The sequence below is a fragment of the Fluoribacter gormanii genome (genome assembly GCF_900156395.1).
In the GTDB taxonomy this organism is placed as follows: Bacteria; Pseudomonadota; Gammaproteobacteria; order Legionellales; family Legionellaceae; genus Legionella; species Legionella gormanii.
Genome location: NZ_FTNL01000023.1, coordinates 1 through 57671, shown reverse-complemented (window position 1 = coordinate 57671; position 57671 = coordinate 1). Strand labels below are relative to the sequence as shown.

The following is a 57671-nucleotide window of genomic DNA, read 5'->3' as shown; positions in this document are numbered from 1 at the left end:
GGTAAGTCCAGCTACGATTCATGTACGTGTAGAAAAGATGCGTCAGGCAGGGATTATTGAAGGGGTGCATGTGCATGTTAACCCTAAACGCTTGGGATATGATGTCTGTTGTTTCATTGGAATTACTCTTAATCATGCCAAAGATTATCAGGCTGTCTTAAAAAAACTGGAAAACTTAGAAGAAGTGATTGAAGCTTATTATACTATTGGCCATCATTTTAATATCTTTATTAAAGTAATGTGTCAATCAATAGATACATTACAGCAACTATTGGTCAATAAAATTCAGCTTATTGAGGAAATACAATCAACGGAGACACTGATCTCATTACAAAATCCCATCATGCGATCAGTAAGTCCTTAAGTGGGATATGATGTTCTACTGATGAGGGGTGGTCAGGCTTAGAGAATCGTCTATCTCTTCGTTGGAGGAAGATGTTGAGTCTTTGGGGAAATCGGGTATCTCGTTACTCTTGCCTGTATTACTCGTAGACAGAATAGTCATCTCTATCGCATCATCATCCTCCAATGAGGGCGATTCCGTATTACTTTTTTCAAGTGATTCTTTTTTTGCATTACTATTATCAAGAGCTTCAGAAAATTTACTCATAAAACCGGAAAAGCCACTGACCAAGGCATTGACCGTTTTTTCTTTTAAATCCCCCCCTTTGAAGCCTTGAAAGAATGATTTTATACCTTCTTGTGCCGCATCAGCATAAGCTTTGGTCATGGTCCATAATTTTGATGGTAAATTTTGTTTGTCATCATTAAGTAGTTGATTCAAATTTCTAGTAACATTTAAAGTATCTTTACCTAATTTCTCTAAAACGTCAGAGGCAACATTTTTTTGTTCTCCAAGAACAGCCCGATGCATGAATGATAAACCCGAGCTTTGTAAGGAAGTAGCAGCATTACTCAATTGGAGTAATTCTAAGGAACGGAGTGTTTTTGAGAGCTCGTCTTTAGAGATGTTGGGGGTTAATTTTCCCTCCAGTTCATTTATATAGTTTTCTTCTTCCTCGATGATCCTTTTTCGCGCTTCTTTTATAGAACTCTGATCGGGATCATTCCGAACTTTATCATGCTCTGCTCTAATATCCGAAATAATTTGCTTTGCTCTATAATTGTCACTCAAACTACTGGTGGCAAGTGATCGGTTGTATCCCTTCATGCCTTGGTCAAAACTTCCGGCTACCATTTTGGTGACCGTGTCAAAGAAACCTTTGCCTTCTTCATATCCCTTTAATGCTCCTTGACACATACCTATAGTGCCTTGAATGCAAGCCTTTGCAAAGCCTATCGCTTTCTCCTTCAACGATTTTGAGTCATCAAAAGCGAAGCCAGTAGCCAAATTCCATGCTATTCTAATCGAGTCTGTAGCGTTATTTAGTACTGCTTTAGGATCAATCTTTTCATCTTTAGTTCGATCATAAGTCATAATTACAGCCTGACTCAGCAATTGAGCTTTGTTAGTATTCTTATGCAAATCTAAAAGCGACTGATGAATATGGTCTATACTTTTATCTGATATCTGCTCTTCTAATTCATCAACGCGTTTTCCTATCTCACGTATAAAAGTCTGCTTCGCATCGCGGTATTGAGTTGGCATTTCTGAATGCTGCCAATTTGAAAGATTATGTCGTATTCCTGCAATTAAATCTCGAGCTTCATCAAATTTACTATTCATAATCATTTTTTATCTATATTCGATACTAAAAAGTATAGATTAAGAACTCAATCTATGCTGGTTCAGGCGGTATCTCGGGCAGACTCATTCTCTTTTTATAAGAGGCATTAATTTACTTGGTCTTCTTTAATGGCATTTCGCGTAATTACAATTTGTTTGCCTTCATTTATAAAGAGTATTTTTGTGATTTCTACCCCAATGAAGAAAATCTGGGATGAATAAAACATCCATATCAAGATAATAATTATAGAACCTGCGGCTCCAAATACAGAAAATTTATGAAATTGAATCAGATATAATTCAATGAAAATTTTACCGCAACTAAATAACACTGAAGTGATTAATGCGCCCAACCACACATCGCGCCATTTTAATTTAACATCAGGTAGAACTTTAAATGTCATTGCAAATAACACTGTGATCAGAAAGAAAGAGAGTAAGTGACTGATTACTAAATCCATTAAAATACTTGTACCTACGATATAATTTAAATAATTACCTAAAAGTGCTATAAAAGCACTAAAAATTAATGATATTAACAATAAAAAAGCAACCCCTAAAACAATTACAAAAGAAAAGAAACGGCTTTTTAATGTCGTAAACCATCCCCTGTTCGGATTGATTTTGACTCCCCATATCTCATTTAATCCCACTTGAATTTCAGTGAAAACTCCTGAGGCACTAAACAAAAGAATAATAAAGCTCGTTATTTTTGTTACAAAAGAATTGCTTGGCTGACTGGCATTTTGAATTATTTCTTGAATTTGTAACGTAGGTTCTCTGCCTATTAAATCACTTGTCTGGGACAAAATTTGACCGCGAGAGGCTTCTTCACCAAATACTATTCCCAGAATGGAAATACAAATTAATAAAATTGGAGCCAGTGAAAATAACATATAATATGCAAGTGCTGCAGCTTTACTTGAAATTCGGTCTTGATTCCAATTATCAAATAGTTCTTTTAAGAAACCCCAAGAACTCATTAAAATCATCTTTGTCCTTATTTAACTGAATTATTCAATATTATTTTGTTACAATCAGCAGCTGTGTTTCCAATTTAGAAATAAATACACTTTTATAATCTTGGAAAATGATTAATGAATCAATTTAAATTTCTAAAAATAATTAATTTTGAATATCAACTAAAGACATATGAGTTGATAAAGTCATCAATTCAAAAAGACATATCGCATCTGGAATTGAAGAAAAATAGTTATGAACTAACACCAGATGAAATCACTACTCTAGAGTGTTACAAACAAAGTTTAAAGATCTTGATTGAGTCGACTTTTCTGCAAATTTACTCTCAACTCGAAGAAGTCTTGTATTCTGAGTGCGGCGATCAATTAGTCAAGAAAAACGCGAGCATATCACGATTTGAAACGCCACTTGGAGCGCTTGGCTATCCCATTGATAGTAACTGCTGGAACGCGTTACTCAATATTTCTAAAATTCGTAATTGCCTGTTACATGGAAATGGAAGATTGGATTCAGACCGATATGGAATAGATACCCAAGAAACTATAAGTTCTCTTAATTCAGATGCAAACACTGCTCTAATTGAACTAATTCATTTGAAAGATCATGAAAAGGGAGTATCCAGAGTTAAACTCAATGAACAATTTCTCCATTATTGCTTTATTAAAATAAAAAATTTTATTGGTTCTCAAGAATAGAGATTTTTATAGTCAGCAAAAATCCATCAATAACATGGACGTTATTTAATCTTTGTAAGGGAAAAATAATGGGGATTAATTACTTGAAATCATGCTCAAATATAATGTCATTTACTGCATAAAAAATAATTTTGACATTTCTTCACTTGCAGAAGCACACCACAAAATATTTAGCGCATCCGTATATTGCAGGGGTTTGATAATACAACCAGATACATGTAAATCCCTAGTGATGAGCTTTTCTTCAGAAGTATATGCGCTAGTAAGCACGAAAACCTTAATATCTCCAAAATCAAAACCTTTCCTTAACTTTTTCAAAAAATCAATGCCGTTCATTTGAGGCATGTTGAGATCAAGCAATATCACATTGGGCTTGATTTTATTTTTACCATGACGTCCGTATAACATATCCAGCGCCTGTTTCCCATTCTTTGCAATAGCAATGTCAACCGCCTTATTCATTTTGGTAAACTCACGCTGCATAGTCTCAATATCAACGTCATCATCTTCTACATACAAAATATCAACCTGAGTCGTCATGTTGAATCTCCCTATCTTTTACATATGAAACGTGTTGCATAAATTCCATATGTACCACTTTAATTATAATATATATCAACATCGTTAGCTTTTACTGCGGGTTTATCCTAGACAAAGACGGGGGCTTACCCGCAAGTTTTTTTAAAATCCCCTATTTTAAAAAATAATTCATATGGTAATCATGTATGAGAATGAACGTTTGATTCGTATCAATGTGATCCTCGCCAAAGATATCTATAATTAAAACAAATAGAACTTAAAAGAGTATGAAATTTTAAATTGAAATGCACACAATGAAGTACATACTCTTTTTTACTCTGAATAAGGAAAAATAAAATGTTAACAGCTGCTTTTATTTTTTTAGTTATAGCGATTGTTTCAGGATATATGGGATATAAAGGAACAGATCCTACATCAATATTTAATGCAAAAATTGTATTTTATATTTCTACAATTATTTTTATTATATTGCTCATTATATATTTCTTTCATTCACCACAACCGGTTGTCACTGTAATTGAAAATCCCCTTTTAGATTAAGAAACTCAGGGTTTATCAACAGCATTAACATCTTGCCGCTTTAAAAATTAAAGTAAATTTTAAGGCGGCAGAAGACCCAGTGCCAATACGTGTCAATTTTTACTGGGTGAGATTAATTGAACTTGAGTGCTCAGAGACAGGAAAAAATTGCAGCGCCACTGACGTTTTAGGAGCATAGATACTTTCTGATACTAATGATTTTATTGGTTTAACCGATGACGGCAACTTCGATGCCGCTTCTTTATCGAGCATTATCCTAACGTCTTTATGAGCATATAAAGCGGTTGCCGGAATATCTTCATTCGGTGAAGAGGCAGCATAAAGAGCAGCGATAATGTCTGCTTTTGCTGGACCTGTCGCTATTAAATAACATGCTTTACTGTTTTGCAGAATTGTTCCAATTCCCATTGTTATTGCATGGGTTGGGACTTCATCCTTTGACTTGAAAAATCGTTGATTGGCGTCACGAGTCTTGTCATCCAACTTGATTAATCGTGTTTTAGAATCCAATGATGAGCCGGGTTCATTAAAACCTATATGGCCGTTCACACCCAAACCTAAAATTTGAATGTCTATGCCACCAACCTCTTTAATCTGTTCTTCATATTTTTTCGCATGCTCTTCAATTAACTCCAGTGGCACAGTTCCATCAAGCATATGAATATTTTCTTTTTTGATATTCACATGATCAAAAAGATGGTGATGCATGTAATAATTATAAGATTGGCTATGGTTTGCTTCCAAGCCCCAGTACTCATCTAAATTAAATGTAATCACTAATGAAAAATCCAAATTTTCTTCTTTATGTAGACGAATTAATTCCTTATATAAAGGCTCTGGAGTGCTTCCTGTTGCAAGTCCTAAAACTGTAGGTATTTTTTTCTCATTATTTTCCATAATTTTCTTTTGAATTGCTCGAGCAGCCCTACTTGCCATACCTTCAGGTGTTTCCCTAACAAAAATGCGACTAAACATAAATATTTTCTCCGAGAGTTCGAGGCGTTATATCCGCTATAAACAAGAATTCAGGATAAAAAAGAGAGGTTCACTAAGAATAATCATACAAAACCATTCATTCATCTCATTCTTATATTTTGTTACAATGACGATTGCGCAGGATGCCAATGAATAGTAAACACTCGATTTATCGAATTACGATTCTAGCCAATTTAGCAGCTGAACTCTAGGGCATTTCCTGAGGGTGGTTAAGTTCTAAAAGATATTAGATCCTTAACCGGAATTCATCCCTATGAGGGTATTTATATGCTAATTAAAAATATTTATGTTTATAACGATGCAGGGATTAGGGAGTTAAAACATGTGCAAGTTACCGATGATGGTATAAAAGTACTATTCAATGTTGATGATGATTTATCGCCTCTTCAAGAAGAAAAAATTATTGATTCTAAAGGCTCCTATTTCTTAATGCCTGGAATGTTAGATGCCCATGTCCACGGCCAAGGTGGTATTGATTTCGCTGACTTAGGCGATGAAAAGAGTGACGAACAATTGGAGTGCATTGTTAAAGCACTGGGAAAAACCGGACTCTCTTATGCATTGGCAACTTTAGTCTCTATGCCAATACCCGCCTTAAAAAAATCATTGGTAAAAATTAATGATTTTATTCAAAAACAAGACCAAAAACCTACCGCAGGCCACACCGAAATTGTTGGCGTGCATCTAGAGGGGCCTTTCATCGCAAAAAATTGTAAGGGAGCCCATGCTGAAGAGGCGCTACAAGATCGTATTTCTATGGAACAATTTAGAGATATTATTAGCGTAGCACCCAATATAAAACAATGGAAAATAACTATTGCCCCCGATTTACCAGGTGCTGAAGAATTTATTAAACAGACAAAAGCTCTTGAGCAAGAAGGTATTTTTGTAAAAGTATTTATTGGGCATTGTAATCCAGCTAATAAAGAAGTCATCGGGCGTGCTGTTGCTGCAGGAGCCTGTGGATTTACACATCTCGGAAATGGCTGCCAGGAATCATGTAGCCGAGAAACAAGAGAACTTACTTTAAATGATGCACAAAGCCACGTTGTCCAATGGATACTTGAAAATCCTGATCGTTGCCCTGCTGGCGTGGAGCTCATTGCTGATGGAGTACACCTATCCGCTTCATTCATTACTCTGATACAAAATACAATTAAAAACAAAATTATTCTTGTAACGGATGCTTTAGGACCCACTGGTTGTAAAGATGGAGCATATAAACTGGGAACGCTGAATATCTGCAAGGAACAAAATAGTTTCTACTTGGCAGATAATAAAGGTGATTTTTTGATGAAAAAAGGAACTTTACCCTCTGGAGAACAAGGATTAGTAAAAACACTTGCCGGCAGCGCAGCCCCATTATCACTTTGCGCGCAAAAATATTTTGATTCAATGCATAATGAATCGCCAGAAAACCGCATGGATTCTATGTATTCCGCACTTATCACTAACTCCAGAATGGCCTCTTTATCTATGGAAAGGATACACCATTTATCCGATGACAAAAATTTTTCAATTTTTAATCATAATGGGCAGCTTATTTTGAGTTCATGTAATGGTAAAGTACTGGAGCATCAGCAACTGCAATGGCCCATATCAGGCATGCTTCATTATGGCTTTTTATCAAAGCCCCCTGCTATCGAAGAAAACCATTCTGAACTAAAAATCCATTGCACGTGCAATTAGAGCGAGTGGCGCGTTTCTCTCTGCTGCCGCTGCAAACTTTATCAGCGGCAACAGGGCCTATCCGAGTTCCAGCACATTAAGCTCCATTATAAAAAACGTATGCTATATTTATATTAATTGAGTTAGGACAAATATTTTAACAATAAGAACAGCTTTAGAGCCCGTTTTACAAGCTTGCATCTCTAAAATATGGAGTATGTTAGATGAGCACTCAGCAATCCATTCGTATTGGACAGTCAACTTCGCAAGAACCACATACTGCAGTCAGAGAGTTTCATGCTGCAGTAAGTCAACCTAATATGGAACTTGTTCTTTTTTTTTGTTCGAGTCATTATGACCTTGATGCCATAGCCAATGAAATAAATTCCCTGTTTCCAAATGTTAAAGTAATTGGATGTACCACAGCGGGTGAAATTGGCCCCAGCGGTTATACCGATCACAGCCTTTCAGGAGTTAGCTTTGCATCAGATGGTTTTACAATTGCGGCTGGATACATACACAATCTAAAAAATATTAATCATGAAAAAGGACAAGTATTTGTTAATAATCTGCTTCTACAACTTGAAGCACGAGCCCCCTCTACTAGTTGTAAAAACAGCTTCGCTTTTTTGTTAATAGATGGATTATCTCAGCGCGAAGAGCAAGTTACTAATATTTTACAGAATACCTTGGGAGAGATTGCACTTTTTGGTGGTTCTGCGGGCGATGACCTCCGTTTTAAGAAAACGTGGATCTTTGCTGAAGGTGCTTTTCATACTGATTCTGTAGCCCTTATTTTGGTTAATACAATTTATCCGTTTAATCTATTCAAAGCACAGCATTTTGTGTGTGGCAATGAACGGCTGGTTGTAACTCAAGCAGATCCCGAGCAGCGTATTGTCAATGAAATTAATGGATATCCGGCCGTAGAAGAATATGCCCGTATAGTAAAAGCACAAGTGGATAGACTTGATCCCATACAGTTTTCTACTACGCCACTGGTGATACGCATCAATGGGGTTGATTATGTGCGCTCTATTCAAAAGGCTAATCCAGATGGAAGTTTAAAGTTTTACTGTGCGATCGATAATGGTCTGATTTTTATAGCTGCGCATGGAATTGATCTAATAAAAAATATTGAGCAAACGTTCCAGGAAATTCAATCATCTATTGGCAAGCCGCAATTGGTCCTGGCTTGTGATTGCATCCTTCGCAATCTGGAAATGCAGCGTCAGGGATTGAAAAAAGACGTAGAAAAGATTTTTCAGAATAATCACGTCGTTGGCTTCAGCACTTATGGAGAACAATTCAAAGGCATTCATATAAATCAAACAATTACAGGCCTAGCAATAGGTGAATTAAAGGAACGCCGCAATGCCTGAAAAAAACACGCTTAACACTAAGAAGGAATTGCATGCAGAAATCGAACGCCTCAATAAAATTATTAAGGCATTGATTGATAGAGCAGAACAAGATATGAATGCGCCACGAACAGATTTTGGAGTATTTCAAAACACAGTTATTCTTGAAGATAAAGTAAAAAAACGCACCCAGGAGTTAGAAGAAGCACTCCAAATAAATGCAAAGATAGCCCGTGATTTACAACAAGCAAAAAAGCAGGTGGAACAAAGCGAACAGTATTTACGAGATATCACGTCTGCGCTTGGCGAAGGATTAGTAGTCATCAATAAAGAGGGTAAGCTTGAGTTTGTTAATGCCGCAGCGTGCAGTATGTTAGGTTATGATGAAACCGAAATGCTTGGTCAAAACGCCCATGAACTCTTTCATCATTGCTATTATACTCATGACCCCTATCCTATGGGGTATTGTAAAAACTTGGAAGTAATACAAACAGAAAAACCTTATGCAAGTGATGATGATTATTTTTGGCGTAAAGATGGTACTTGCTTCCCTGTATCTCTAATTACGACCCCAATTATGTTAAAAAATAACAAAGGAATTGTGATTGCATTTCATGACATCACTAAATCTGTAGAAGAGCGAAATCGTTTACGTGAAATGCAAGCGGCTATCGAACAAAGCCCGGTATCTGTACTGATCGTTGATAAACAGAGAACTATTATTTATGCCAATCCGCAAATCATCAAATTGACAGGCTATTCTAAAGAAGAGTTATATGGTAAAAAAACAGATATTTTTCATAATAACATGACACCGAGAAGTGTATTAACTGATTTATGGAAAAAAATACAATCTGGCATCTCCTGGACTGGCGAACTTCTCTACCACCGAAAAAATGGAAGTACATTCTGGCAATCTTGGAGTATTGCCCCCGTATTTAATACCCTTGGAGAAATCCAACATTTTGTGGGTGTAGGAGAGGATATTAGTGAAAAAAAGAAACTGCAAGTTTTGCTTCAGGAAATGTCTTATCTGGATGGATTAACAGCCATAGCAAATCGTCGTCGATTCGATGACTTCCTTAAACAGGAATGGAAACGCGCACTGCGTTATTCCAAACCAATAGCAATTATTATGATGGATATCGATTTTTTTAAGCGTTATAACGACAGTCTTGGTCATCTGGCTGGCGATGATGCTCTAAAGTTTGTTGCTCAAGCATTAAAAAAGAGAGTAACCCGCAGCACCGACTTGCTTGCACGATATGGAGGTGAAGAATTTACCTGTATTTTGCCTGACACTCAGATGGAAGGTGCAATTAAATTTGCAGAGTCACTTCGCCAAGCTGTTCGTAATTTGGAACTACCACATCCCGATTCAGATGCGTCCCGTTTTGTAACGATTAGTGTGGGCGTAGCAGCTTGTATTCCCAAAGAAGATAACCCAACCAGATTATTAGACCTTGCTGACGATGCAATGTATCGTGCGAAAACACTAGGACGAAATCGTGTCGAGTTCATTGATTTAATCAAATAATTGTAAGCAAAACCCTGAATTTCTAATTACTTATAAACTGTGGGCTTTAAATAGACCAAACACAAAATGCTGGCAATCAATGCGGTGATACAGCATAAAATAATGGGCAAAATAATTGATACAATAATCAGCAAACCGCCGATAAAGCAAATAATGGCATCACCCAAGGTGCGTAAACTTAATTGTGCACCCATGACTTCCCCTTGAATTGTAGTATGAGACCTATTGGAGATATGTATCGTCATCGTTGTTGTGACGCTGGTAATGCTAAATCCAATGAGTCCAAAGAGCAAAATCATGATTGAGGGATATTGAAAAGCAACCATGGCGGCAAAAATCAAAGTAGTAGCGATCATGGCCAGAATAATAATTTTATGGATAGGTATGCGCTTTGAAAGACGCTGCGGAAGCCATGAGGCTCCTAAAGCAAGTGCGGCTGATAATACAGCATTATAACCCGCGATCATTCCTGGAGACATATTCCATTTTCCGGCCAGATAAACTGGGCCAAATTCGTAAAATATATCCACAGCAAAGGTAAAGAGTGTGCTGATAATCAGCAAATGGATTAAATGTGGATGATTTTGAAATAATAGTTTGAATTGCCGAATAATATTGAGTTTACTCAATATGCTTTCATTTTCAGGTTGGCGCTGAATTTTATGTTCCGGCAATTTCCACCAGGAAAGCCCCAGTGTCGTCATTGAAGCTACTGCGGCAACAGTAAAAGGGAAGGAACACGAAAACGAGGGGACAATCTGTGAATTTGATAACAACCCACCAATGATTGGTCCAATGATATAACCAATACCCGCCATACTGTTGATCCGGCCAAAACTCACAAATTTGTTAATGGTAGTTAGTTCTGACGCAAATGCTCTTGCCACAGCAAAAGTCCCTTCCATAAATCCTGTTAAAAAGCGGCTGAATAATAGCAACCAAAAGCAGTTTGTCCAAAATGATATGACCGTTAAGAGATAACCCAGCGTGCTTCCTGCCAAGCTGATCATCAGTATTTTTTTACGACCGTATAAATCAGAACTTCGACCCAAAATGGGGGAGCCAATGAATTGTCCTAGAGGGAAAATTGCAAGGGTTAGTCCCAGCAAAATACGCCTGCTGTTTTCACTCCATTCAGGAGCGGTAATTAACTGGTCGGAAGATTGTAAAAAAAGAGGCGGCAGAATGGGATAAGCAATAGATGAACCAATAAAACTGATTAAGACGATCAGTAAAATAATCCAGAGTTGCTTTCTTTCTTGAGTTATTTGCATCTACATGTTCATTCTTGGCCCGTCAACTAACCGGGCGTTTGACTTAAAAACTCAGATTATTCTATCTTTTTTTTCTCAATAGGTCGATATTTTTTCATAAAGCACAATTATTGAATCATCTCCATGAAAGAAATTACTGCCTCACGGCCAGTATTAGCTTGGAATTACTCTACTAACGTCACTTTAAATTGCTCAACCCATGCATTTATCAACATAATCTGGGAGCACTAAACTCTCGGGGGTACGGTCGTTTCAAAATGAAGCATCTCTTCATCAGACATGTCATGAAGGGTTAGGCGTTGATTATTATTTTCGTCCATGACGATCGCTTTATAAGATAACGGATAGTGTAGCTTTTATTATGAAAACAATCATTTGATTTTTAAAGCAATCTCGTCACAAAAACAAACACGACAATTGACTCAAATACAATCAATCTGTCTAATATTGACAAAACATAATTTACTTCCTAAATTTTAAGAAAAGTACGACAAAATGACATGCACTTAACTCGAATCCCTAAGATACCGATTATGGTATTTATCATGATGCTGTTTATCAGTACGCTTTCATTGAGCAGTCCATTAAAAGTGGGGGTAAGCATCGCAGGTCCTCCTCTTGTCGAGAGAGTTAATACCGCTCAAGGTCCTTATTACTTTGGCTTTTTTATCGATCTCATGAATAACATCTGCAAACGCATTGGAACCACATGCATCTACCAAGAGATCACATTGAACAATGAATTTGAGTTCCTGGATAGTGGTAAGATTGATGTACTCATTCCTATTAAACCCTATACTTCTTCCGAGCTCAAACAATATGCCGCCAGCATTCCCTATGCGGTCAGCAAAATACATTTTATTACCTCAAAGGATAGCCCGATCAGTGATTTAGCAGATATAGAAAACAAAAAAATTGGGGTGATTAAACAAACTTTTTATGATCTGTTAGTTCAAACCTCGTTCCAAAATCACAATCAGATAGTTGCCTATAATAAAGAATCAGATCTTTTAACTGATTTAGCTCAGCATAAAATCGATGTGATTGTCCTCAATAACATCATTGCGCAAAGATTATTAAACAATAATTTGTATAACATTAAATTGATAGGGCAAGACATACCATTAGGACAAGGTTATGGCATTCTTGCTCTTACGGACAAAGCAGCATTAATCGCGGAGATAAATAAAGCGATTCTCAGCTTGGAAAAGGATGGTACCTATACCTCGATTTATGACAAATATTACAATCCTTAATTCATTCCAACCAAGGTACAAACGGCTGGGTATGCTACTTGTTTTCTAATTTTGATGCTTTAAAAGCCCATCCTTGCTCCTTCTTTCTCCGGCATTCTAAAGTCGCTTAAACGTTGATTCGATGATTGAAATTCTCCACCTTCATAAACACTTCCATTTCCATTGTATAAGTTACCATCTCCATTGGAGTAGGCGATCACTTCATTTGTTTTATTATCAACAATAATAAAAGAGCGATTTTCTCTGGCCTGACCTTCAAAGAAAATACCTACTTCTTCCTCAGAAGGAAAAGTTAAAGTGACTTTCCCATCTTGTTCTTCAGGTTCTTTGTACCAGCTTTGTTCGCCATATTTTCTTTTATAGTCTTCAATAATTAGCTTTAAATCTTCGCCCTCAACACCAACTTTTTTCATGGAACCTTTTTTCTTTAATTCTTGCTCCATTTGCTGACTGTTCATTTGCAAAAACTCTTTATGCTTATTCTCAAGTTCCATTTTCTCTTGCATGTCTTTTTGATTTAGAACACCAAGCTCTTCCTGTTTTTTCTTTAAATTCAGTAATCGTTCAACGTCTTTTTTAAGCGCTTCTTGATTTGCACTCATAAACAATACTCCAGCTATTTTTGAGTGATTTTAGTCTAAAAATTAATCACGATTTATTTTGGGTTCAGCTTTTTTACAGATTCATTACAAATGATTCATCCAATTCGTTCGCTAGAGCTAATCGAGTTTTTTCAAGGTATGGCTAAAATTAACTATACTTTAGTTACAACGTAAATCGAATGGCTTGATAATACATGGACTTAAAAAAGGTAAATTTAAATTTATTGGTATATTTTGATACGTTATTAAGCGAGTGCTCTGTTTCGAAAGCTGCTGATAAATCCCACCTTAGTCAGGCCGCCATGAGTAAAATTTTGAAGCAGTTAAGGTATATTTTCGACGATCCATTATTTATCCGTGAAGCACATGGCCTTAGACCCACTCCCAAGGCCTTAGTCGTGAGTCATAAAATTAAAAATTTTTTAAATACCGCTAATCAAGTCTTTGAAAAAGATGAGTTTGACCCTCGCAACGAAACAGTCAGATTTAATTTAGTTCTAGGAAGTCATGGAGAGCTGCTAATTTTATCTAAATTATCTGCTTATCTGGCACAACATGCGCCTAATTTTATTTTAAAAACCATTTGGGTATCGGAGAACTTAAATCTTGATGAACTGTTAGCAACCACCGTTGATTTGGCAATTAGTGCCGATTTTCTACCTTATGGAACTGCTATAAACAAAGAGTTTTTACTTGAAGAGGAAATGGCTTGTGCAATGCGTAAATCACATCCGCTTGCCAATAAAAAGTTGACTCAAAAATTACTTATGACAGCAGATCATGTGGAAATACAATTTATTGAAAAAGCATTACATGAACAATGGGCGAATCCTGACCTTAAAAGGAATATTAAAGTAACCGTATCCAATTTAATTAGTGCACTTGAGGTAATTCGCGACACAGATTATCTAGCAATTGTACCGCGACATTTAGCGATTTTTCTAAATGAAAAACAATATTTTGAGATAAAACCTCTGCCTTTTCAAAAGAAGAGCTTTACGGTTAACATGTTCTATCACAAACGTTTTGACAATTACAAACCCCTGCTATGGCTCATGAAGATTATTAAAGAGCACTGCCTCTAAACAACAAAAAACGCATCCAATTAAAAACCTCAATCAACATAATTAATATGACATATAAAAAAATATATTTTGATCTAAACAGCTGCATTTGGTTAAATATTATTACAAACTGCTTCTATCCGGAGCTAAGTCACGACTTACTAAGAAATCGGCAATTTAAATAGACTGCAAAAATAAACTCAACAATTTAATCATCTAAACATAAAGGCTTTTAATTATGCAAATGAAACACGATACAAGTATAGACTTACGACTCGATCAGGCTTTAGAAATTAAATGTGTTTTTGAACGAAGAAAAAAAGTAGCTGCGCTCATCAACACGGGAGCAAACATAACTTCTCCTCAATTAGAAAAAATATTGGCAACATATGACTTTGCGTTGATTGATAATGTTCTGGCACAAGCAAGTAAACTAGGTTTAAAACCCACGACAGAGTGCTTGAACATAATGATCGAAAATCGTGCTGCAGTGTCAGAGAAAGCATATGCTGAAGCCATGGTGATAGGCAGTTTGCATGATCCCTATTATAGCCTCTATGCTTTACAAGCCAGAACGGTTAAAACCCTTATTGAATTAGGGGCTTTAGTAACTCCCGAGCTTGTTCAAAAATCGGTAATGGATGACCATAGTTTTGGGGAACATAATATAGCAGTTGCGTTAGATGGCAAAAACTTAGAATCTACATCGATGACGTTACAGAGTGCGTTTAATAGAATCTCAGAAATAAGAAAAAATTCGCGGGTTCTTGCTCAAGCATTTCGCACGAGAACTTCATTGTTCAGTACATTACCTGAAGAGCTTTTGCATAGAATAGCCTCTTTAAAAGGAAAAACTGAGGATGCTATTGAAGAAAATGAGTCAGATATTGAAATAGCAGCAAACGCTTTTTCAAAACCTAATTAACTAACTTCATAAAGCAGCTTATGCTTTAAATAAGTAGCCTAATGTTACTCAATTTGATAAAAAGCATATTCGTCATAAATCCAAGCGAAATACAGATTAAATTGAGTTAGACTTACCGACTATTTCCTCTTCAAAAAATTGAAGAGGAATAGCGCTCACATCAGATGAATTTAACGAATACTCCAAGTGCTCAAAAAGGAGATCGTTAATTACCAGAGCTAGTATAGATAAAACTAAAGTGGTTACAAAATAAGCTCCATAGCCCATGTCAAACGTGAACGCTAAAATAGATGCTAGAAGTAAACCTAAACAGGTAGCCATTCTATTTCTATTAGTCTTATTCAAATAAAACGCCCCGTTTTTTTCATGCCACACTCTTTGTGCATACTTCAATTGAGCAAGTCGTCTTTCTTTATATTCGTGATAATCCGAGGCTTTTTGTCGCACATCGTTATACTTATGAGGCGAAAAAAAACAATTGGCATCCAGGCTTATCCCATTAAAACGTTGACAGCTTAAAGCAAAGGACAGAATATCTTTGGGGTTAAGAATATAATTTCTATCTTTATTCCGAGTATTAAGAATCGCTAAGAGCATTTCATTAGCGAGCTTATCAAAAGGGTTTTGATTTTGTTGATCGGTATTGCGCATCGACTATTCCTTGTTTTTAGCAGACACCTTTCACTCTTGTGGTTCCTTGGATTTCAGAACATTGTGAACCTTTTTTACAAATCAAAAATCATCTTGTCACAAATTTAAAATAGAGGGTAGATAAAACATTTAGGCATGGCAACGAGTACAGACAAAATTGTTCTATAATTAAACATATCCATACTTTGTGGGAGCATCTCATGTTAAACCCATCAATTAGAAAATATATGAAAACTCATGATATTCCATACAAGACGATCAGTCATCCCAGAGCCTATACTGCGTCTCAATGTGCACAAGCAGCGCATATTAAAGGAAACCACTTTGCCAAATCGGTAGTTGTCAAACTAGATGGCAAATTTACACTCGTCGCAATCCCCGCCAATACACGGCTGAATTTGGAACTATTAAAAAAAGAGACTCGAGCAAAACGCGCTGAGATTGCTAAAGAGTTTGAATTTCAAGACAAATTTAAAGACTGTGAAGTTGGCGCAATACCTCTTTTTGGTGAACTTTATAATATGGACGTCTATCTTGCAGATAGTCTTGCGCATAAAGAATGGTTCGTCTTTAATGCTGGAAACCATGATCAACTGCTAAAAATCAAAAGAGATGATTTTCTAAACCTGGTTCATCCGAAAGCGTTATTGCAATGCTAGAAATACGGTTTTGGGTGAGGGAGAGATTTCTTAACATACAAATTTTTGAATTGATGCTTTTAAGCAAATAGTAAATGAATTACCCCATCGTAAGCCATAAATAGGTGTAGATGCTTAATAAAACGTATAGCCCTTAATAAATACTTAATGTTCACATAATATGATTATAAATAACTCGTTGATAGGGAGTTAGTAAAGCATGTCACAATCCAAAAATGAGCCACTCGATATAGTTGATGAGGTCAGACTTCTCATTGATAAATTACGTAGTTTAAAAAATACTCAATTTAAAAAAATCAAACAACCTGAGTTTAGAGAAATGGAATTAAATGGACTAGTCAAAAAATTTTCTCTCCGCACAATTGCCAATAATCTTCTCAATCCGTTCACATCAACTGAACAGCCTATTCGAAATTCAGAATTAGAAGTAGATGAGACGCGTGATTTGTGGAGAGAAATCAGGATCATTTTTTCCCATTTAGAACAGAACATAAATGCCATTGCTTCAGATCCAGAAGAAGTTCGCTTACCCAAACAAAAAGTTATTTTTGAAAATGCCTTAAAAGAAATAGGCCCTAAGTTCGCAAAAGCAATTGAGATTGATGCAGATATAAGATCCTTCGAATACACTAAGAGCGATACATATGCAGCGATGCAGTCTCTTGCAAAGAACAAGATGGATTTAATTGAAGAGCAAATAAAGAGCAAACCAAGTTCAGGCTCATTAAACCAAAAATGGCAAGAAGCGGCAGCAATTATCAGCAAAGAATTTCAACAAGAACCGACGACCCAAGATTATGTGAATCTTTTAAATGCAATGTATCAGTTAGAAGAACTGGAAAAAATAGCTCCGAAAGCGATGCCCCAAGCACAGAATATTGGGGTATCTCCTAAAAAGAAAAAAACTAAAGCGGCAAGCACTGAGGAAGTCAGCAAAACTGCGGATACTGGTGCAGACATTGAAGCTGAGATCAATTTTCTCTCTGAAATAAACGCCTCATTAATTTCTATAATCACCAGCCAATTAGTAGTTCTCCGCATGTTAGAAACCACAAAGTGGAAGGAGCTTAAACTTGAATCTTTCGAACAAAATAAAGATCTTGAAAAACTAGAAGATTTTTATCGCTCCGCCTTAGGCAATTCTTCCGCCAGTAAAATCGCTATGGAAGCTATGAAACGTTTTGCTTCTCAAATTTCCACAACTGCTAGTAAAATAATAAGCGCAATTTCGGGCCAAGAAATTAATGAGGCAATTCAGTTAAAACAAGAGGTAGATTCTCGTTTACTTAAACTCCAAGCAGACATGAATGATTTTGCTCAAGAGGCGGAAAAGCTGAAATCGCACCCTGCAAATAGGGGCATTTATCTGCAAAAAGCAAATGAATTATTAGAAAAACAAAATAATTTATTGAAAAAAGGCCTGGAAGAAGTAAACCCGATAATTAATAAAATAATGGCAATCGATGAGGTATTAGTAGATTTTAATAAATCCGATAAACAAGATGAATTATTTAGAGCAAAAAAAGGAGAATTTGATGCACGCTACGAGCCACTTGTAAAAGAAGCGGCCGACCTTGAAGAAAAACTTGTTTTGGAATTAAAGAACAAAAATGGTCCTGAAATTGACGCAATGAAACAAGAGATGGATCGGTTAATCGGACAATTAGTCAGTGCACATAAAAAAATCAAGGCGGTCACCAAACCAGATCTTGGAGATTACAGCCATCTGTTAAACAGTGTTTTTGAATTAAACACAGCAGAAGAAAAGATAAAGAATATTTTCAAAAAAATTGAAGAAAGAATTCCTGAACAAAAAAGAGAAAATCGATTAAGAGAGGAATTCGCGACTAAAAGGAACATGCTTCTTGAAGCTCACGAAGCCCTGAAGTTACCCCATACTCAATTTAAAAACCAAGACGTACAACATGACGCAATTCAGCTTCTGGACGCTGTAATCCCTCGATTCGAGGAGGATTTGACTCATGCCCCTGTTAAACAAGTTGAAGAAGCGCTGGATGCTATTAACTCAACGATTAAACGTTTGAATGAGGCTCTGCTCAAAGCCAAAGTAACTCCAAAAGTGGCCCAGCAGCACTTTAGGATTTTATGCAACAAGATTCAATCTAGTGCAGATCCTCTATTAAACAGCATGGAACAGTTAAGGGATGCTCCAAATTATCGAGATGTCCACCTAACAATTGATCTTGACCAATACAACCGACTTAAAGAAATTCTTAATCAAGAGGATTTGCTTGTTGTCGAAGAAGATATTGACTTTGATAAAGGGACTAGTGATCTAACCCTTTGGTCACGCGAAGAGCTAATCGCCTATTGCAAACAGCTTGCCGAATTCGCCGATATTACACTAACAAGAGGTATCGCCACGTATTCACCAAAATACAATGCAACAGACATTGCGAATTTTGAAGACGCCATGGCTTTTGGCACTCAAGCCGCTTCTTCGCAAGTGAATCCCTTTACCTTATTTAATCAAATGCATGCATTTATTTCTGTTGCCTCTGGTGATACCGATGAACTCGATAGTGCGATTAAAAGAATCTATGAGAATCGCTCCCGAATACAAAATGATTTTAAACAGCAATATCCAGACGTTGATATTAAGACAATGCCAACATTTCTTACTGAACTGCAATTTTCCGAGGAGATTGCCAGACAAGTAAGCAATGACGACCGACAGATACAGATCTTGATGGATATACACAATCAGGGTGACCTTGAAGCATTTTTGCGTCAGGAGCTGGATACTTATCATTACCGACAACGAGACATGGATATTCCAAGCAGCGAGCCAGCTCAACATAATAATCTCTCAGAGTTATCTGCATTAAGGTCCAGCCGAGATCTCATTACCACGGCGTTCAAAGTGCATTGGTTAGCCGTAATTCAAAAGCAAATTGAAATAGAACAAGCTGTCAATCCACAATCTCAAATAATGAACGATTTACTGGGCTTAAAGCAATTTGTGGCATCACTCCCCATTTACGATTTTCTTTCTGAACGTAATTTGAGCTTTATTGAAAAGAAGGTAAACGAACTAAAACAACAGCAGGTTTATTATAGTTTTAATCACTTTTATGAAATACAGCAAATTGCATTGGGACAATCCTTAGCAAACAATCTTGGTAAGCAGGATGCAACAACTGATGCGGAAGAAAAGCTACAACGAGTACAAGGAAAAATTAGTGAAAATGCCGAGAATCACCGATTAAAAGAGGAGTCGGTTTCTTTGCAAAGACTAAGCTTTCCCCAAGATTTTTATTCTTTCATAGAAAAAAGTGAGGATTTTTTAAAGTGGTCGAACTTTTTGCAAGAATCGTTAGGAGAAACAAGTGCTCAACTCATTTCTGAAGAGGATAAACAATTCCTTCAAGAGGTAAGGTCGACGAACTTAGACGAAGAAATCAAACGCATTATTTTAACTGCGCCTCAGGATGCTGAGCAGTGCTTTGATCTCGTAAGCAGGTTAAACCAATGTGCTGCACAAGGTGAAAGGCTATCTGAAATTCATAAGAAATGGATTGGGATGATAGATAAGGTACTAGAAGCCTACCCCAGTGAATCAAAACCCTATAATCCGGGCTTTTATGGAGCAAAGCAAGTTGATGAATGGGTGCAAATTAACAATCTTATAAAGAATCGCCAAGTGGAAGAAAACTTAAGTCAATATCGAGCTAATCGCGCTCAATTGGAAAAAGTAAAGGAGCATGGTTTTGATCCCGATATTGATTATAAAAATCTATTAACGGGGTTGCAGGATAATAGACAAATTTTAGATGAAGGACGCGAACTATATCAAAGATTAGAAAATATGCGTAAACAGGAAGTCAGTGAAAAATATAAAAAATTGACCGAGGCAATGAAAGTACTTGGTGAATTAAATGAAGGCATTATTAAGACTTTTAAGTACAGCGAAGATCTGACTGAAGAGCACAAAAAGCTATTGAGGGCTGTAAATAAAAATATGATTAACCTATTTGAGGATGGGGAAAAAATATTACGCAATCTTGATCTTGATACATTTTATCGAGACCCTGAAAAATTTAAAGCCACAATAGATGAAGCATCAAATTTCCTTACGGAATTACCTACTACAGTTTCTCAATGCTTCGATAAGACGCACTATGATGCGCTTGATGATGCAGGCCTTGATGCAATGGATAAAGCGTATAATATGGTCATGGAGGCAATTGCAGAGCTCTACAAAAATTGGGGTTGGGAGTTTAAGTATGAGCGTGCTGTAGGTAAAGTGACGCAAGATTACAAGACCAGAATCAACGCCATCACAGATCGATTTAAAGAGTCTGACGAAGCAATAAGTCTGGATACACCTAAGAGCAACTAAATTTATTGCAAGTACCAATTTTTTTAGAAGTATCTGTCAGGTCAAATTGACCAAAACTTGATCCGGTACTTGGTCAAAAATATCTTCTTCTGTAGATCGATGGAGTTCATGCTTGAAGTTTAAATGAATGGAACATTACTGGCTGCTTTGGATAGCACCTCATCCTGAACAGTTATTCGCTCCATTATAATGTACATGCACATTCCTAAAAGGATAACTCCATCAATAACGAGGACAACAGGACGCATCGAACCATCAAATAAAAATCCTGTTAAAGCGACCGCTCCAGAAGAAAATAACAACCGGGTCGACATAATGAAAGAAGAACATACGCCTTTAAGATCTGGTAAAATTTCTAATGATTTTGCAAAAGTTACGCTCATTGGAAAAGCACAACCAAACGCCATCCAGCACATTGCCAATGTAATCAACCGTGGATAATCCGGATATTGGAACGCAAAATAAGTGAGAAGCACTATGGATATTATGCAACACACCATCCCCAAATAGACTGCTTTTCGGCTGCCAATTCGTGTAATTATTTTATCCGCATAAAAACTGGTAAGCGAAAAAATGAATACAATTAACCCTTGTTGCATCGCGAATTGGAAATAAGATAATTTACACGTATTAATGTAATAAAACGAAGCACTACCTACAAAAGTTAGATAAGCGGTAACTAACATATTAGGCATGCTGGCATAAACTAAAAACTTGCCATGGGTGCACACCGTCCGATAGTCATTAAAAATGGTCGAAATCATTAAAGGTTGCTTTTCTGTTTTGGTTTCCGGTAATTGCCATACCAAAAAAAGCCATGAAATCAAGGCAATAATTGCAATGAATGTAAAATTAGCTCGCCAAGTAAAATAATTGATGAGCGCACTGCCTAAAACAGGAGCTGCTGCCATAAAAATAGTGACATAGGCATTAATTTTACCAATATAATGTGCAGCCACAGCACCACTATAGCGATCAGATATCATGGTAAAGCCCAGTACTACCGTACTACTGGCGCCTAAACCTTGAATAAAACGCCAAAACATTAATTGGTATATGGAAAATGAAAACACACAACCAACGGCTCCGATTAAGAAACAGGTTGCTCCAAAAATCATCAAGCCACGCCGCCCTATAGCTTCGGATAATGGTCCATACAACAAACCAGAGAGACAGAATGCTAAAAAATTTAGGCTTAATGTACTTTGTACTTGTGCTTCTGTACTACCGAAAAAGGTCATAATGCTCGGAAAACTGGGTAAGGAAATATCGATTTCCATGCAGCAACCTAATAATGAAATAATAATGAGAGTTACAAGTGATAGCTGAAATGATCTTGATGCCATAATACGTATCTTCTTGATAAATAGGACAATAGGCGCTGTTTAGAAGGATAATTCTTAAATCGTCATACAAACTGCAGCAGTTCAAACAATTGTAGCAGTATTTGTACACATTGAGAAGCAATGTGCGATGTAGCCACGTTACAACTCGTTTAACTAGAGCAAGCATTGCGCTATTTGGGTGCGTTTTAAGAAAAGTACTGGGTGCACGCGGTGAATTTTAACCACAACTCTTTTAACTTTTTGATTTTTAGTATGTTCCTGAGTATATTACCTATGAACTAAACCCGGGTTAGGCTTCATTTCGCCCAGGTTTGCTACACTCTGGAATCTATAAAATTCATAATTATCTCTACTGACTCATCGATCCCACACTTTGAGGTATCAATCACAATTTGCGTGCTTTCCCATGGTTCATAATTACGCTCCAAAACGGCTTGCCATGTAGGCAGTTTATGGCCTTCGATATCTGCAATGCGCCCTTCTACCCGACTTTGATGCACTATTTTATCGGAACAAATGAGTTCAATCTCAATAAGATCTGATTCAGTCTGTTTTGCTACCTGCTGCCAATCTTGGCGTGTTATCGCTATTGGATTAACCGAGTCAGCCACAACATTTAAGCCTAAAGACAAATTCTCTCGAGCGACTGCATAGCTGATTAAATACCCTTCCGAACCTACTATCAATTCTCCTGGATAGCCATCTATGTTAATTAAAGCTTGCTCAATAGTATCTACGCGCAAGTAAACCGCTTTTAAGCGCTCAGCAATAATTTTGGAAATTGTCGTTTTTCCTGTCCCAGGTAATCCACCAAAAATAATTAACATCACAAGATTGCCTCATAGAGTTTTTTAATCATTGTCCTTTTTTCTTGAAAAGACGCAACCTTATCCTCACAAAATTTGGCTTTCTGTTGTTAGGGCAAAATGCCTCAAACTTGTTATATCCCAAGACGTGTTCATCGCTAAGCTGATTACAATATGATTCAATCATTTCAAATTGGTTAACAAAGAAGTATAATTGCCGCTTTTTTATTCACCATGGTGATTGTGATGACAATATTGGCTGTTTGTGGACCTATAGGAAGTGATTTTAAGGCGTTTAGTGAACAATGTTATTCTTTGTTAAAGAAAGAGAATACTGTATTGATTGATAGTTCTGCTTATGAGTCGAGCGATTTGTTATTATCTGCGATCAAAAATACGCAGGGCGATATCATTATTTTTGGAGCTGATATTTTTTTAGATGAACAATTACGTTCAACATTTGATATCAAGGTGTTTCTTGAGCTGGATTCAGATCTATGTCTAAGTCGCTATTTAAAATCATTCGCTACAAACGAACTGATTCTTGAAGAGGAACTGAATTACTATTTTACTCAGATTCAGCCTTTAAATGAAAAAGTTAGATTATCTGCCAAATATGCTGCGCTGCGCCGCCCGCAAGCAAGTTCAAATGATAAGTTAATTGATTTGCTTATTAATGAAGATGATAAAACGTTAAAGAAACACCAAGTTCTATCTGATTCATTGAGAGATATGTTCTGGAAACCTGAATCACAAGATAAGCAAACAGATAGTACTGCTAATACTGTTCTATTTGGAGTTTCGCCGTTATCTAACTAATCCATCCGCTGCAGCAACGCCTACCCTCATTGCTGGCAGCGGTCTCTTGGGTATATCTTAGCTCAAAAGACAGCTGCCAATTATCATTCAACAGACTAACTCAACCTAAAAAGCCACTCCATAAAATTGCCTAAGCGCCCTTCTTGTTCTTATGCGAGCAAACCATCTTATTGGTTTTGCAATAATCTTATAGACCGATGCGGCGCTATGACTAGACTTTAGAAGATGGAGTTTCATTCAATACATTGAATAATTCAATAACAAAAAGTACAATAAAGCCTCATTTATAGTTGGAGAATATTGTCATGCCCCATTCACTTCCACCACCCATTCTTGAAGAAATAGTTTCTCAATGTGAATCAATTGAAGAAATTAATAAAATGATAAATGCAGTTGTAGGCCCCGATGGACCTATTCCTGATGAAATAAAATGGGAACTAAAAAATAGATTAATCGGGATCGAATCGGCCATTGAGTTTAATGATTGGTGTTTGGAGTTCATGCGTAGGCAAAAAGGAGCCGACACGTTTATATTAAATATTATTCAAGATAGGATTCAGAATCCTCTGAAAAGACTTTCCACATTGTTTTTATTACTTAATCAATACAACCAGACTGCTCCACAGCAACAGGTCGGGATCAATATAGCCCTCAATAAATTGATTGAACTTATAGGATATAATATACCTGCAATTTCGAGTGAAATCATTAAAGTACCGATGAATACACTTAAAGCATGTTTTAATTCCTCTAAAAATTTTGTAGCAATTTCGGCTTTGTTTTATAAAGTGGGATTGATCGATAAACTAACCATAAAAGCCCAAGAAAGCCCACTTAGTTTGGATGAGTTTTTGTTTTATACAGCATTTGCTACGGCAAAAGATATCATGACACTTCCAGAAAGGACTTTAAACGCAATCACCCAAGCCATCACACTGCACCCTGGCCTGCGAGAGGATAGCCAACCAAAAGATAGATATCAATACTTATTGCTTAAACACTCAATGGCAAAAGTCAATCTACTAAAATCTAACGCAGACTCTGACCTTTCAGATGAATTGAGTTTCTTTTTGAGCGAAGAGATGTCTTTTCAACTTGCGCGACATAATGCAGAACCCTATGCGCTACTTCCAATTGATTATTTGGACGGACCAATTCTCAACATCACTAATCTAAGTTTGCCAAGAGCGCAATGGAATGGATTGTATTTAGCAAGAACAAAAATAATAAATGCCAACTTAATTGCATCACAATTATCGAATAGCCAACTAGCACACTCTATGTTGAATAATGTAACTCTTTCTGATTCGCTTATTAATGGGAGTAATCTATCGAGTTCAGATATAAAGAATGTTGATTTTACTCGGAGCTCGCTAATCGGCACGAGTATGCAAAAAGCCACCTTGTCTGGTTGCATACGCTTTAATCATGCTGTTTTGGATGAAGCAATTCTTAGTAATGCATATTGCATTCCTAATAGCGAAATTGATTTTAGTAATGCTCAACTTAATCGAGCCAATCTGAATCAGACTTGTCTTTCAAAGGTTAATGAAAGCTCTCCGGAAGGAAATCATATTAATTTTTCAAGAGCCAACCTCCAGCAGGCAATACTTACCCATGTTTGGTTGGAAGGCAAGAATGTGAATATGGAATACTCACGATTAGTTGATGCTAATGCAAGTGGCGCCCATTTAAAACATGCCAACTTAACATATGCTGATATGAGGGGAATTAATTTATCTCATGCTGATTTAAGTGGAGCGGATCTAAGCGGTGCAATACTTATTGGCGCGAATTTAACAAATGTTCGTTTGAACAATACCAAACTAACCGGCGCCAAGTTCCTGGATTTGTCGCCAATGTCCTCAGATCAACCTACTCCAGCTTATATCGATTTAGTGAGTAATTTAACGAATGAGCTTGATCGTTTAATGAATACCTATAATAGTGAACAACTAGAGTTCATAAGTTTAATCGCTGCTCAGCAAATCATAGAAGCAGTTATGAAGAGAGATGATTGGGATAATGAATCGAAGTGCGATTATTTGCAACGAGCTTTATTGCACCCAGTCTTCAAACATCAGAGTATTATGAATTTATTCTATTCACAATCTATGAGGATGCTTGGTTTTCTATGCGATCAAAATGGGATGTCTCCAAGTCAAAAATGTATAAAGAGCGCACTGGATGAATTGGATAGTAATTATCAATTGACACTTGTGGAGCCTGTTTACTAATTGCCTCATTTTGATTGATTGGACTGTTTCTCTTTATCAGTAACTTAAGGTTCATATGATACAACAATCAGTAGTGAATTTGAGTGTTGTGTCAAACGACCTGAGGTATTGTCACCTTTTTTGAACAGTCTTTGAGTCATTAATGAGTGAATCGTTTATATTGTGTCATTCCCGCGCAGGCGGGAATCTATCCATCAAGTTAGTTCAGTACTTTGTTTGTGAGATGGATTCTTGCCTGCGCGGAAATGACATCAGATTATTAAAAACTCTTGTATTTTAAAAAAAGGGGAGGATACATTAGATCAAATCCCCCCCTGCCTATTTACTCTGGACTGTTGCGAAATCGCATCTATTATAAAATTAACAGTACGCCTTGCTCAGGTTTAATAAACTCTACACCAATATCATTTTCCTGGGACAACTCGTTTATAACCTGCCTGCCTACATCATCCTTAGGATTTGAAAAGTCCGCTAATTTGGGTTTGATGTGAGTAACAACAACTGGTAATCCTCGTAGTGAGTTTCTTACATCTAAAGGATCAACAATCGATGCCAATTGTCGCAATTCAGCCATAAATAAGTTTGGTTTTAAATGGCCAAATAATTTGTTATCTGGTTGTGAGTTTAGAAATGAGCACTCTAACATGATGGCATGAAGCTGCTTATTTCTTATCAGTGGCGCGATCTCGTTCCAAATACTCGCCATGTTTGTCGATTGTTCTATGCGATCAGCGCCAGTATCACCAAAATATAAAATATATTCAGTCTTATAACGGATTAAAAAAGCACTCGATGCCATTCCGCCATGACTCAAAGGGAATACTTTTACCTGCAGACCCGTATTAGGAATTGCAACCCACTGCAGTAATGGCATGGTTTGATAATGCTGATAATTCAAATGCGGAATTTCTCCTTGATCGCCAAAATTCCCCCAAACAGACCAGTTAAAAACATTGTTTTGCAATGCCTGCATTGTTTCTTCGCGTGCCATAATTGTTTGCTGCTCGCGCAATTCAGGTTGCGCCATCACAAGCCCCATAAGATGATCAAGATGTGCGTGAGAAATGAGGTATGCTGGAATATGTTTTTGCAGCAAATCTTCAATATTTTTATTACGCACTGACTGTTTATCAACTGCAACTTTAAGCCCACGCACCAAACTTCCCCCATCAAGAGCCGCATAATTTTCGCTCTCAATCGTCTTTAATAAATAGGCTGATAAATTTCCATCGTTTAAACCACCATAGACTCCAAGAGGTATAATTTCAAAGACTGGTGCACAATTTGCGGTATGAGACAACAGAAAAATAAACATTGTAATCAGTAACTGTCGCATATGGATTTCCTTTAAATGATTCAGATAGTTTTGTAAATAATATAGTTTTTAGGCTTGATTCAACCACCGTATATATACGGTGATCTGCAGCACTAAGTATTAAAGAGTTTTTATAATAGCAGCCAGCCTGAATCGTGCGGGGATGTAATTGTGATAGCCATTTAACACTGCTTTTACAAGTATTTCAGCTTTATTCTTACAATCCATTTTATTTTTAATATTTTCTATGTAGGACTCTATTGTTCGTTTTGATAGAGAAAGCAAAACCCCTATCTCTTTTGCGGATTTACCCCTTATTAATAAAAAAACACATTCACACTCACGACTTGATAATCCATATTTATTTTCGTTGCCATTCAGTGTGTAATGGTTGGTGTTTAAATGCAATTTATCATCGAACTGTCTTAACAGACTAAAAAACTCATTCTTCTGGCAAGGACGGCAATAATAAATCAACCCAGTTACGTTATTGTTTGGGTCTGTTAGAGGACATTTTTCTAAAAAGAAAATGTCACTTGTCTTTGAATCAAAATGTACTGTTGATACTTTTTCACCGTTTAATACACACAAATCTTGCTGTTGAAACATTTTATTCTCATCAACAGACCAAGGAGACAACTCCTCATCTGTTTGACCAACAACTTCGGCTAGATCACTAAAACCTTTAAACTCTAGCAAGGCTTTGTTTGCACCTAAGTAATAACGGTTTAAATCCTTCCAACCAATGTAACCTGGTAGATGATCAATTAATGATATTTCAGGAACCAACATGACTCATATCCTCCAATGAATGCTCATTAAGAGATCGATTCTTAAATGTTATTTTAATCAAAGAAATTAACTCATTATCAAGCGTCATACAAATAACTTTGATTTCGGCCTGTTTTTGACGACTAAAGCATTCCTATTGCTAAGAGCAATTTGTGTATTTGATTCTTGGGTATAGAAATTTTAAATGATATCCTTTCTTTCCTATATTCCTCTATTTTTAGAATTAATTTTTTGGATGAGTTCATTGATAAGTTGCAACGTTATTTAGGAATAAGCGGTAACGAGATGGGGGTTTTTATCTTATATACAGGACGAAGAATCAAAAAGGAACGAACAACATGCTGAAAACGAGTCAAGTGAGTGAAACTTTGCGTCAATCTGGTATTCGTGCGGCGAGCACGGAGTGTGAAAAAATTGGCGGCATTAATTTAGGCCAGGGTATTTGTGATTTGCCTACACCCGAGGTAATCAAACAGGCGGCTATACGTGCGATTGAACAAGAAAAAAATGTGTACTCTGCTTGTGAAGGGGTATTCAATTTACGCCATGCTATTGCCAATAAAATTCAAACGTTTAATCAAATCCCGGTTCACGCCGAAACAGAAGTTCTGGTGACCCACGGTTCTACTGGCGCATTTATTTGTGCGACGATGTCTTTGTTTAATCCAGGTGATGAAGTTATTTTGTTTGAACCGTTCTATGGCTACCACAAAAATATTTTGGAGCTGTATCAGGTTAATGTTAAAGCAGTACCCATTAATTTACATGATTTCAGCATTCAGATCGATGATCTCGAACAAGTGATTACTCCTAAAACCCGTGCGATTATCATTTGCACTCCATGCAATCCTTGTGGAAAAGTTTTTTCTGAGCAGGAATTATTAGCGATTGGCGAAATTGCAGAACAGTATAATTTAGCAGTTATCACCGATGAAATTTATGAATATATTACTTATCCTGGTCATAAACATGTGTCGTTTGCTCGTTTAAAAAATTTTAAAGAACGCACGATTACGATTTCAGGATGTTCAAAAACAGATAATATGACGGGATGGCGTTTAGGTTATGCCAGTGGTCCGGCACATGTCATTGCAAAAATGGCCTTGGTCCAAGATTTATTGTATGTGTGTCCTGCGACACCATTACAACATGCAGCAATCGATGCGTTCAAATTACAAGAAAATTATTATCAAAAAATGTGTCAAACCTATTTGGAAAAACGTGATCATACTGTTCGTGAGTTACGTGACATTGGTTTTGAAGTCACCGTTCCTCAGGGGGCTTACTACATTATGGCTGATTTTTCACGCATGGGCATTAAAGATGACGCCACTATGACACGCATGTTACTTGAGCAGGCGAAAGTTGCCGTGGTTCCTGGACGTTCTTTTTATTTAAATCCTGAGAAAGGAAAACAGGTATTACGTTTGTGTTATGCGTTGAGTAAAGAAAAAGTAGATCAAGGTTTAAAACAGATAAAGCATGGCCTGGTTCCATGTCCTTCCTAAGACATAGGTTAGATTAATTAGCATTTTCAACAGGCACAGCTCGAGCCTTGACCCGACAATCGCTTGATTAGACGAATGGGTCAGGCCTTATGAGCCCAACAATTATCTATGGGCATAGATATGAATTATAGAGATTGAATAGACGCCGCATTGATTGCTTAGACAATGCTCTTCGACTATAGTTTAAATTTTAATTAACAAAGTATTGAGGAAGATGGCTATGGATGGGAACAATATGAATACAATGGGTAAATGTCCGGTTATGCATGGTGGTATTACTTCCTCAAACAGATCGAATACGGACTGGTGGCCCAATGCTTTAAACCTCGATATATTGCATCAGCATGATACCAAAACGAATCCAATGGGATTGGACTTCAATTACCGTGAAGAAGTCAAGAAGCTGGATTTTGCGGCACTAAAAAAAGATTTGCATCGTTTAATGACTGACAGTCAAGAATGGTGGCCTGCTGATTGGGGACATTATGGTGGTTTGATGATTCGGATGTCCTGGCATGCAGCCGGTTCATATCGTGTCGCCGATGGTCGTGGCGGTGCTGGTACGGGTAATCAGCGATTTGCACCTTTAAATTCTTGGCCTGACAATGTGAACTTGGACAAGGCACGTCGTTTGTTATGGCCTATCAAGAAAAAGTATGGCAATAAGCTTAGTTGGGCTGATTTGATCACTTTAGCAGGTACCATCGCTTATGAATCTATGGGACTTAAAACTTTTGGTTTTGGCTTTGGCCGCGAAGATATTTGGCATCCCGAAAAAGACGTTTACTGGGGCTCTGAAAAAGAGTGGTTAGGTGCTTCGCGTTATACTGACAAAAACCGCGAATCTCTGGAAAACCCGCTAGCAGCAGTACAAATGGGATTAATTTATGTGAATCCCGAGGGGGTAGATGGACACCCAGACCCTCTGCGAACAGCTCAGGATGTGCGCGTGACCTTCGGACGGATGGCAATGAACGACGAAGAAACCGTAGCCCTTACTGCTGGAGGTCATACCGTTGGTAAATGTCATGGTAATGGTGATGCAAAGCTTTTGGGACCGGCTCCTGAGGCAGCCAATCTTGAGGATCAAGGTCTTGGTTGGATTAACAAAACCACTAGAGGCATTGGTCGTGATACAGTTTCAAGCGGTATTGAGGGTGCATGGACAACACACCCAACGAAGTGGGACAACGGATATTTTCATTTGCTTCTTAATTATGAGTGGGAACAGAAGAAAAGTCCGGCAGGTGCCAACCAATGGGAGCCGATTAATATCAAGGAAGAAGATAAACCTGTCGATGTTGAAGACCCATCCATTCGCTACAATCCAATCATGACCGATGCGGACATGGCCATGAAAATGGACCCCATATACCGTAAAATTTCCGAACGCTTTTACAAAGATCCTGATTATTTTTCCGAAGTCTTTGCTCGAGCCTGGTTCAAACTCACTCATCGCGATATGGGACCCAAATCACGCTACATTGGCCCTGATGTTCCAACAGAAGATTTGATTTGGCAAGATCCCGTTCCTGCAGGCAATAAAGATTATGATGTAGATGCGGTCAAAAAGAAAATAGCTGCTAGTACCCTCAGTATCAGTGAAATGGTTGCAACCGCATGGGATAGTGCGCGAACCTTCCGTGGTTCAGATATGCGCGGAGGGGCAAATGGAGCGCGTATCCGGCTGATGCCACAAAGAGACTGGGAAGGCAATGAGCCGCAACGACTTGGAAAAGTACTCAACATTCTTGAAAAGATTGCTGCGGAATCAGGTGTTAGTGTGGCTGATGTGATTGTACTTGCCGGTAATGTTGGTATCGAAAAAGCGGCTAAAGCAGCTGGTTTTGATATTACGGTTCCCTTTGCTCCCGGACGAGGTGATGCAACGGATGAGATGACTGATGCTGCCTCTTTTGCTCCACTAGAACCTCTTCATGATGGTTATCGTAACTGGCTGAAGAAAGACTACGCTGTCAGTGTAGAAGAACTCATGCTCGATCGCACGCAACTGATGGGGCTCACAGCTCCAGAGATGACCGTTCTTGTTGGAGGCATGCGAATGTTAGGCACCAATTACGGCGGTACCAAACATGGTGTTTTTACCAATCACGAAGGCGTTCTGACCAATGACTTTTTTGTCAATCTTACTGACATGGCAAATATATGGAATCCAATAGGTAGTAATTTGTATGAAATTCGTGACCGTAAAACGGGTAATCTTAAGTGGACAGCTACCCGAGTAGATCTTGTTTTCGGCTCCAATTCGATTCTTCGCGCCTATGCCGAAGTATATGCTCAAGATGATAACAAAGAAAAATTCCTGCAGGATTTTGTTGCTGCCTGGGTGAAGGTGATGAACGCCGATCGTTTTGATTTGGCATAATACTCGCAGGTTTTTAGCAAGACGTGAACTATACTAATACTCTTTCTTACAATAAGAGTATTAGTATCAAATAAGTAACTATGTGAGAACTAAGATTATGAGTGACCCAATGCATATCGTTTGCCCCCACTGCCATATCATCAATAGACTGCCCGAAACACGCTTGAATGAACATCCTAATTGTGGAAAATGCAAAAAGGAGCTTTTTGATGGAAAACCAATCCAATTGACCCAAACGCTTTTTGAACGGCACATCAATCGTAATGACATCCCTGTATTGGTCGATTTCTGGGCGCAATGGTGTGGGCCTTGCAAAATGATGGCCCCCTACTTCGAGTCTGCGGCAGGTCTCCTTGAGCCTAATCTACGATTAGTCAAAGTAAATACTGAAACCGAACAGGCTTTAGCCTCCCATTATGCCATTCAAAGCATCCCAACTCTGATGCTATTTCTTCATGGAAAAGAAGTCGCCAGACACTCAGGGGTCATGGGAGTACAAGATATAGTTCGATGGGTAAATCAGCAACTAGGCTGAGTTAATCTGTCCTTCCTAAGACATAAGGTTATACGCATAGTATTTTCAAAATATCTAATGCTCCTTGTTCTTTTTAAATTCAAAAATTGTGTCGTCATGTATATAATGCCTGCAAACTAATAAAAACAAGAACAGGGACTTATCATGAAGCGTTATTATTTCAATAATTCAAAAAATTACATCGACAGCCATGAGCAGCTTTCAAAGGAACAACTCGAACAATTAAGTGAAATTATGTCATTTTTTCCTCACAAGAATAAGGAAAACTGGCCAGAACTGTTTATGTCATTTCAGCCAGAAAAATATTCTGCTAAATTAGTGAATTTGGCTGCTAACGCTTTTGATCACAATGGCTATACCATGCTTGGTGTGGCTTGCGAGTACGGTAAAGATGTTGGAATAGTCCAAAGACTAATTGATATGGGTGCCAATCCGGATAAACCGGATCACAATATGAAAAAACTACCATTGCATCGCGCAATAAATAATCAAGTGTCGAATTCTAACCGTGATTCATTGGAGGCGGTAGCTGTTGTTGAATGTCTTCTTAAGAATGGGGCTAATACTCTACATGCTTGCTTCCAAAATAGAACACCTCTATTTTTTGCTCAATCTCAACATTTTCATGCAGCAGCAAAACTCATAAAAGACCATATACGTTGTTCCAGAGATTATGGAAGGCTTCAAAAATCATTGCGTTTAGGAAATATGCATAGTTTAAAACAAACGTTGAATGGCTCTAAGGACTTAGGATTATTCATTACCACATTGAAAGGTTGGTCCCCTATATTTGCAGCCCTTCACCAAAGTTATGCACACCCAAATACATTGGGTAGCCTAACACTATTAAAAAAGCATAATGTTGATTTCAATAGTACCTTTTACGTTAAAACCTATTCAGGTATACCGGTTTATTGCTCGCTTAATCCTATTGCCTATTTATTATTACGTGGCGGTGACTCAAGGCTAATTGGTTCCTTAATTAAGCACGGAGCGGATCCTGAGCATTATTCCATAGCAATAGTCAAAAACATTATTGAACTCAATCCCCATAATAAAGCATTTGATTATGAGGTTAAAAACGAAAAAAACCCATATGATGTCAACTCAAGAAACTTACTCGCTTTATTTGAATCACAAACTGCTAGAGTTAATCAAGGAATTAGCAATACCAAATCCACTCACTCACCGGGGTTATTTGAAGCAAAAGTCGATAAACCAAGCGAAGATATAAGTATGACCGATGAAGAAATGGCTAATAGTGTATTCGGTAAGGGATCGTTCACCGCAATTCGATATAATTAAAACCGATGTAGGTAATCGACTCGATTAAATGGCAACGAACTTACTTAGGCTGGGCTATAAAGTCCAGCCTAAACTTACTACAAATGCTATAGAGGGCAGTTATTAGATTATTTTCTTCTAATAACAAACGGCTGCAATCAATTTTACACCATACATGCTCTTAATATGAATTGTCCAAACTATAACAATTAAAGGCTAATTTGGGTTGTGCCATAGAGTAGATATTATCCCAATTTTAAGCTTACAAATAATATGTACTGTCTTTGGATATAAAAAGATCGCGATTAGCTGTCATGTTATCGCGCGTTTCTTCAGCAAATGCCAATAATTGATTAATTTCATTTAAATCAATCACTTCTCGAATAGACTCTTTTACGTTCCCGGTTTTAAAAAGAGATGGGGCGCGATTATCAGCTGCTTTGATCAAGGCTTTTAGATCCCGTTTAACTTGTTTAAGTTCCTGTATTTTTTGAGGTAGTGCAAAAAAATAATCTCTTAAGCGATGGTTGTATTCTGTAAACGCAGAATCTGTTAAGTTATCAGTACCAAGACTAAATTTGGCATAGTTATTCATTTTTTCATTTTTAAAATAGTCTTGGTTATTTGGAGTCTTTAGATCGTGTATGGTTTTTTCATAGATGTTTTTTTTAATCAAATAATTATACAAAGAGCTCGGTATAAATGCACCGGGATCGGTTATAGCCTCAATAGACTCTTTTAATTCGACAAAACGAACCTTTAGGTCGCTTGCCTCAACAATGTAAGACAGTTTTTTTTTCTTTCCCATGGCTGTAGTTTGATTGATACCATATAAGAATTGTATTTTATAAATACATTTTTAACAAGTTTAAATCATTTTGAGTGCCGCTTGTAACTCCCCACGTCATCCCGAACCCGAGCGCAGCGAGGGTGAGGGATCTCCTGCGGTGTAACTCGGATACAGTCATGTAAAAAACATTTGAAAAATTATGTGGTTGTGATCAAATAGCTGCATGAAATACTACGAACAAATCATCAGCACACTATTGGCTAGGATTGCGGAACTAGAAAAGAGAGTGACGCAACAGGCGGCAAGGATAGCAGAGCTGGAAAAACGTTTAAACAAGAACAGCAGCAACAGCTCAAAACCACCATCCAGTGATGGCTTAAGAAAACCTCCACGCACCACTTCATTGCGTGAAAATGGCATCATAAAAGCGGCGGTCATAAGGGTCATAAAGGCACAACGCTCAAGCAAGTTGTTCATGCGGATCATGGTGTCACCCATAAGCTAGAAGAATGCCCCGATTGTGGTCGGTCTCTGGCAAAGCAAGCAGCCAAAGGTATAATCAAACGACAAGTGTTTGATTTACCAATCGTGCAGGTTGAGGTGACAGAGCATCGTGCGGAAATGAAGTTCTGCTCCTGTTGTCAAAAGCAGGTCACCGCCTCTTTTCCCTCGGAAGTAAAGGCACATGCCCAATATGGAAACAGAGTCTGTTCTATGATTTGATTAATGCATTGAACCCAGAGCGGAATGATTTGTATCAATCGATTCTTTAAAAATTGTTCCACCTGACAGGAGAGCCCTCACCCTCGCTGCGCTCGGGTTCGGGATGACGTGGGGAGTTACTGCCGCTTTTTATAAGCCTGTTAAAAAAACAAAAAATATAGCTATACTTTAATATAGATCTAATGAGGTGATAAGGAGATTTTAGCATGACCAGGAACCGTGATGAAGACATCTCTTTAGGATTTGGTTATAAGCATTTTAAACATGGTGCCCATGCGTGTCTGATTTATCGAGATGAATCTGAGAAGCGTCGAGTCATATCTAAATATATCGAATCTGGAATTGCCAACAATGAGCAAATTGGATATTTCGTAGACACGATGACCCCCGAAGAAGTTAAAGCATGGCTCGCGGAACTGGATGTAGAATTACCACAAACCAAGCAGGTTGAGATTTCTCCAGCTGTCTCAATTTATTGTCCAGATGGAAAATTTATACCAGAACAAATGCTATCTCGTCTAAAAACACTCTATGATAAAGCCATTGCCGAAGGATTTTCCGGGGCTCGTCTTTCAGGGGAAATGACATGGTCTTGCAGAAATATTCCTGGTTCTGAACAGTTAATTGTTTATGAAGCGCTCATCAATACCATCCTTGATACACACCCGATCACTGCAGTTTGTCAGTATGATGTGAATAAATTCGATGGGGGATTGATTTATGATGTCCTGCAAGTTCACCCGCTCATGTTTGTGCATGGACAAATTGTCAAAAACCCTGCATACATTAAACCAGATGAGTTTTTGCATAATCATATGAATAATTTAAAAAATGAATAGTGCGAATCATTTAACACATAACGAGCAAATTCTCTTTAGGCTTTATGCTGCACATAGTGCGCTCTTCATTTTTACACATACGGATCAAATTCAACCTTATCTTGAAAAAATAATTCGCAGTATACCTGGCGTAAAAGAATGTGATGTTTGCCTTATCAAAAATATAGACCGAAGCGATAAAGAGCTGCACTCAAGACTTCTGGGAACCATAGATTTAAAAAATGGAACATTCAGTATGGCTGATTTTTTCCAACTTTGCGAATCAGTTGAAGACAAAGAAATGCAAGTATATTCCCTATTTGCAAAAGATATTTTTTATGGATTGATTGTTGTAAAAATTAGCGATTTTAACCAATTCAATTTATTTGACCCCATTGTTAATAGCTTTACAATTTCCACTGCCATTATTTTGGAAAATTTATGCCAAAAATATATTCTGGAAAAAACCAATAAAGAATTGATAATGCACCGAGAGCATTTGTCGGAATTAGTGAAAAACAAGACTCAATCGCTACAGCAAGCAAAGTACAAATTGCAAGATATCTTAGACAAAACCATTGAGTCCTTAGCCTCGATAACAGAACAACGCGATCCATTTACGGCAGGACATCAGTTTCGTGTAGCGAAACTGGCCGAAGAAATAGCTAAAAGTTTTGGCCTAAGCCCTCAAAAAACACATGAAATTTATTTAGGCGCTTTAATCCATGATATAGGTAAAACGCGCGTTCCAATGGAGATTCTGGTTTCCCCCGCAAAACTTACCCCATTGGAATATGGTTTTATAAAAATCCATCCTGAAGTAGGTTATCAAATTGCCAAGCGAGTCGCCTTTAACCGAACAATTACCGACATTATTTTACATCATCATGAACGTTTGGATGGTTCCGGCTATCCACATGGATTAAAGGCTAATGAAATTCGTTTTGAAACAAAAATTGTGACTGTCGCAGATGTATTCGAAGCCATGAGCTCTCATCGTCCGTACCGCCCTAAAAATTCAATTGAAGCGACGCTCAATGAGTTACAAGAAGGCGCAGGAAAACGCTATGACGCAGCGGTTGTTGGATGTTGTGTTGAACTTATTACCAAGAAAAATTTTGAGTTTCCCGCCCTTCCTTACGAACGACTTAACGTCAACATGTATACCTGGAAAATACATGATTCATTGCATACACAAAAGGATTGAAGCGGTTTATCATTCATAGGCACGGGTTTATTGTTTCGCACACCATAACGTCTTTATGTGTAGTAATCCTATAATAGGTATATCCCATATTAGCCTTAATGAATATGGGATACAATTGCTTAATTTATTAAAGATGGAACATTGGTCTGTTGCTCAAGACTTCCATTATTGACAGGTTTAAACATACTTAAAGCTGAAACTTTTTGCTCAGATTGAGTTTCGTTAAGCACTTCTTCCGGTGTTTTGCCCCGCCAATTAAGCGTTGATTTAGCACCGTACTGCTTCAATTGCTCCATCATTTTTTCATTGCCTTTTCTTGCCGCAGCATGTAAAGGAGAGAGACCGCTGCGATCTGTTTTGTTAGGATCAGCATTATTTTTAAGAATAAGCACTACATAGTCATCCCATCCATTGGCAATAGCAACATTCAATTCCAGATTGCCATCAAAACTCAACTCATTTGGATTAGCTCCTTGTTCGATACAGAACCTGCGAAGGTTTAAAGCAATATTAACTCTGTGCATGTGATTATCTCGCATGAGAGACCATAGGCTCACAATTTTTATCTCTGGATTAAAATCTAAAAATCCCTTCTGAATCGCTATAGATCTCTTCTGGTTGAACTCCAATCCATTCTTTAACATTTGTCGAAACGCATTGTTAAAATCTTTGCTGCCATCAGGATGGTTGGCCAGATATTTTAATAACGAATTGAGATAATTAAGGTCATCTGCTTCAAAATGAAACTCTGCACCCTCTTTGATTAAAGGCTCTACCAGATAAAATTTATTACTGATAAGCGCTTGGCCAAGAGGTGATTCTCCATTGGGCCCCACATAATTTACATTTGCTCCCAACTCTATAAGTAATCGATACATTTTTATTTCCAGTTCAGGATCTTTCTTATGCGCTTTATCGATTAAATTAATGAGTAGAGAACGCCCATTTTCATCAATTTGATTAACATTAAGCTTGGTATGTTGGTTCATCAAGTGAATTTGCTCAATTTCGAGACAATCTAAAATATTGACATACATATGTGCATTGGGCGAACTGTAATATTTAGGATTACTTGAAAAGTGTATATCTGGCAATCGGTCAAATTCTATTTGAGTGAGGTATGAGAAGCCATCGGTATTTGATTTTACGAGCTCATAAAGAAGCTGCGCTCTCTTATTATTTTCAAAACAAAAATAGATATCATATAGAGATTTCTTAAATTGATCATAACGCTCTAGTAGTGAGTTACAATCAGGATGTATTTGAATTCCTTTGTATTTCAAATATTCTAAATGGTGTCTTCCTAAACTCGTATAGGCTAAAACTGATTTTAAACCCTCGATATACCCTGACTCAAGACAATAATCTATAGCTGAAAGTCCTCGTTCATCAATCTCAGTAGGATTGATTCCAGCCTCTAGAAGATAGTTCATCATTTTAATATCTTTATTTTTTGCAGCATTAATAAGCATCAAAGCATTTAATGAAGCACCAGCAGAGTGAAGTAGTCGAACCGTCTCAACATGACCTAGTTGTGCGGCTTGCTCTATTAGCGATGGCTCTATCCCATGAATTCTATCGAGGCTCACATAATATTGAAGGTATTCTTTGTTTAAAAATATCCTCTTAATTTCCTCAATATCGTTGCTATGGACGGCTTTTTGAAGCTTCCCAGCCATATCAAAATAATGGTTCAACCAAGCGCCTTCCTTTTGATTTTTAGGATCACGCACACAATGGACCATTTGTTGTTGAATTAGGCTAACGGTATGTTTATATGCCGAAACAAAGCCAGTAAAATCAAATGATAGCACTCTATCTAATCCAAGAGTGTTTACGATTCGCTCTTCATTGAATAAAATATCTACTAGTCGATTTAACTTGATCTCTTGTTGGTTTAAGATTCCATTCGCTTGAAAAAGCTGAGCCAATAACTCCCGGCAAAATTCTGATTTTTCTGCAACAGTATTCTTTGGGTTAATTTTTTCAAGGGTTTGAATATAGTCTTCAGTTTCCTTGGAATAATCGGCATCAGTTGTTGGATGTGAGTGTTCTAAAATTTGCTCATAGAATACCGATTTCACTAAAACCCCCATCATTGCAGCAATTACAGCATTCTCGTTACTGTCAAGAAGAGTTTTTTGTTGTTTACTTATCGCCTGGCTTAGCGTACTACCTGCAACATACTGTCGAAATTCATTATCTATCAAAGATCCAACTGCTTCGCTATAGCTTCTTTTCTTTTGCTCCTCGGCAGTAGAATGAAGTTTTTTTCCCAGATCAATCATTGCATTAAAGACATCTTTATGTGCTTCGGAAGTAAAAGACAAGAGGACAACATGATAGAGATCATGTAATGCGAATCCGAAGCAACCTGACTTAAGATTATCCGCTTCTGATTTCTCATGCGTTTCAGGAAAACTTAAACCAAATGGATGTGCGTCCAGTCGATGCATCTCATAAACATCATCAAAATCATTTTCACCAATTTGTGGATACAGTTTTTTAGGTTTTTGTACGAGCACATTAAGAACAGATTGAATAATCGTCATCGAAGGAATAATAAATTCGTATTCTCCCGATTTGATTTTTTTTGGCATCAGTAAATCAAAACCAGTTCGCTTTATCGCTTCAAAAATCCCGAAATATTCGCCCGGGTCCTTAACGACAAAGGTATAAAAGCAACGCTCTGATTCTGGAATATCTTGATCAAGTATCGATTTGAATAATTTTTCCTCTGAATTATCATCCATATCATCTTTTATTCCGTTGCCACCATCGCCAATAAAATGGTTACTTATGTGCTGAATTGTTAGATATCCCCTTAATTTCTGCTGCGCAACTTCATCCTTATCCGTTAATTTATATACATTTAATGAGATTTGTTCCTTTTGAGAGTAGTCCTTTAAAGCAGCCCAAATAAGTAACATGGAAATAAATTGAGTTTCATTAATTTCCTCCTTTTCAAATGCACTTAATGCGTACTTAGGCAGAGACGGGTGATAAAAAACGGGAGAAGACATCTCGGATGCATTTAATGCCTGCACTAGTTGCTTGGCACCCTCCTGTATTTCAGGAGTATCTCTATATTGCTCAAGATCCTCTAAAATCGAAGCCGCGTTTTTAAATAGAGGCAATTGAGTTAAATTACGCATTAAATACTCCAGTAATTCATAAATTGGTGCAGGTGCGCCAATTATAATTCAAACTGAATTAAAAACAAGCACAAAGATTTTATTTTGAATAATTGTGCCGCCTATGTTTAAATAATGGTCGTAATAAATTTCAATCACAGGAATATAGTTCTCTACAGCTTTCGATGATCCCATTTTCTTGCACGAGATATTCAATTTCATTTCGGCTGGAATTACGGGGTAAGTTTATCTATTTGTTGCACTGAACCTAATTAGTCTTAAACTGAAATTAAAACACTATGTGCAAAAAAACATTTAATTAATATTATCTATTGTATATAGTCAGTCCCCTGCATCACGCTTACTGTAATTCATCGGAGGTTACCTCTTTGTCACATGCTGCTAAATTTTTTAAAAAAGCGCCCCTGGAAGTATCCGCATATCTGTATTCCCATATAGACACGCCACAGGATTTCTTAGCCGCATGGTTAGCGAATAACGGCAGAAAGCAAAGAACCAGGAGACAGCAAAGAGCAATAGAACTTGCTTTGTTTAACAAAGAAGGCATTGAATATTATCCCGCTCAAGTCAAGATATTAACAACACTCCTCAACTCTGAAGATGTGTTAACGGAACTTGATCCCGAGCATTTAGGCTATTTAGATAGAAAACTGGCAGTTCAAATGAAAAACCCAAATTTGAGCATCAAGCAACTCATGCAGGGTATCAAGCTAACCGCCGCCCTAAATAAAGTACCACTAAACTCATTAGACATAGTCAGCATATTACCTAAAAATTTAATGGATGTGATTTTTTTTAGGGAAATTCTAATTGAAGCAGTGACTAAAGAAGAACTCAAAACCTTAGTCAATGCATTGCATATCAAACTGACTGATCCGAACAGGGAGGTTCGTTGGCAAGCATTAACACTTTTTGTTGTGTTAGCCCAGAAAGTGGATAAAAAAACGCTTCAACTTTTTGTTTGCATAATAAGCAATTCGCTAGATTATAACTATGGTTTTGTTCATGGAGCAATCAATGAAATCCTGTCTACCTTAGCATCCAATTTGGATAAAAAAACCTTGGCTCCCCTTTTCAACTCATTGATGAAATACATGGATGACAACAGAAGCGGACCATTTCTTGCAGTATTACAATATTTAACAGCCTTGGCTTCTAAAATAGAAGAAGACATGTTGGGCGTCCTTGTTGCTCCAGTACTAAACATGCTGAATTGCACTGATAAGGATTTACAGCGCGAACATGCGGGAGACGTTATCCATGAGGCCTTACATTTTTTCGCTGTATTCGCTCCCGCAATAGATAAAAAAACTCTGGAACCCCTTATCGAGCCAGTGAAAAATAAACTCGATGATCCCTCATGGAAGATCAACACCGCGGCAGCAAAATGTTTAGCCGCATTTGCTCCTGAAATAGACAAGGAAAGACTACGTTCTCTTTTCGACTCAATCACGAGCAAGCTTCATGATAGTGATTGGAAGGTTAGACTTAGAACATTAGACTATTTACCAGAATTTGTTCCTGCAATGGATAAAGACATACTGAAACAGTTTATAGGCTCAGTGATAGATACATTGGATGACAACAATCCTAAAGTTAGAAAAAGTGCTTTAGACTTTTTACACGATCTTATTCCTGCAATGGATAACGAGATGCAGGAACAGCTTGCTAACTCAGTAAAAAATAAACTCAACGATAAGGAATATTTTGTTCGTAGCGCTGCTCTACGCTGTTTGAAAGCACTTGTTCCTTGTATGGAAAAAGAGAGATTGAAATCCATTACCGAGACAGTAAAAAAAATGCTGAATGACCCCAGCGCGAATGTTCGTATTGAATCTTTATATTGTTTCGCAGAATTAGCCTATGCAATCGATAAAGAAGTACCAGAAGCCTTTATTGACGCAATAAAAGACAAATTAGATGACCCGAAGGAATTTGTTCGCGAAGAAACATTCTACTGTCTCACAAAGCTTGTTACCAGAATGAAAAAAGAATCGCTGGAACAGCTTGTTCACCTTACCAGAAACATACTGGATGACAGTAATTTTATTGAGCATGGAAAAGCATTAAATTTTTTAGAAGCGGCAATTCCAAAAATGGATGCAAAAATATTAGAACAACTTGTGGACCCACTGCAAAACGAGCTAAATGCTTCCAAAGCGGATGTCCGTCTTGCAGCCTGTCACTGTTTCGCTGCACTAGCGCCTAGAATAGACAAAAGAACACTGGCAAATCTTATTGAGGTTCTGAAAACCAAACTGGATGACCGAGATAAAATTATTTGTAGTGGGGCATTGGACTGTTTAGCAGCACTAGCCCCCTCAATGGATAAAGAAATCCAGGTTGCCGTAATCACCACTGTAAAAAATAAGCTGGTTGAGTCATGTTCGGCAACTTGTCTCGCTGCATTATGCTGTCTCATGAAACTTATCCCCGCAATGGGTGAGGAGATACCAGGTGACATTTTTGACTCAGTTAGGAATAAAAACCTTCTGAAACATAACGATGACACTATTCGCCGCACGGCCTGCCATCTCCTATGTTATATCCTGATTAATAACAAGCTCGCTGTTGAGCTAGATTCTTCAGAAACAAGCACCATAGAGGGGTTGCTCATTCATACCGTGGCTGGATGGGTGGCACAAATTCATGCGGCGACAAATCAACCCAGACTTATGGAAGATAATCTCAATAGGAACACCCCTGCATATCCCTTATAATGAGGAGATCTTTGCACTTAGTCTCATTAGGCATCTGAACCTTTCGAAAACATAGTGTTCAGATCCATTTAGTCGCACGTTCTTAACCTCTATGATGAAACGAACTCATGTATGGTCCGACTATGCTAACGAATCAGGGCATACTAGAATCTAATTCAGTTTCGTCTTTTTTGGCTGCAGGTTGAGCCTTGCTGCTGTTTTTTTCCTTATATCGTCCCTCTTCCATCTGAAGTCTGTTTTTGAAGTCAGTTTGATGTTTAACTCGCTCAATCTCTGTTTTCTCTGCATCGGTATGCCACCGAAACTTGTATAATGCACGTACCAGTCTGACTAACAAAGGCTTTACATTTTTGGGAGGATGGACTGTTAATAATTCGGACTTGGCTTCGGAAGCAAACTCACTAAATGCAGCTTCATATGCTTTAACCATCAAATCCCTCTTTTGTACATCTGTTGCACTCTTCATCTGACCCGGAATTTTTGTTATCTGATCTAACTTATCTGAAAAGCTAGACACTACTTCAATTGATTTATTTATGGCCTTCCAAGCATCAGTGTTAGATTCTTTTTTTGCCATAGCCTCCTGCACGGATAGTTCTATCTGAGCGTTATGAAAGAGTGCAGATAAATTATGCATTCTCCTTATTACTTCGTCCAAGGATTCTTCCCCGGGGAAATATTCCTCTAAAGATGAAATATCAGGAATTTTCCTTTCTTCCCTAAGGATAATTTCCTCTCTAAGTTGGAGCAGTGTGCTTCGCAGTTCTGCTGCCCCCTCCCTGTTATTGATTGCACTGGTTTTGATAGAGCCTATGAGGTCATATTCTTCTTTAAGTTTATTAAGTTCCCAATCTTTCACTACTATTTCATAATCACGCAATTTCAAGTATTTATCTTCTTTAGTAAGGGCGATAACAATTTTTTTGTCCGGATCGAGTTCGCGAATCTCTTTGACAGCCATTTTAGCCACCTCAAGTGAATGCGTATTTTCTCTATCGATGCAAACCACACAAATTTGCGATTGTTCGATATAGTGTTGTCGTAGGTATGGAACTACATGCTCGTATGAACCTGCGAAATCAAGCAATCTAAGTTTAGATCCATCTTCAATTGGGATGTCGTAGGTATCGATAGAAGACGTATGTAGATTCCCTGGTGAATCAGCACCCCGCAATGCATTACAAAGTGTTGTTTTACCAGAATGATTGGTTCCACAGATCATTAATTGGAAGGGAGGATTGTTATTTAATTGAACTTTTGTTTTTGCCATGATCGGTAAAACTCCCAATCCCTATCATCATTTATTCAGTATAGTCGATTGATAGGATCAGAATTGGTGTTATAACCGAAAATTTCATGTGAGCAAGCTATCGAGTTCCGCCAGCAAGCCCAAGCTTAATTGGATTCTTGAGAGAACGCGCAGGCGGGAATCTATCCATCAAATCAGTTTATTACTTTGTTTGTGAGATCGATTCCCGCCTGCGCGGGAATGCCATCAAAATAACAGACAAGGCTTCTATTTTGTCTGGAATCAACACGGCTTCGGGTAATTCAGGCCCATTTACTCGCAACGAGATAGGCCAGAAAACTGGTATCTGAAAGTATTTATTTAAATTTATAGATTAGATGTTTTTCAGGTATCCAAACCAATTTAAAAAGTGCAATAGATTATTTTTTCTGAACTGCAATTAACGTCCGATTTTAATGGGTGATTCGATAATATCCTAGTAATGGATGAATTAAATCCAAGCTTCGGAAATCGCCCCCTCCCTTTTGCGCCTCAAAGAAGATTATATTAGATTCAAAAAATATCTTTTATTTTTAAGATATTAATATAAAATATCGCGCAAATTGACAACGTTGCTACCAAACGTAGCAGATACAAGGCATTATTTTATGCATACAGATGACAGCACAAGCAAAAAATTTCCAGCGGAAGATTTTAAAAAATATTTACACCTATTTTTAATAGATATTATAAAATTATCCTCAGCTGATAATATCCAGACTTTTGAAGAACGTGAGGCTGGGTATACACATGCCATGTTGAATGCTTATAACTATGCTTTTAATGATCCTTTAACTGATGGACTTAGCCCTGAGATAATTTGTGGTATACATGCTCAAGCATTAGCTCATCAACCAAATGGTCATCCAGGACATCTTAAAAATTCACCCAATTTTTTTACTGTAGGCCTAGCTGAGTTAAGAACCCCTGATGGCCGGATAGCGCAAGCAATAAATCCAAATGGTTCACAACAAGGATTTGAAGAATTTTTAAAATTTTGGTTTGTTGATAAGCAAAATCCCTTTCATTACATTCACTTCAAGCCAACAAAGCCCTCAGGACAAGAACTATTTTTATATCCTTTTGACTCAAAACGAAAAAAAGGTCTTAGTGTAATTTTCCAGCAAAGGCAACTTTTGGGCGTGACCAGCAAAACAGAGGACTATTCCTCAAATGCTACAGGGTTCAACAAATTATTTGCATCACTCCTAACCAATACTGAATATAAGTGTTTCATTAACATTTTAGATAACAAGCTTTTACCTACATCTGGAAATCACCTATCGATTCAAAAATTAATGAAAAAAGAATTGAAGGACCTTTGTAATTCATATAACGAAGCAGTTAGTAAGGCAGGTACAAATGATGAACAAATACTACGAATCATTGTTCAGCATATAAAATCGTTCAATCAATTGCATCCATTTTCGGATGGCAATTGTCGAACTTTTTATATTTTACTTAACCGACTATTAGCCAAACATAATCTACCACTTTGTTTAATAATAGATCCAAATCGATTGGAGATGCTATCCACTGATGAAGCATTAGAAGTGGTCAAAAAAGGGCAACAAGATTATTTAGCTCTAATGAACAATGAAATACCTTCAATTGTAGATACTCTTAACTCTACTCAACTAGAAATAGCTGTTGACCCCATGGAATTACCAGCGCCCCCCCAGGCCATTGATTCATTTGTTGCAATTATTGAAGAAAATATTCTTTCTTTAAAATCCAATAATGACGATCAAAATTCTAAAATTGGAACACATATCGAGCCTCAGTTCTCTTTTTTACACCAATTGAATTCTGAGCAGCATCATCATGAGCGGTTAATGACTAAAGCAAAAAAATTATGTGGGGATAATGAACATTTTATGCCTTTATTAAATGCAATTGATAAAAAAGATTATTCATTGGCATTACGCAAAGCAAGTTCCATAGTAAATTTGCCTTTATTAAAATTAATATTAAGTTATCAAGAGAAATTAAAAATAGATGTTAATATACCATCCAGTAATGGTTATACAGCTTTGGATTGGGTTATGAAATCGAACTCACCTAAAAAGGATATCGAAGAAGCTACTGTTATGCTTCGTAAATTTGAGGCACTTAGCAGTGATGAAATAACCAGCAACCTATCAATAACTAAAGCCAATTTCTAGATTTCTATTTAAGTTGGTACTTCCATTTAAATGAAGCCGTGTGGACTAACATATTAGGCTGGGCACCTAATTTACTGCCCGGCCTTGTTTGCGTGTTTTTCTGCCTTCATTGAATGAGGTAATTGTTAGATATGTATTGGCTTTTGTAGAGCACGAATCAATTGATTAGCTAGATTCTCTAAGTTTTACCAAAGTCCATATAAAACCCGAACCAATTTGAGATGGGAGCGGTAATTTTAGAAAAAAAATTAACTGAGGGTATATTTTACTTGACCACCTCACTCAAAATGGTCCATGGTTAAATCAGGACCAATGGTGCCCTTTCAATTCATTTTTTATTGCTTATAGTGTTAAGTTTTAAGTGCACTTCCAAAACGTCTATTATTTTAGAATACGACTCTATGATTTGCTTATTGCTCCCCCCCCTCTCATGATATTGCTTTAGATTATATTGAGCTAATTCAAGAGCTGTTTGGCCTTCACTTTGTTCCGTGTCTTTATTTTTTAAATTTAAATCAGGATTATATTTAAGCAGTAAATCGACTCGTTCAAAATCCGCTTTATCAATAGCAAACATTAAAGGTGTATATCCAAATCTATCTTGAGCGTTTAGGATTTGCTCCAGATAATTTGTCCTATCAAAAAACAATGGGGTATTTGCTGATAGCTTTTTTACATAGTCAAGATAGTTTGCAATAGTGCTTAACTCGGCCTCTGAAACCAGGATATGAAGTAACCTGATATCGTTATAGCTAAGATAATTGATGCAATCGTTCCTTGTTGGATCATGAATGGTTTGCCACGTGGCATCTTTTTTAAGAGTTTCCTTAATTACTTCGACTATTACGGTATCAGCAAATATTGTTGATGAAAAAGCAATATACTGATCTATATCCTTTCTGACCAGAGCGTTATAAACCCATTCTGCAAGCTTTCTAGTATCAGTTGTTCCATCGATTAAGTAGTCCTTTTTTATATCCTCGCTGTCAGCAATGAACCATTTTTTGGTTGTCGTGTCATAACTAATGCTAATAGAATGCGTAGTAGTCCCCATTAAAAAGGAAATTGCAGGATTAGATAATTCTTTTTCCTTTGTTGGTTTTGTTGCTAAGGCATTGTGAATTCGTTCAAAGTAATCTAAAAATTCTGATTTATTATATAGACCAACCGATAATTTTTCGAGGCTACACTTTTTATACTCCGTTGGAGTGTACATTAAAGGATATACCAGCTCGGTTACTTGCCCAACAGGCTCTTTAAGAGCCCCTTCAAACAAAGCAGCAAACGACTCTGGAGCTTGATAAACCACAAGTTCTTGTGCAAATGAAATCAAATCGTTAAGGACAGGCAGATCATCTCTTACAAAAAAAGAAGGTTGTTGGCTGTTGGTCTGACTTTCAAGGGTCCTTACAATTTCTCGAATAAGATCCTGCATCTGCTCAGGAACGGTATCTAAAGTACTAATAGATGATGTTTTGTCTTTGATCTTAAGTAATTCTCTAATGAGTTCAATCCGCCGGTAAAAATCTGTTCTACCCTTCTCTCCTTGGCGCATGGCATTCATGAATAAGCTGGAAAATCCATTGCAGTGTCCAAAATCTGCCATTTGATCTGCCAAGTGAGTACCTGCAAACATATATTCCAGGAACTTTGTAAGTTCCTCATAAGTCAGTGCGATATCTTTTGCTTCAGCTTGGACCATGGTAATTATCTCAATCTGCACGCCCTAAATTAGGTATCAATATTGTGATTCAAATTTGGCGAACTGTTCTTCCAACGTCCATTGAAGTTTCGCCTTTGGGTTAGCATTTAAAAAATTCTGGCATGCAGGTGTTGGTTGTTCTGCATCTGATTCAATCGGAGTACACGCGTCGTTCATTGTCTTGTATTGAGAATTTTGCCAAAGATTTTCCCCAGGCAGGAATGCAAAATATAGGCTGTTTCGTGCTAATTTTTTTAGAGTGAGATAAGAAAGTTTTTGCTCTTCAACAGCACGCTCAAATTGACGCGTTAAAGGCTCACGGCTTATCCCTTCATCATCAGTTGATAAAGCTACAGGCACACCATGTTTTAAATATGAAGCCAAGGGATGATCGCTCCCTTTGATGCCTAAAATATAATCGTTACTACTTAAATTGACTTCGACCATCACTTCTTTTTGTGCCATTTTATTTATTAATTCAGATGCATGGTGTTCATATTCAATATCAACACCATGTCCAATTCGTTCTGCAGAAGCAGTTTCTACTGCTTCATAAATATGAAATGTAAGTCCCTCTGGTGCTACTAACTGAGGATTAAGCTCACCAGCATGTAGCGAAATATGGACATCAGGATAGAGTTGATGCAAAAAAGCCACCATTTGCATATGTAATCGATAATCCCGCATTGCTATTGTCCCATCTTCTGTTTGAACCAAATTAATGCCTACAATACGTGAATCCTGGGAAGCAGATTCAAATCCCGCGAGTAATTGTGCAAAAACCATCTCAGGAGGTTGTTCTCTACGAACTTGATACAAATAACGAACCGTGATTTGACAACCTGCTTGTTCATTATCAGTGCCACAGTGTTGTAATGCATTCTTTTTAGCTTCGTCCTTGTCCAAATTATGGGAAATATGAGTCACTACTTGGTCAAAATTAGCACTTAACAATTGATTGCGCAGACTTTCTAAATTAGCATCCCACCCCAGTCGTTTTCCGAGCTCGCTGGCTTCATTCCCATCTGGGGTAGTCATGATTTCTAAATAGAGTTCGTTTTGGACAGCCGCACGCTCAGTCATTTCTGCTAAAATTTCCCCTCCATGCATTTTGGTAATGAGACTAAATTTTCCAAACGCATTAAAAAAATGATCATGTCCTGATTCATTTTTCATTGTATCAAAATGGCACATCGACCATGCGTCAATCAACGAATGGTATAATTTTTTATTCAGTATAGCGGTCACTAAATAATCTTCTGCATTGCATGAAGGATTGATAGAAACAGACAAATTGTTTGTATCAATACATAAACTATCCATCTCAGCATAATGAATTAGATTTTCAGCAAATGATGAGCCGCTCTGATGCATATGCAAATCCCCTCCTTTAGGCATATTAGTTAAAAATTTTCTCAATATACTGGGGGTTGTTTTAATGGAGTCAAAATAAGCTTGGGTATTTTCTTCAGGACTTGCGTACGCATGGATTTGAATTAATAATAAACAGCACAAACAAAGAAACTTACTCATATTAGGAACAATTTGATTAAAATGCTTCCTATTCTTGCATGATAAAATCATTTGGTCAAATAAATTTGTTTGTAAAAAGAAACAGAAAAAATACCCTGGGGTTACTGCACAGTCGGACTTGTCCACTAGTAGCTATATTCCTGCAATAATTCTTCATGAAGTTTTTTTTGTTAACTAAAGTTGATTTATGTTGGAACCTTGTTACAAAACTAACTTCAGTGCGATGGTAGCTCGCATTTTAGGTAGTTGATGCGCTACATAAGACTCACAAATGAAATATGAATTACAACAAAATTTATCTCTATAAGGTCAATTCCAAAATTTTTCTTCTGCTCTCCATTTCTGTTGTTTTTGTTAAAACGGCGTTTCTGAAGAATTCCCATCTCTTTCTCGCGACCATTCTTTGTTGTTCAATCGCATTTAATTCTTTGGTAAATTGTTCCATATTTATAGTTGGCTGCGTAGCATCAACTTTTACAAATCTAAGATTCGCATTTTTTGCCATTCCACCATCTAAATCAACTTTGTCACCAACATAAGCAACAGGTTTGTCTTGCACATGGTATTTTTTGCAAAACTCATGAAACATCGTTGCATTGGGTTTGGCTGGTAACTTATCGCCTTTATGGATATATCCATCGATATCCACTCCATAAAATTCCTTAATCTTGGGAACCTTGCTCTCAAAGGTTGAACCATCCGTAATAATACCGATTCTATATTTAGCTCTTAGGGCTAAGAAATCTTCTTTAGACATTTTTGGTGAAAATGGTTCTGCATTTTTACGTTCCTGGTAGGATTGGGTAATATCTTCGCAAGAAATTTGAACTTCCCGATTAAATTGTTTGATGAACGTTAAGAGCATTTCTTGATATTGATATTTTCCATTATTTTTCAGTGTATTACGTGTTGATTTAATTGTTTCAATTGGTATTTCTTTGCCAGAATATGTTTTAATAATATCTTGAAATATAGTAAACGTATTATCGCTTAAATGATGTAACGTATCATCAAAATCAAATAATAACCAAGGAAGATTCATCCTTTTGTTGGCTTGTTTTTGAATATCCTGTCCCTCTTCATCTGATAATACAATTTGTTTCTGATAGGGTACCGTGTATCTGTTTTTTTCTATTGCAATCAATAACTCGCTCTCAAAATTTGCAAATTCTACTTTGGGCTTTTCAAATTCTTCCATTAAACTATTTTTTTGATTTTCAAAAAGTGAATGATTGATCACTTCTGATGCATCATATTTTTTAAGCAACTGTTCAAATCTTGATTTAAATTCTTTATTGGTTGAATCGCACAAAATTGAGATTAATATCATGCCCTCAATATTAGTCAAAGTATCAATACTTAATCCAACAATTTTTAGTATTTCATTTAAGACGGGGAGATCGTCTACCCCATTAGGCAACAAACTAATGAGAAATTCTTTAACATCTGACTGGATATTTAAAAAAAGGGCATTTTTATGTGCTGTTATCGATACGATACCAAGCACCTTGGCGTCATTATTCATCGCTTCAGAAGCGGCACAATATATCGCTGCGCCAGCTTGAATATGATCATCAACAATAATTAATTTCTCTTTTGGATTTATTTTGTCGTCAAAATTTCTCGATTGGTAAAGCATTAATGGCTGTTGTGCAATTCGATGGATGCCATATGACTCCGCACGTGATGTGCGCTGTTTTAACGCAAAAACTCTATCTAATTCTACATTCCAGTGTTCTTTATTTTGAGCAATCTTATTTCTTAATTCTGTAAGTAATAAAGCGCTAAATTCCGTAGTTAATCGATTTTTACTCGCATCAGGCGCAGAAAGATCTCTTTCCATTGTAGCTAAATGAATAATTTCGCCTTCACTCGGACATGAATTTTTTATTATCTGAAATAACTGCATGACCATCTTTTGCAAATAGGTATCTGTTTTACTCTCCTTCAATTTAACTTTTAATACACGTTCCAAATATTGATTTGCTTTATCTTTCAGAATGAAAAAAAGCGCTTCATTTTGCATGATGGATACAGGCGACATTTGCTGTGGTTTTCCGAGTAGGGTAATGCTGTCGCTAGCAAGCTTAGTGATTCTGGTCGTAGGTTGTTTGTTATTATATGCAAACATTTTGCCTTTTTTTGTAAATAATTGCAGCCTGGAAAGAGTCTTTTCTTCTTCTGTCATACTGAAATGATTTTCTGGTTGAGAAAGCTCTTCCGAAGTAGCCGCAACGATAATTGGTATCTTGGCCTCTATGTCATTTAACTTGGCGAATAGAATGCGTCTTTGATGAAAAATATTTTCTTTTGGCATTTAAAAATCTTGATTTATCATATTCTTATAATAAGATTCATCTTATAACAATGCCATTGCCCACTCAATAACTTTATATATCTCTTAAAAGTTCAACTAATACATTGATTGAATTAGCAAGCGCTATTTGTTCCTCTACAGTTAAAACCTGAAGATTATCGTTCAGTCTATTATGCAAAAGATAAGGAGCAGCAGAAACAAACTCTTTCCCTTTTTCTGTAATATCGATATAAATAATACGACGGTCCTGAATATCACGTGTTCGATTAACAAATTGCTTTTCTTCCAGTCGGTCAATTACCCCTACAATAGTGCTCATTGATAAATAAATTTTCTTTGAAAGAGCAGATATGGTCATTTTTCCATTTTCATAAATTTCATACAAACAGACTATTTGCGGCACAGTTAAACCATAGCATTTGTTTAATCTTCTGGAATGATAATCCATCTGCTGCATAATTTTTCGTAAGGCAAGAATGATGCTTTTGGAACGCTGTTCTGACTGTTGAGCAGCTGTTATTTTGTCGTCAAGGGATTTTTTCTCGATATCAATCATGGATGATTCTTTACCTATTAACGGTTGCAATGAACTTATATACCCATTACTATGACAAATACTTTGTATACAAATAATATCAATAGATATAAATATTTAAGGGCATTAACTATTGTATCCAAGTATTCAATATAACTATAGAAGCATCCTCAAAAATAATATTGAAATTTATTTTCAATACGCAAATCACTTTAGTCATTCTCAAGTATTATCAACAAAGGGAGGATTATCGAATGGATAATCAAATTAACAAACTCTTAAAATCAACCAGAAATTCCTCGCAATTGACCTGCGCTCCTATAGAAGAAGAAATTTATTTTAACAGTAATGGAGTATTAACATTAGGAGTAGAAATTGAGCTCCAACTCATTGACTCGAAAAATTACAATTTATGCTCAAGAGCAACTGATGTGCTTAATGCCACATCCCATCTCGAAAAAATTAAGCAAGAATTTTATTTAAGTACTATAGAAGTAACTACAGATAAATGTATTACTACCCAGGAAATTGAAGATGATCTTTATAAAACACTCGACTCATTACAACGAGCAACAAAGGATTTAGGGATTTTGTTTTCCACAACCGGCTCTCACCCTTTCTCTAAATACTCCGATTGGGTCGTCTCTCCTACAACTCGTTATCAAGAGCTAATTGATCGTAATCAATGGCTTACCCGGCGTATGAGCGTATATGGCTTACATGTTCACATTGGCATGTCCAATGGTGAAGACTGTATTCGTTTTAACAATTTTTTTATGTATTTTTTACCTCATTTATTAGCGCTGTCTTCAAGCTCTCCATTCTGGCAAGGAATAGATACAGGTCTTGCTTCTTATCGACCAACTACTTATGAAGCGCTACCCACTGCAGGACAACCCTATCATGTTCGAACATGGCAAGATTTTGAGCTTCTATATAAATCATTGATATTATGCGGTTCGATCAAATCACTTAAAGACTTATGGTGGGATTTAAGACCAAGTCCTGGTTTTGGAACATTAGAAATTCGTGTTTGTGATGGAGCAGCCACTTTATCAGAGACGCTTGCTTTAGTTGCCTTGATTCATACACTTGCCCATTGGTTTGCTGATAATGGAAGTTGGCTTGAATCAGTCGCCTATCCTCCTTATTGGCTTTCTCGTGAAAACAAATGGAGAGCTATTCGTTATGGTTTGGATGCTGAATTAGTCATCAATACTGAAGGTAAAACCAAATTGATGCGCGAAGACATCCATGAATGGTTTGAAAAATTAAAGCCATACATTAAAAAATTGGACTATCAAAATTATTTTTCAACTCTTAAAGTGATTATGGATTCAGGGACAAGTTCTGAACGACAACGCAAAGTATTTGCTCACAATCATTGCCTTAAAGATATTGTGAAACACAACGTCAGTGAGTTCTTACTGCAAACCCCTCTATACAGACGCGAATCTGTTATTACAGTCCCTTGATGGGAACCACTGTTTAATAAAAATACTCGAGGAAGACAATAATGAAACAAGTAACTTATACATCAAAAAAATTGGGTAATGTACGTATTAAAAGCGAATCGAATCATTACTCAATTTATTCGAACAGGTTGGAGGCCAGATCCCTTAATCAAGATGAAGAGAGTTTTTTAACTGATAAATATATTCATCTTTTAGAGAATCCTGAAAATATAAAGATGTTTGGTGAAGGTAAAACTTGGGAACCTTCTGCTGTAAAAGAGTTCATAAAAGACGAAACGAAACGTTGGAACTCTGGTAACAAATTCTCAGTGCTTTCAATTTATCATGCAACTACTCAAGAATTTATTGGTTTTCTCCAAGTAAAACATTCTTTAGACGATTTCTCCAAGGTAGGAGCCGGGCATCAAAATGTCGGAGAAATTGCTTATATTATTGAACAGGCTTTTTGGGGAAAAGGTTATGGAACTGAAATCGCAATCCTAGGGAAAAAGTTTATTAAATACATTATTTCTGAAAGTGAGCATGAATCCTTAGAGCAGAACATTAAAGAAATCGTTGCTACTGTTCACCCTTCAAATGAAGGTTCAAAAAGAATCTTACAGAAAACACTGAAACATCAGGAGCAGGAAGAATTTACCAAGTTCGGTGGCCAACCCCGTTTATTATTTTTTAAACCATTAAAAACCTGCATTCCCCAAATAGATGAATCTAGCGTTTTAGCTGCGAATTTGTAAAAAAAGGTAGCTATGTGTGATGTTACTGGTACATTTACATTCTAAAATCTAAAGGTTCCTTTTTTATTTCCAATAGCAAACATAGGTCGGGCTACAATTAAGCCCGACAAATCTTTTTCGCCAAAATATCCATCTGCGACGTTATTCGCACAAGCCCAGCCTAAAGATATTTTTCCCAAACGAATACCTCATGAATCAGATAACTACCGTTAAAGTGATTGATTAACGCGATGAGAAAAATGCCATGAAAACCAAAAGTTATAGCGTTTGCTATAATTAAAATATTATTGTTAAAAGGCAACAAAATAACTACGTATGAAATTTAATAGCGAAGAAGAAGAAAAACTTGCTACTTTTATGTTTCAGCTTCTTGATAAATTATTGAGCCCCAACCTGGTTTGCAATGAGATCGGAGTCATATTATTTGCAAACAAATCATATAAAGAATTAGGAACTGATAAGCCAGAAGATAAACCTTTTTGGAACGTGTATCCACTACAAAGTACCGTACCCGATTATTTTAAACAAGCTGTTGAACAAAGAGTTGAAACTCGTTCAGAAATAGCCGTTGCAGAGAGAACATTCATTGTTCGCGTTATTCCGGTAAGTAATATCCTGGTTAATGAATCAATTTACATGATACATTTTGAAGACATCACATCACATCACAAATTGATCTTAATAAGCAATTAAAAATCGACAAGAGATTATTACAACAATCTTTTTTAGATACAATTTTAGCTTTTTCTGACTTTGTAGAGTCTCGAGACTCTTATACTGCAGGGCATCAAAAACGTGTGGCGTTGCTTTCACTGAACATTGCTACTAGAGCAAATATTACTAATCCACATTGTTTAAGCGCGATATATTATGGAGCTCTCATACATGATATTGGAAAGATCGCAATTCCTATGGAGTATTTAGTTACACCAAGACGATTGACTATGAATGAATACGAAATAATGAAAACACATGTTGCAGTAGGTAATAAAATAATTGAGCACATGGATTTTCCTTGGGATATCAAATCAGTAGTGTTCCAACATCATGAGCGCATGGATGGGTCTGGCTATCCTAATGGGCTCAAAGGTGATGAAATCACCATACCAGCGCGCATCGTGGCTATTGCGGATGTATATGAAGCAATGTCAACAAATAGGCCTTATCGAAATGTGATATCACAAGAAACCATATTAAAACATCTAGAAGAAGGTAAGGGAACATTGTTTGATGCCAATTACGTTGATTGTTTGTACCAATGCCTTACTGAACTAAGAGATATTTATGAAATGAATCCCAATTTTAGACCGTTTGATCCTTTCATTAGCTAATACTGCTTGGAATATTATGTCCTGTAATTTATGGCCAACTTAATCAAAATAAAGATAATTATTATTTTTTCTTCTTTGACAATATTTCTTTTGAGACAACTCGCTCCTCAGAGCTATGCATAATTTAGCAGCATAGCTCTTTGAGAATTGAGTTCAAGATTATTTGAATTGAAATCCAGATTGTTCTAACTGCTCTAATTTCTCCTGCATATCTTCACCTAATAATGTTTTAGTTGCAGGTGTATTCAGTTGGGGGGTCTTAAGAACATTGAATAATGAGTACTGCAATAAAGAAGGTACATTGTCGGTTAGACCATAATCTCTTAAACAATCCGTTCGTTCTTGTATTTTTTTTGATTTAAAAGCAGCAACGACATCAGGTTGTGGCGTATCCCTCTTATTCCATAATCCCGTATCAAAATCTAAATAGGTTTCTAATCCTTCTGATGAGAGATGAATTATGATGTTCCGTTTTAGATAAGGTAATACAGCAGTATGGGTTACAAATGTACCTTGCAAATTCAGTTCAGTTAGATTTGATTCGGGGCCTAACAGAATAGGTAAACATTCATCTACTAAATCAGTTCCACTCAGATCAAGACTGGTCAGAGAGGTAACCGCTGCAAGCTCTTCTAATCTATTGTAATCCCAACCATCAGTTTTGAAACATTTAACCTCAGGATGTACATTTAAATAGGAAATGACATCCCCGATGAAGTCTCCTTGATATCCCCCTGTAAAGTGTATATACCTCAGGTCTAGTGTCTGTGTCTCTGGATCATATAATTCAGGAGCACCAAAATCTATTGTATCGGTATTAATTTCTAAATAGGAACTATCATCAAGGTCATAGCAATCTCCTTCTTCATTATATCTAAACCAAATTCGATTATTAATACCTTCAAATTTATCACGCATGGAATACCTCATATTTAAGTTATTGTAAGAAACTATTCTGATGGAATAGTTTTCCTTAAAATGAGATAAAATAGGGGTCAGAATAGATAGAAATGAGTTCTATTTATTAACGTGTTATCTCTTTGAATAAAAGATTACAAGCAAAATTTTTGCTTGTGTCCCTACTTTTATCTCAAAGACTAACCCGTTTAATACTTAAAACTAGAATTACATCAGTTCTCAATCTATCCTAATAGAGAAGATAAGTCTTTCTTTTAGCAAATCCTCAGAGCTCGAATAAGATAAAGATTTAGCCAAATAGATTTATTTGTGCTCTTATTTTATTTTAATTATACAGAAATGTCAATACAGTTTCTATTTATATGGCCCTACGTAACTCCCCACGTCATCCCGAACCCGAGCGCAGCGAGGGTGAGGGATCTCCTGCGGTGTA

General features: G+C 37.0%; 45 protein-coding genes and 1 pseudogene (1 of these 46 running past the window's edge). 27 read left to right on the top strand and 19 right to left on the bottom strand.

Annotated features, from left to right (window positions below; genetic code table 11):
• Positions 1-364: the 3' portion of a transcriptional regulator AsnC gene (gene asnC / locus BW930_RS13615; protein ID WP_058466826.1), read on the top strand. 107 nt of this gene lie to the left of the window's left edge; the window shows 364 of its 471 coding nt (coding positions 108-471); its start codon lies beyond the left edge, outside the window; the stop codon is at positions 362-364.
• Between the two features lie 15 nt (positions 365-379).
• Here the strand turns inward: asnC and BW930_RS13610 are convergent, their stop codons facing one another.
• Both BW930_RS13610 and BW930_RS13605 read right to left on the bottom strand, forming a co-directional pair.
• The gene (locus BW930_RS13610) at positions 380-1687 is read right to left on the bottom strand and encodes a hypothetical protein (RefSeq protein WP_131756895.1); all 1308 of its coding nucleotides are present in this window, start codon (positions 1685-1687) and stop codon (positions 380-382) included.
• 107 nt (positions 1688-1794) lie between these two features.
• Positions 1795-2679, bottom strand: a complete 885-nt coding sequence (locus BW930_RS13605; protein WP_076547561.1) for a YihY/virulence factor BrkB family protein — start codon at positions 2677-2679, stop codon at positions 1795-1797.
• Positions 2680-2784: 105 nt separating this feature from the next.
• Here BW930_RS13605 and BW930_RS13600 point away from each other — a divergent pair, with 105 nt between their 5' ends.
• Positions 2785-3363 carry a hypothetical protein gene (locus tag BW930_RS13600; protein WP_058466824.1) on the top strand — a complete coding sequence of 193 codons (579 nt, stop codon included), beginning with the start codon at positions 2785-2787 and terminating at the stop codon, positions 3361-3363.
• 111 nt (positions 3364-3474) lie between these two features.
• On the opposite strand, the gene BW930_RS13595 is transcribed toward BW930_RS13600, so the two are convergent.
• Positions 3475-3903 carry a response regulator gene (locus BW930_RS13595; protein WP_058466823.1) on the bottom strand — a complete coding sequence of 143 codons (429 nt, stop codon included), beginning with the start codon at positions 3901-3903 and terminating at the stop codon, positions 3475-3477.
• Between the two features lie 336 nt (positions 3904-4239).
• Between BW930_RS13595 and BW930_RS13590 the strand changes: the two genes are divergently transcribed.
• Entirely contained in the window at positions 4240-4443 is a 204-nt protein-coding gene (locus tag BW930_RS13590) for a DUF1328 domain-containing protein (RefSeq protein WP_058466822.1), read from the top strand.
• Between the two features lie 99 nt (positions 4444-4542).
• Here BW930_RS13590 and nagB read toward each other — a convergent pair whose 3' ends face one another.
• Positions 4543-5418: a glucosamine-6-phosphate deaminase gene (gene nagB / locus BW930_RS13585; protein WP_058466821.1), complete on the bottom strand. Its 876-nt coding sequence runs from the start codon at positions 5416-5418 to the stop codon at positions 4543-4545.
• Between the two features lie 288 nt (positions 5419-5706).
• On the opposite strand from nagB, the gene BW930_RS13580 reads away from it, so the two are divergent.
• From BW930_RS13580 to BW930_RS13570, 3 genes are all read left to right on the top strand, one after another.
• Positions 5707-7128, top strand: a complete 1422-nt coding sequence (locus tag BW930_RS13580) for an N-acetylglucosamine-6-phosphate deacetylase (RefSeq protein WP_058466820.1) — start codon at positions 5707-5709, stop codon at positions 7126-7128.
• A gap of 203 nt (positions 7129-7331) precedes the next feature.
• Positions 7332-8489 (top strand): nitric oxide-sensing protein NosP, encoded by a 1158-nt coding sequence (gene nosP, locus BW930_RS13575; RefSeq protein WP_058466819.1) that lies wholly within the window; start codon positions 7332-7334, stop codon positions 8487-8489.
• On the top strand, positions 8482-10005 hold the full coding sequence (locus BW930_RS13570) for a sensor domain-containing diguanylate cyclase (protein WP_058466818.1): 1524 nt from the start codon (positions 8482-8484) through the stop codon (positions 10003-10005). The genes nosP and BW930_RS13570 overlap by 8 nt, the downstream gene beginning before the upstream one ends.
• 26 nt (positions 10006-10031) lie before the next feature.
• Here BW930_RS13570 and BW930_RS13565 read toward each other — a convergent pair whose 3' ends face one another.
• Positions 10032-11279 (bottom strand): MFS transporter, encoded by a 1248-nt coding sequence (locus tag BW930_RS13565; protein WP_058466817.1) that lies wholly within the window; start codon positions 11277-11279, stop codon positions 10032-10034.
• A 545-nt stretch (positions 11280-11824) separates the two neighbouring features.
• Between BW930_RS13565 and BW930_RS13560 the strand changes: the two genes are divergently transcribed.
• The gene (locus BW930_RS13560; RefSeq protein WP_064276690.1) at positions 11825-12535 is read left to right on the top strand and encodes a transporter substrate-binding domain-containing protein; all 711 of its coding nucleotides are present in this window, start codon (positions 11825-11827) and stop codon (positions 12533-12535) included.
• A gap of 59 nt (positions 12536-12594) precedes the next feature.
• On the opposite strand, the gene BW930_RS13555 is transcribed toward BW930_RS13560, so the two are convergent.
• Positions 12595-13137 carry a hypothetical protein gene (locus BW930_RS13555; RefSeq protein WP_058466815.1) on the bottom strand — a complete coding sequence of 181 codons (543 nt, stop codon included), beginning with the start codon at positions 13135-13137 and terminating at the stop codon, positions 12595-12597.
• Positions 13138-13331: 194 nt separating this feature from the next.
• Here BW930_RS13555 and BW930_RS13550 point away from each other — a divergent pair, with 194 nt between their 5' ends.
• Both BW930_RS13550 and BW930_RS13545 read left to right on the top strand, forming a co-directional pair.
• On the top strand, positions 13332-14222 hold the full coding sequence (locus BW930_RS13550) for a LysR family transcriptional regulator (protein ID WP_058466814.1): 891 nt from the start codon (positions 13332-13334) through the stop codon (positions 14220-14222).
• Positions 14223-14439: 217 nt separating this feature from the next.
• Complete coding sequence (locus BW930_RS13545; RefSeq protein WP_058466813.1) at positions 14440-15126, top strand: hypothetical protein; 687 nt, start codon at positions 14440-14442, stop codon at positions 15124-15126.
• 96 nt (positions 15127-15222) lie between these two features.
• On the opposite strand, the gene BW930_RS13540 is transcribed toward BW930_RS13545, so the two are convergent.
• The gene (locus BW930_RS13540) at positions 15223-15777 is read right to left on the bottom strand and encodes an F-box protein (protein ID WP_058466812.1); all 555 of its coding nucleotides are present in this window, start codon (positions 15775-15777) and stop codon (positions 15223-15225) included.
• Positions 15778-15977: 200 nt separating this feature from the next.
• Here BW930_RS13540 and BW930_RS13535 point away from each other — a divergent pair, with 200 nt between their 5' ends.
• Positions 15978-16436: an aminoacyl-tRNA deacylase gene (locus tag BW930_RS13535; protein WP_058466811.1), complete on the top strand. Its 459-nt coding sequence runs from the start codon at positions 15978-15980 to the stop codon at positions 16434-16436.
• Positions 16437-16635: 199 nt separating this feature from the next.
• The gene (locus tag BW930_RS13530; RefSeq protein ID WP_058466810.1) at positions 16636-20799 is read left to right on the top strand and encodes a hypothetical protein; all 4164 of its coding nucleotides are present in this window, start codon (positions 16636-16638) and stop codon (positions 20797-20799) included.
• 119 nt (positions 20800-20918) lie between these two features.
• Here BW930_RS13530 and BW930_RS13525 read toward each other — a convergent pair whose 3' ends face one another.
• Positions 20919-22145: a multidrug effflux MFS transporter gene (locus BW930_RS13525; protein WP_076547559.1), complete on the bottom strand. Its 1227-nt coding sequence runs from the start codon at positions 22143-22145 to the stop codon at positions 20919-20921.
• A gap of 314 nt (positions 22146-22459) precedes the next feature.
• The gene (locus BW930_RS13520; RefSeq protein WP_058466809.1) at positions 22460-22972 is read right to left on the bottom strand and encodes a P-loop nucleotide/nucleoside kinase family protein; all 513 of its coding nucleotides are present in this window, start codon (positions 22970-22972) and stop codon (positions 22460-22462) included.
• A 225-nt stretch (positions 22973-23197) separates the two neighbouring features.
• Between BW930_RS13520 and BW930_RS13515 the strand changes: the two genes are divergently transcribed.
• Together BW930_RS13515 and BW930_RS13510 are read left to right on the top strand one after the other, a co-directional pair.
• Positions 23198-23770 carry a nucleoside/nucleotide kinase family protein gene (locus tag BW930_RS13515; RefSeq protein WP_076547557.1) on the top strand — a complete coding sequence of 191 codons (573 nt, stop codon included), beginning with the start codon at positions 23198-23200 and terminating at the stop codon, positions 23768-23770.
• A 305-nt stretch (positions 23771-24075) separates the two neighbouring features.
• Complete coding sequence (locus BW930_RS13510; protein WP_058466807.1) at positions 24076-26007, top strand: pentapeptide repeat-containing protein; 1932 nt, start codon at positions 24076-24078, stop codon at positions 26005-26007.
• A gap of 352 nt (positions 26008-26359) precedes the next feature.
• Here BW930_RS13510 and BW930_RS13505 read toward each other — a convergent pair whose 3' ends face one another.
• On the bottom strand, positions 26360-27343 hold the full coding sequence (locus BW930_RS13505; RefSeq protein ID WP_058466806.1) for an MBL fold metallo-hydrolase: 984 nt from the start codon (positions 27341-27343) through the stop codon (positions 26360-26362).
• 99 nt (positions 27344-27442) lie between these two features.
• Positions 27443-28114 (bottom strand): PAS and helix-turn-helix domain-containing protein, encoded by a 672-nt coding sequence (locus BW930_RS13500; RefSeq protein ID WP_058466805.1) that lies wholly within the window; start codon positions 28112-28114, stop codon positions 27443-27445.
• 338 nt (positions 28115-28452) lie between these two features.
• Between BW930_RS13500 and BW930_RS13495 the strand changes: the two genes are divergently transcribed.
• The 4 genes from BW930_RS13495 (at position 28453) to BW930_RS13480 (ending at position 33848) form a co-directional block, all read left to right on the top strand.
• Positions 28453-29622 (top strand): pyridoxal phosphate-dependent aminotransferase, encoded by a 1170-nt coding sequence (locus BW930_RS13495; RefSeq protein WP_058466804.1) that lies wholly within the window; start codon positions 28453-28455, stop codon positions 29620-29622.
• Positions 29623-29842: 220 nt separating this feature from the next.
• Positions 29843-32008 carry a catalase/peroxidase HPI gene (katG, locus tag BW930_RS13490; RefSeq protein ID WP_058466803.1) on the top strand — a complete coding sequence of 722 codons (2166 nt, stop codon included), beginning with the start codon at positions 29843-29845 and terminating at the stop codon, positions 32006-32008.
• A gap of 97 nt (positions 32009-32105) precedes the next feature.
• Positions 32106-32543, top strand: a complete 438-nt coding sequence (trxC, locus tag BW930_RS13485; RefSeq protein WP_058466802.1) for a thioredoxin TrxC — start codon at positions 32106-32108, stop codon at positions 32541-32543.
• Between the two features lie 144 nt (positions 32544-32687).
• On the top strand, positions 32688-33848 hold the full coding sequence (locus BW930_RS13480) for an ankyrin repeat domain-containing protein (protein WP_058466801.1): 1161 nt from the start codon (positions 32688-32690) through the stop codon (positions 33846-33848).
• A gap of 241 nt (positions 33849-34089) precedes the next feature.
• On the opposite strand, the gene BW930_RS13475 is transcribed toward BW930_RS13480, so the two are convergent.
• On the bottom strand, positions 34090-34635 hold the full coding sequence (locus BW930_RS13475; RefSeq protein WP_058466800.1) for a hypothetical protein: 546 nt from the start codon (positions 34633-34635) through the stop codon (positions 34090-34092).
• Positions 34636-34840: 205 nt separating this feature from the next.
• Between BW930_RS13475 and BW930_RS16985 the strand changes: the two genes are divergently transcribed.
• From BW930_RS16985 to BW930_RS13455, 4 genes and pseudogenes are all read left to right on the top strand, one after another.
• Entirely contained in the window at positions 34841-35122 is a 282-nt protein-coding gene (locus BW930_RS16985; RefSeq protein ID WP_139325582.1) for a DUF6444 domain-containing protein, read from the top strand.
• 14 nt (positions 35123-35136) lie between these two features.
• Positions 35137-35340: pseudogene (locus BW930_RS17535) on the top strand (IS66-like element ISArch14 family transposase); the annotation flags it as partial.
• A 206-nt stretch (positions 35341-35546) separates the two neighbouring features.
• Positions 35547-36179, top strand: a complete 633-nt coding sequence (locus BW930_RS13460) for an MEDS domain-containing protein (protein WP_058469243.1) — start codon at positions 35547-35549, stop codon at positions 36177-36179.
• Positions 36172-37365: an HD-GYP domain-containing protein gene (locus BW930_RS13455; RefSeq protein WP_058469242.1), complete on the top strand. Its 1194-nt coding sequence runs from the start codon at positions 36172-36174 to the stop codon at positions 37363-37365. The genes BW930_RS13460 and BW930_RS13455 overlap by 8 nt, the downstream gene beginning before the upstream one ends.
• A 119-nt stretch (positions 37366-37484) precedes the next feature.
• Here the strand turns inward: BW930_RS13455 and BW930_RS13450 are convergent, their stop codons facing one another.
• Positions 37485-40520 (bottom strand): ankyrin repeat domain-containing protein, encoded by a 3036-nt coding sequence (locus BW930_RS13450; RefSeq protein ID WP_058469241.1) that lies wholly within the window; start codon positions 40518-40520, stop codon positions 37485-37487.
• Between the two features lie 368 nt (positions 40521-40888).
• Here BW930_RS13450 and BW930_RS13445 point away from each other — a divergent pair, with 368 nt between their 5' ends.
• Positions 40889-43240 carry a HEAT repeat domain-containing protein gene (locus BW930_RS13445; RefSeq protein ID WP_058469240.1) on the top strand — a complete coding sequence of 784 codons (2352 nt, stop codon included), beginning with the start codon at positions 40889-40891 and terminating at the stop codon, positions 43238-43240.
• 133 nt (positions 43241-43373) lie between these two features.
• Here BW930_RS13445 and BW930_RS13440 read toward each other — a convergent pair whose 3' ends face one another.
• Positions 43374-44510: a GTPase domain-containing protein gene (locus BW930_RS13440; protein ID WP_058469239.1), complete on the bottom strand. Its 1137-nt coding sequence runs from the start codon at positions 44508-44510 to the stop codon at positions 43374-43376.
• A 626-nt stretch (positions 44511-45136) separates the two neighbouring features.
• Between BW930_RS13440 and BW930_RS13435 the strand changes: the two genes are divergently transcribed.
• Complete coding sequence (locus BW930_RS13435; RefSeq protein WP_058469238.1) at positions 45137-46693, top strand: Fic family protein; 1557 nt, start codon at positions 45137-45139, stop codon at positions 46691-46693.
• Between the two features lie 328 nt (positions 46694-47021).
• On the opposite strand, the gene BW930_RS13430 is transcribed toward BW930_RS13435, so the two are convergent.
• The 4 genes from BW930_RS13430 to BW930_RS13415 all read right to left on the bottom strand — a co-directional run bounded on the left by BW930_RS13430 (position 47022) and on the right by BW930_RS13415 (position 52801).
• Positions 47022-48395 carry an ankyrin repeat domain-containing protein gene (locus BW930_RS13430; RefSeq protein ID WP_058469237.1) on the bottom strand — a complete coding sequence of 458 codons (1374 nt, stop codon included), beginning with the start codon at positions 48393-48395 and terminating at the stop codon, positions 47022-47024.
• 36 nt (positions 48396-48431) lie between these two features.
• Positions 48432-49928 (bottom strand): adenosine deaminase family protein, encoded by a 1497-nt coding sequence (locus BW930_RS13425; protein ID WP_058469236.1) that lies wholly within the window; start codon positions 49926-49928, stop codon positions 48432-48434.
• Positions 49929-50229: 301 nt separating this feature from the next.
• Complete coding sequence (locus BW930_RS13420; RefSeq protein WP_058469235.1) at positions 50230-52245, bottom strand: HAD family hydrolase; 2016 nt, start codon at positions 52243-52245, stop codon at positions 50230-50232.
• A gap of 73 nt (positions 52246-52318) precedes the next feature.
• Positions 52319-52801, bottom strand: a complete 483-nt coding sequence (locus tag BW930_RS13415; protein WP_058469234.1) for a MarR family winged helix-turn-helix transcriptional regulator — start codon at positions 52799-52801, stop codon at positions 52319-52321.
• A gap of 233 nt (positions 52802-53034) precedes the next feature.
• Between BW930_RS13415 and BW930_RS13410 the strand changes: the two genes are divergently transcribed.
• The 4 genes from BW930_RS13410 to BW930_RS13395 all read left to right on the top strand — a co-directional run bounded on the left by BW930_RS13410 (position 53035) and on the right by BW930_RS13395 (position 56320).
• Positions 53035-54255, top strand: a complete 1221-nt coding sequence (locus BW930_RS13410) for a carboxylate-amine ligase (RefSeq protein WP_058469233.1) — start codon at positions 53035-53037, stop codon at positions 54253-54255.
• A 41-nt stretch (positions 54256-54296) separates the two neighbouring features.
• Positions 54297-54989 (top strand): GNAT family N-acetyltransferase, encoded by a 693-nt coding sequence (locus tag BW930_RS13405; protein ID WP_058469232.1) that lies wholly within the window; start codon positions 54297-54299, stop codon positions 54987-54989.
• A 315-nt stretch (positions 54990-55304) separates the two neighbouring features.
• Positions 55305-55682, top strand: a complete 378-nt coding sequence (locus tag BW930_RS13400) for a nitrogen regulation protein NR(II) (RefSeq protein WP_058469231.1) — start codon at positions 55305-55307, stop codon at positions 55680-55682.
• Positions 55649-56320: an HD domain-containing phosphohydrolase gene (locus BW930_RS13395; protein ID WP_082647088.1), complete on the top strand. Its 672-nt coding sequence runs from the start codon at positions 55649-55651 to the stop codon at positions 56318-56320. The genes BW930_RS13400 and BW930_RS13395 overlap by 34 nt, the downstream gene beginning before the upstream one ends.
• Positions 56321-56479: 159 nt before the next feature.
• Here BW930_RS13395 and BW930_RS13390 read toward each other — a convergent pair whose 3' ends face one another.
• Complete coding sequence (locus BW930_RS13390) at positions 56480-57238, bottom strand: hypothetical protein (protein WP_058469229.1); 759 nt, start codon at positions 57236-57238, stop codon at positions 56480-56482.
• Positions 57239-57671 lie beyond the last annotated feature (433 nt).

What these genes read in the sequence shown, in the direction of transcription:
- BW930_RS13610 (WP_131756895.1), bottom strand. Translation starts at nt 1,687, where the DNA reads ATGAATAGTAAATTTGATGAAGCTCGAGATTTAATTGCAGGAATACGA.
- BW930_RS13605 (WP_076547561.1), bottom strand. Translation starts at nt 2,679, where the DNA reads ATGATTTTAATGAGTTCTTGGGGTTTCTTAAAAGAACTATTTGATAAT.
- BW930_RS13600 (WP_058466824.1), top strand. Translation starts at nt 2,785, where the DNA reads ATGAATCAATTTAAATTTCTAAAAATAATTAATTTTGAATATCAACTA.
- BW930_RS13595 (WP_058466823.1), bottom strand. Translation starts at nt 3,903, where the DNA reads ATGACGACTCAGGTTGATATTTTGTATGTAGAAGATGATGACGTTGAT.
- BW930_RS13590 (WP_058466822.1), top strand. Translation starts at nt 4,240, where the DNA reads ATGTTAACAGCTGCTTTTATTTTTTTAGTTATAGCGATTGTTTCAGGA.
- nagB (WP_058466821.1), bottom strand. Translation starts at nt 5,418, where the DNA reads ATGTTTAGTCGCATTTTTGTTAGGGAAACACCTGAAGGTATGGCAAGT.
- BW930_RS13580 (WP_058466820.1), top strand. Translation starts at nt 5,707, where the DNA reads ATGCTAATTAAAAATATTTATGTTTATAACGATGCAGGGATTAGGGAG.
- nosP (WP_058466819.1), top strand. Translation starts at nt 7,332, where the DNA reads ATGAGCACTCAGCAATCCATTCGTATTGGACAGTCAACTTCGCAAGAA.
- BW930_RS13570 (WP_058466818.1), top strand. Translation starts at nt 8,482, where the DNA reads ATGCCTGAAAAAAACACGCTTAACACTAAGAAGGAATTGCATGCAGAA.
- BW930_RS13565 (WP_058466817.1), bottom strand. Translation starts at nt 11,279, where the DNA reads ATGCAAATAACTCAAGAAAGAAAGCAACTCTGGATTATTTTACTGATC.
- BW930_RS13560 (WP_064276690.1), top strand. Translation starts at nt 11,825, where the DNA reads ATGATGCTGTTTATCAGTACGCTTTCATTGAGCAGTCCATTAAAAGTG.
- BW930_RS13555 (WP_058466815.1), bottom strand. Translation starts at nt 13,137, where the DNA reads ATGAGTGCAAATCAAGAAGCGCTTAAAAAAGACGTTGAACGATTACTG.
- BW930_RS13550 (WP_058466814.1), top strand. Translation starts at nt 13,332, where the DNA reads ATGGACTTAAAAAAGGTAAATTTAAATTTATTGGTATATTTTGATACG.
- BW930_RS13545 (WP_058466813.1), top strand. Translation starts at nt 14,440, where the DNA reads ATGCAAATGAAACACGATACAAGTATAGACTTACGACTCGATCAGGCT.
- BW930_RS13540 (WP_058466812.1), bottom strand. Translation starts at nt 15,777, where the DNA reads ATGCGCAATACCGATCAACAAAATCAAAACCCTTTTGATAAGCTCGCT.
- BW930_RS13535 (WP_058466811.1), top strand. Translation starts at nt 15,978, where the DNA reads ATGTTAAACCCATCAATTAGAAAATATATGAAAACTCATGATATTCCA.
- BW930_RS13530 (WP_058466810.1), top strand. Translation starts at nt 16,636, where the DNA reads ATGTCACAATCCAAAAATGAGCCACTCGATATAGTTGATGAGGTCAGA.
- BW930_RS13525 (WP_076547559.1), bottom strand. Translation starts at nt 22,145, where the DNA reads ATGGCATCAAGATCATTTCAGCTATCACTTGTAACTCTCATTATTATT.
- BW930_RS13520 (WP_058466809.1), bottom strand. Translation starts at nt 22,972, where the DNA reads ATGTTAATTATTTTTGGTGGATTACCTGGGACAGGAAAAACGACAATT.
- BW930_RS13515 (WP_076547557.1), top strand. Translation starts at nt 23,198, where the DNA reads ATGACAATATTGGCTGTTTGTGGACCTATAGGAAGTGATTTTAAGGCG.
- BW930_RS13510 (WP_058466807.1), top strand. Translation starts at nt 24,076, where the DNA reads ATGCCCCATTCACTTCCACCACCCATTCTTGAAGAAATAGTTTCTCAA.
- BW930_RS13505 (WP_058466806.1), bottom strand. Translation starts at nt 27,343, where the DNA reads ATGCGACAGTTACTGATTACAATGTTTATTTTTCTGTTGTCTCATACC.
- BW930_RS13500 (WP_058466805.1), bottom strand. Translation starts at nt 28,114, where the DNA reads ATGTTGGTTCCTGAAATATCATTAATTGATCATCTACCAGGTTACATT.
- BW930_RS13495 (WP_058466804.1), top strand. Translation starts at nt 28,453, where the DNA reads ATGCTGAAAACGAGTCAAGTGAGTGAAACTTTGCGTCAATCTGGTATT.
- katG (WP_058466803.1), top strand. Translation starts at nt 29,843, where the DNA reads ATGGATGGGAACAATATGAATACAATGGGTAAATGTCCGGTTATGCAT.
- trxC (WP_058466802.1), top strand. Translation starts at nt 32,106, where the DNA reads ATGAGTGACCCAATGCATATCGTTTGCCCCCACTGCCATATCATCAAT.
- BW930_RS13480 (WP_058466801.1), top strand. Translation starts at nt 32,688, where the DNA reads ATGAAGCGTTATTATTTCAATAATTCAAAAAATTACATCGACAGCCAT.
- BW930_RS13475 (WP_058466800.1), bottom strand. Translation starts at nt 34,635, where the DNA reads ATGGGAAAGAAAAAAAAACTGTCTTACATTGTTGAGGCAAGCGACCTA.
- BW930_RS16985 (WP_139325582.1), top strand. Translation starts at nt 34,841, where the DNA reads ATGAAATACTACGAACAAATCATCAGCACACTATTGGCTAGGATTGCG.
- BW930_RS13460 (WP_058469243.1), top strand. Translation starts at nt 35,547, where the DNA reads ATGACCAGGAACCGTGATGAAGACATCTCTTTAGGATTTGGTTATAAG.
- BW930_RS13455 (WP_058469242.1), top strand. Translation starts at nt 36,172, where the DNA reads ATGAATAGTGCGAATCATTTAACACATAACGAGCAAATTCTCTTTAGG.
- BW930_RS13450 (WP_058469241.1), bottom strand. Translation starts at nt 40,520, where the DNA reads ATGCGTAATTTAACTCAATTGCCTCTATTTAAAAACGCGGCTTCGATT.
- BW930_RS13440 (WP_058469239.1), bottom strand. Translation starts at nt 44,510, where the DNA reads ATGGCAAAAACAAAAGTTCAATTAAATAACAATCCTCCCTTCCAATTA.
- BW930_RS13435 (WP_058469238.1), top strand. Translation starts at nt 45,137, where the DNA reads ATGCATACAGATGACAGCACAAGCAAAAAATTTCCAGCGGAAGATTTT.
- BW930_RS13430 (WP_058469237.1), bottom strand. Translation starts at nt 48,395, where the DNA reads ATGGTCCAAGCTGAAGCAAAAGATATCGCACTGACTTATGAGGAACTT.
- BW930_RS13425 (WP_058469236.1), bottom strand. Translation starts at nt 49,928, where the DNA reads ATGAGTAAGTTTCTTTGTTTGTGCTGTTTATTATTAATTCAAATCCAT.
- BW930_RS13420 (WP_058469235.1), bottom strand. Translation starts at nt 52,245, where the DNA reads ATGCCAAAAGAAAATATTTTTCATCAAAGACGCATTCTATTCGCCAAG.
- BW930_RS13415 (WP_058469234.1), bottom strand. Translation starts at nt 52,801, where the DNA reads ATGATTGATATCGAGAAAAAATCCCTTGACGACAAAATAACAGCTGCT.
- BW930_RS13410 (WP_058469233.1), top strand. Translation starts at nt 53,035, where the DNA reads ATGGATAATCAAATTAACAAACTCTTAAAATCAACCAGAAATTCCTCG.
- BW930_RS13405 (WP_058469232.1), top strand. Translation starts at nt 54,297, where the DNA reads ATGAAACAAGTAACTTATACATCAAAAAAATTGGGTAATGTACGTATT.
- BW930_RS13400 (WP_058469231.1), top strand. Translation starts at nt 55,305, where the DNA reads ATGAAATTTAATAGCGAAGAAGAAGAAAAACTTGCTACTTTTATGTTT.
- BW930_RS13390 (WP_058469229.1), bottom strand. Translation starts at nt 57,238, where the DNA reads ATGCGTGATAAATTTGAAGGTATTAATAATCGAATTTGGTTTAGATAT.